This window comes from Pradoshia sp. TA40_28 (assembly GCF_059694525.1).
Genome location: NZ_JCATZO010000014.1, coordinates 1 through 57,671, shown reverse-complemented (window position 1 = coordinate 57,671; position 57,671 = coordinate 1). Strand labels below are relative to the sequence as shown.

Here is a 57,671-nt window from a genome sequence, read left to right as displayed (position 1 = left end):
CTGAGACATGTGCCTTTGATTTAATTGGAGCCGAATATATTCGGGATGTAAATCCGGGAGAGCTGGTTATTGTTAATGATGATGGAATTCAATCAGAATATTTCGCTTTATCAAGTGGCAGAGCCATGTGCAGTATGGAGTATATTTATTTTTCAAGACCGGATAGCAATATAGATGGTATCAACGTTCATACGGCGAGAAAGAATCTCGGTAAGCAGTTGGCTATGGAAGCGCGTATTGATGCAGATGTCGTGACAGGCGTCCCGGATTCAAGCATATCGGCAGCTATTGGTTATGCTGAAGCGAGCGGGATTCCGTATGAAATGGGCCTAATTAAAAACCGGTACGTTGGGCGTACATTTATACAACCATCGCAATCACTGCGTGAACAAGGAGTGAAAATGAAGCTGGCTCCGGTCCGTGGGGTTGTCGAAGGCAAAAAAGTCATCATGGTGGATGATTCAATTGTAAGAGGTACAACAAGTAAAAGGATTGTGTCGATGCTTAAAGAAGCTGGTGCAAAGGAGGTTCATGTTTGTATTAGTTCTCCTCCAATCAAAAATCCTTGTTTTTATGGAATTGATACGTCGTCTAAGAAAGAGCTAATAGCCGGATCAAACTCTGTAGAAAAAATCAGAGAAATGATTGGTTCAGATTCCTTAACCTTTCTGAGCGTTGAAGGGACAGTTGAGGCAATTGGGAGACCTTTTGAGGGCGAGTATCGGGGCCAGTGCATGGCATGTTTTACAGGAAAATATCCAACTGAAATTTATGAAATGGATAATCAGGCTTTTGAAAAAATAAAGTAACGGAAACAGATTGAATTTCAGTGAGTAGGGAAGGGTGATCACTTTGTCGAACGCTTATAAACATGCAGGAGTGGATATTGAAGCGGGATATGAATCTGTTTCGCGCATGAAAAAACATGTTAACCGTACACAAAGGCCAGAGGTACTCGGCGCCTTGGGTGGGTTCGGAGGTATGTTTGATTTATCGGCATTGTCCCTTAAGGAGCCTGTACTCGTTTCGGGAACGGATGGAGTCGGGACTAAATTGTTGCTCGCGATGATGATGGATAAGCACGATACAATTGGTATTGACTGCGTTGCCATGTGTGTAAATGATATTATCGCCCAAGGTGCAGAACCTTTATATTTTCTTGATTACATTGCCTGTGGAAAAGCAGATCCCATAAAAATTGAGTCAATCGTAAAAGGCATAGCAGATGGATGCGAGCAGGCAGGCTGTGCCCTGATTGGCGGTGAAACAGCTGAAATGCCAGGAATGTACGCGATGGATGAATATGATCTAGCCGGTTTTACGGTTGGTGCAGTAGAAAAAGTAAGCTGATTGATGGAAGTCTTGTCAAGGAGGGCGATGTTTTAATCGGTCTGGCTTCAAGCGGGATTCATAGTAATGGATATTCACTAGTAAGAAAGGTCTTACTTGATGAGTCGAAGTTAGTGCTCAATCAATTTGTTGAAGAGCTGGGTTGTACATTGGGGGAGGAATTACTTCGCCCAACTAAAGTCTATGTGAAATCCGTGCTTAAGATTGTTAGTTCAGGCTTTGTGCATGGGATTGCTCACATTACCGGTGGCGGATTTATTGAAAATATTCCGCGTATGCTTCCAGATGGATTTGGAGTAGAAATTAAAAAAGGCTCGTGGGAGATCCCCCCGATTTTCAACCTTTTAAAGAATAAAGGATCACTGGAAGAAGAAGGAATGTTTTCGGTTTTTAATATGGGGATTGGAATGGTTCTTGCTGTCGAAGCTGAAAAAGCAGATGATTTGATTAGTATCCTGAACCAATTGGGAGAAGAGGCTAAAAGAATTGGGCAAGTCATTCGGGGTAAAGGCGTTCAATTTACTTGATTTGTGAGTTGGAAATAAGCAGTTTAGTAGAAAAATAATGTCAGAATGTTAGGATTTTACTATATAAGTCTAAGGGAGAGGCCATGAAAAGAATAGCGATATTTGCATCAGGCAATGGCAGTAACTTTCAAGCAATCGTGGAAGCAGTGGAGAGCGGGGAATTGCATGCTTCAATAGAATGGCTGATTTGTGATCATCCAAGCGCTTATTGTATAGACAGAGCCATACAATTCAATATACCGGTATTCTCCTTTCAATCAAAGGACTATACTTCGAAAAATGATTTCGAACAGGAGATTCTACAGCAGCTGCAGGCAAAAGAAGTAGACCTGATTGTTCTGGCGGGCTATATGCGTTTGATTGGTTCGGTGCTATTGACAGCCTATCCCGATAAAATTATTAATATTCATCCTTCTTTATTGCCATCTTTTCCAGGTAAGAATGCAATTCTTCAGGCGGTAGAGACGGGTGTAAGGGTAACGGGTGTCACCATTCATTATGTAGATGCAGGCATGGATACGGGTCCGATTATTGCACAGAGAGCGATCTCCATTCTTGAAGGGGAAAGCATGGAAGATCTACATAAAAGAATTCAACATGTTGAACATGACTTATATCCAAAGATTATTGAGCAGATATGTATCGAACAGGGGGAAACAGTATGAAGAAGCGTGCTTTAATCAGTGTATCAAACAAAGAGGGAATTGTTGAGTTCGCCAAAGGGGTTGTGGAACTAGGGTTTGAGATTATTTCCACTGGCGGAACGAAAAAAACATTAGCTGATCACGGCATTCCTGTCATAAGTGTCAGTGACATAACAGGATTTCCGGAAGTTATGGATGGACGTGTGAAAACATTGCATCCATTTATCCATGGCGGATTGCTTGGGAAACAAAATGATGAAGGGCATATGGCTCAGCTTGAAGAGCAAGGGATTGTCCCCATTCAACTGGTTTGCGTCAACCTTTATCCATTCCAGGAAACGATCACTAAACCGGATGTGACAGTTGAAGATGCTATTGAAAATATGGATATCGGCGGACCTGCCATGCTACGGGCTTCTGCAAAAAATCATGAATCGGTAGCGGTTGTGGTAGATCCGGCAGATTATGAAAAAGTGCTTGAAGGACTCCGTAAAGAGGAACTTTCTATATTGGATAGAAGAAAATTGGCAGCAAAGGTTTTTCGCCATACTGCTGCTTATGATGCACTGATTGCCGAGTATATGACGAATTTGACAGAAGAGGATCAGCCTGAGAATCTGACTGTTACATACACACTTAAGCAGTCACTCCGTTATGGGGAAAATCCCCATCAACAAGCTGCCTTTTATGTGAAGCCGCTTGGCTCAACGTTTTCAATCGCGGCAGCCCATCAGCTGCATGGAAAAGAGTTATCCTATAACAATATCAATGATGTAGATGCAGCGCTGGAAATCGTTAAGGAATTTGAACAGCCGGCAGCTGTAGCTGTTAAACATATGAATCCATGTGGTGCAGGGACAGGAGAAACAATTTATGAAGCTTTTCAAAAAGCATATGAAGCAGATCCTACCTCCATCTTTGGCGGCATTGTTGCTTTGAACCGTGAAGTAGATGTGGACACGGCAAAATTACTCCATGAAATCTTTCTTGAAATTGTGATTGCCCCATCATTTACCGACGAGGCACTTGAAATCTTAACATCCAAGAAGAATATACGCTTGCTCACGATTCCGTTTCAAGGAAAAGAGAATAGGGAGCAGAAACTAACGTCCATCACTGGTGGGTTACTGATTCAGGACTCAGATCATGCGAATCTTCAAGATGCAGAGCTTCAGGTTGTTACAAAAAGGGAGCCTACAGAAGCTGAGTGGAAAGCTCTTCAATTTGGATGGAACATTGTAAAGCATGTTAAGTCAAATGCGATTGTTGTTTCCGATGAGCAGATGACTCTTGGGGTTGGCGCAGGCCAAATGAATCGAATCGGTGCGGCGAAAATTGCATTAGAGCAGGCTGGTGAAAAAGCAACGGGAGCTATTATGGCATCAGATGCCTTCTTCCCGATGGATGATACAGTCGAAGCGGCAGCTAAAGCAGGTATCACCGCAATTATTCAGCCAGGCGGGTCAAAACGGGACGAGGATTCTGTGAAAAAAGCAGATGAGTACGGAATAGCAATGGTCACTACTGGAGTAAGGCATTTCAAACATTAAGAGGGAGAGGCATGAATGATGAAAGTACTTATTATAGGGCGCGGAGGACGTGAACATGCTTTAGCCAGGAAATTTGCCGAGAGCAAGCGCGTTACAAACGTATTTGTAGCACCTGGGAATCCCGGAATGACAGACGTGGCCGAAATTGTGAATATCCAAGAGACAGAGCATGCTCGTTTAATAGATTACGCAAAAAGAAATCAAATAGGATTAACGTTTATTGGCCCGGAGGTTCCCTTAGTGAATGGAATGGCAGATGATTTTATGGCTCATGGCCTTACCGTTTTTGGACCAACCCAAGCTGCTTCGATAATTGAAGGAAGTAAGTCTTTTACAAAGGAACTGCTAAGAAAATATGATATACCTACCGGGGATTATGAAATATTCACAGATTATAAGGAAGCAGTCCAATATGTAAAGAAAAAGGACATGCCGATTGTCATCAAGGCGGACGGGCTTGCTTCAGGTAAGGGTGTAGTCGTTGCGATGACAGAAGGAGATGCACTGGAAGCTTTAAATCAGATGCTTCTTCATCAAAGATTTGGAGAGTCTTCGGCGAAAATCGTAATTGAGGAATTTTTGAGCGGTGAGGAGTTTTCCTTTATGGCCTTTGTGAATGGAGAAAAGGTCTATCCAATGGAAATTGCTCAGGATCATAAACGAGCTTTTGACGGTGATAAAGGTCCCAATACTGGTGGGATGGGTGCTTATTCACCTGTTCCGCATATCGGTCATGACATGATTAAACAAGCTTTAGACGAAATTTTGATACCAACAGCAAAGGCAATGGTGAAAGAGGGGCGTTCCTTTACTGGAATCCTTTATGCTGGTTTGATTGCTACTGCAGAGGGTCCTAAAGTGATAGAATTTAATGCTAGGTTTGGAGACCCGGAAACACAAGTCATTCTGCCAAGGTTAAAATCAGATTTACTTGATGTAGTTGAAAATGTCCTTAATTCTGTTGATATGGAATTGGAATGGTCAGAGGAAAGTGCGGTCGGAGTCGTCATGGCAGCTAATGGCTATCCAGGTGAGTACGAAAAGGGCAGTGTTATAAAAGGGTTGAATTATGTTGATTTACCTACACATCTGTATCACGCCGGAACAAATAAAAATGAATGGGGTGAATTTGTGACAGATGGCGGTAGAGTCCTCTTGCTGGCTACATTGGATCAAACATTGGAACTAGCCCAAAAGAGGGCCTATCGTGAACTGGAAGGAATTCAATGTAAAGGTCTCTACTATCGCCATGATATTGGAGAGCGAGCGATTCAAAAACAATAAAACTGGAAGCTTACAATGGGGTACATCCTTATTGTAAGCTTTTTTGCTATCTATAGAATATAAACTGCAGTTAGAATACGATAAAAATAATATCGTAGATGAACAGGTTTTGTTTGAATGAGCAGGGGAATTATGTACTTGGGGAGTTTTGTTTATTTAGCGGATATAAGGGAACTTTTTTATGTGTCATACGTAATAGTTGTATACACATAACGGATATAAATAAATGATTTATTGATGGTGAATGCCAGGATTTGTGAATTAATTCCATTCTTTAATGCTCTAAACAATAGAAATATGTTAGTATATTGAAAGGGCTTACATTTAAAGTTTAGTAAATGGAAAAGGTGTTTCCATTTTTAAAATATAGAAGATTACGTTTCGTGAGGGGGGTTCTATTCGTGTTAGGACAAAGATACAGATGGAAGAATAAACAGCTTCGAGAGCATGTTCATGTGATTGATGGAAAATTAGCGCCAACACTTGTATTAACAAATGCTGTGTATTTGAACCAGGTATTTAGAAAGTGGATGAAGGCGAATATTTGGATATATGAAGATCGGATAGTTTATGTTGGTGAAAAAATGCCTGTTATTCAGGATGGGTATGAGATTGTAGATTGCACAGGTCAATATTTGGTACCCGGCTATATTGAGCCGCATGCCCACCCATTTCAATTATATAATCCAGCAAGCTTATGTCTACATGCCGCCCAGTATGGGACAACGACCTTAATCAATGATAATATGCTATTGTTTACGCTTTTGGAAAATAGACAAGCGTTTGCACTGCTCAAGGAATTGCGCAATCTACCAAGCTCTATGTATTGGTGGGCAAGGCTCGATTCCCAGACAGAACTGAGGAATGAAGAAATGGTTTTTTCGCATTCCAATGTGAAGAGTTGGCTTGAGCATGATGGTGTCCTGCAGGCTGGAGAGCTGACAGGTTGGCCGCGTCTTCTCGATGGAGATGATATGATGCTTCATTGGATTCAGGAAGCGAAAAGAATGAGGAAGAAAATTGAAGGTCATTTTCCTGGTGCTTCTGAAAAAACATTGACGAAATTAATGTTGCTGGGTGCTGATTGTGATCATGAGGCTATGACAGGTGAAGAAGTCATTCGCAGATTGATGCAGGGATATGATGTTTCCTTAAGGCATTCCTCGATTCGCCCGGATCTGCCTCGTATTCTGGATGATTTAAAAGAATATGAATTGAATTCCTATGACCGGTTATTTTTTAACACAGATGGTTCTACACCCGGATTTTATAAAGATGGGTTTACAGATCAGTTAATTGCAATTGCGATAGAAAAAGGTGTGCCTATTATTGATGCTTATAATATGGCATCCTTAAATATTGCCCGATATTATAATATCGATTATTTACACGGAAATATTGCGACAGGCCGGATAGCGAACATTAACTTCCTGTCTGCCGAGGATAAACCAACTCCTCACTCTGTTTTATCAAAAGGACAATGGGTGAAAAAGAATGGGAAACGAGTTGAAATGAATCAGGCATCGATTTCCTGGGGCGACTATGGTCTTAGTCCTCTGAAGCTTGATTGGGATCTTACTGAATATGACTTCCAATACTCCATGCCATTTGGCATTAATATGGAGAATAGCGTGATCACGAAACCATATTCTATTCATATTGATGTTTCGAGAGAGATATTGGATGAAGACCATGATGAGTGCTTTTTTACGTACCTGACCAGAGATGGTAAATCCAGAATCAATACCTTGCTCAAAGGTTTTGCAAACCGTTTATATGGATTTGCCTCTTCATTCTCAAACTCCGGGGATATTCTGCTGATTGGGAAGAGTAAAAAAGATATGAGATTAGCCTTTGATCGGATGAAAGAGATTGGCGGTGGTATTGTGATTGTGGAGAAGGGGGAAATATTGTTTGAAATGCCTCTACAGCTGCAAGGGATGATGTCCAACCAGGAACTTCCGATATTAATAGAACAAGAGACTAAATTGCGAGAATTGTTGGTGGAAAAAGGGTATCTATTTAACGATCCAATTTATTCATTATTATTCTTTTCATCTACTCATTTACCTTATATTAGGGTGACACAGGCAGGTTTATATGATGTCATGAATAAATCTGTACTCTTTCCGACTATAATGCGTTAAAATAGTAAAGAAAAGAGTAAGATAGAGAAAGATAAAAGATAGACTTTTTTGGAATGAGTTAATTCGAAGAGGTGCAAAACATGATTAAGAAAGCTTCGTTCATGGTAATTTTAGTTATTGTCCTTCTGGCAGGTTGTTCAGGTAATAAAGAAAGCGAAAAGCCTAAGGAATCAGATAAAGAAGTAACAGACCAACAAAATTCGTATCCGCTAACTGGATTTAATACGAACGAAAAGGTTAATCATAGGGCGATATCGGTGATGGTTAATAACCATCCCAAAGCGAGGCCGCAGTCAGGTATTTCTAAAGCAGATGTTGTGTATGAGGTTTTGGCCGAAAGCAATATAACAAGATTACTGGCTATTTATCAAAGTGAATTTCCTGAAACTTTTGGGCCAATAAGAAGTGCGAGAGATTATTATATAGAGCTTGCCAAAGGATTTGAAAGCTTGTATATTTTTCATGGCTGGAGTCCTGATGCGCAGAAATTAATTCAATCTGACTATATAGACTACTTGAACGGACTTAATCATGATGGGACCCTTTTCAAACGATCTTCAGATCGAAAAGCACCTCACAATTCCTATATCACTTATGAAAACATTTTGAAAGGTGCAAAAAATGAAGGGTACACAATGCAAGAGACGCCTCCTGCTTACTCCTTTTTTTCGGAAGATGAGACAGGGTTAATTTCGGGTGAGGAATATACAGTCGCAAACATTTCCTACGGATCTGCGGATTATGATGTGACCTATAAGTATGATGCTTCCAGTGAAAAGTATACACGCTATACGGCTGGAGTACGCACGGAAGATGAAGAGACCAAAAAACCTGTTTTACTGGATAATATCCTGATTGTTGAAGCCGTTCACAAGGTTAAAGATGATAAAGGCCGACGTGAAATTGACCTCACTGCGGGTGGAGATGCGTATTTACTGCAAAAAGGGAAACGCTCAGAGATTCAATGGTCGAATAAAGAGGGTCGAATCGTGCCAGTATCCGGTGGAACGGAAGTCAAACTAGTACAGGGTAAAACATGGATAAATATTGTACCGGATCAACCCGGCTTAAATAAGAGTGTCACACTCTCAAATGATTAGGAGGAACCTGAACATATGCAAATTAACAAACTAAAAGGCAAAGAATTGGATCAACTATTCAACGCTGTATTATCTTTGAAAGATCTCGATGAGTGTTATCGTTTTTTTGATGATTTATGTACAGTGAATGAGATACAATCTCTTGCCCAGCGCCTTGAGGTTGCTCGTATGCTTGAAGAAGGAAAAACGTATCATATGATTGAGACGGAAACAGGAGCAAGTACAGCGACTATTTCAAGAGTGAAGCGTTGCCTGAATTATGGAAATGATGCCTATTCTATGGCATTAAGCAGATTAAAAGAAAATAATGCGTGAACTAAATAAAAGCAAGCAGACCGCGTGGAAATAGCACTACGGCTGCTTGCTTTTTTATTTGCCTTCATGTACATCTCAATATCTAAATTTGTCCTCTGTTAAATTCTAATGATATTAGGTAGAATCAGGTAGTTTATTTGTCCAATTTTTAGTATGTAAACGTTAATTTTAAAACCACCAACTACAAGAGATAACCGTTTTTTAAATCGGATAAATAATGGAAGACCATGTGAATTTTCTAACTCTTTGGTATCACCAAAAGGAATGCTATAATGATTAAATGGAAATTAGAATGGGGGTTGTCTTACGTGTATGATTTTCGCGAGTGGAGGCATGTGTTTAAACTCGATCCAAATAAAGACATTTCAGATGAAGCACTGGAAAAGGTTTGTGAATCGGGTACCGATGCGATTATAGTCGGAGGTTCAGATGGTGTTACATTAGAAAATGTCCTGGACTTAATGGCCCGAGTTAGGCGTTATACACTGCCTTGTGTGCTTGAGGTTTCAAATTTAGAATCCATAACCCCGGGATTTGATTTGTATTTTATACCATCTGTTTTGAATAGCAGGAATCCAGATTGGATTCTTGGTTTGCATAAAGAAGCAATTAAAGAATTTGGCCACATGATCAATTGGGAAGAAATGCATGTGGAAGGGTATTGCATCCTTAATGCTGATTGTAAAGCGGCTGAATTGACGGATGCTGATACAGCTTTAACAGAAGAAGATGCAGCAGCTTATGCCCTTATGGCAGAAAAAATGTTGCATTTACCTATTTTTTATTTAGAATACAGCGGACAGTATGGAGATCCAGCACTTGTTAGAACCGTTAAAGATACATTAATGGATACAACCCTGTTTTACGGTGGGGGTATTACAAGTACAGAACAAGCTAAGGAAATGTCCGAATTGGCGGATGTCATTGTTGTCGGAAATCTTGTCTATGATGATTTGAAGACGGCACTCATGACAGTAGAATCTGCTAAAAAGAATAAATAAATTGTCGTCAAAGCCATTGGATGAAGTATAATAAGAACAAACGTTCGTTAGGGTGGTGTCATAATGCAGTTCTTATCAGATCGACTGTTAACGGGATTAAACAATAAACAAAAAGAGGCTGTTCAAGCTACGGATGGCCCTTTGCTAATTATGGCCGGAGCGGGCAGTGGTAAAACCAAGGTTCTTACCCATCGCATCGCTTATTTAATTGTGGAAAAAGAAGTAGCACCATGGAATATACTTGCCATCACATTTACTAATAAGGCAGCAAGAGAGATGAAGGAAAGAATTCAGGGTATCCTTGGCGGTGCTGCTGATGAAATCTGGATTTCCACCTTCCACTCCATGTGTGTGCGGATTTTACGCCGTGATATTGACAGGATCGGCATGAATCGTAATTTCTCTATATTGGATCCTGGTGACCAACAAACCGTAATTAAACAAATCATGAAAGAAAAAAATATTGATACGAAGAAATTTGAACCTAAGACCATTCTTGGAACCATTTCTTCTGCAAAGAATGAATTGATCAATCATGAGGAATTTGCCAATAGTGCAGGCAATTACTATGAGCAAACAGTAGCCGACCTTTATACAGAGTATCAAAAAAGGCTCCGTAAAAATCAGGCTTTGGATTTTGATGACTTGATTATGAAAACATTTGAACTTTTTGATAAGGTTCCGGAAGTCCTGGAATTCTATCAAAGAAAGTTTCAATATATCCATGTGGATGAGTATCAGGATACAAACCGTGCACAATACATGCTTGTTAAGAAACTGGCAAAACGTTTTAAAAACCTTTGTGTTGTTGGGGACTCCGATCAGTCTATTTATCGCTGGCGCGGGGCTGATATTGCCAACATTCTATCCTTTGAAAAGGATTACCCTGATGCCAATGTGATTATGCTTGAGCAAAATTATCGCTCCTCTAAGCGAATTTTGGCAGCAGCCAATGGTGTAATCAACAATAACCTGAACCGTAAGGAAAAGAATTTATGGACAGAGAATATAGAAGGAAATAAATTGGCTTATTTCCGTGCAGACAGTGAGCAGGGTGAAGGGCAATTTGTAGCTGGGAAAATCAAAGAATTGACAGAACAGCAAGGGAAAAAGCTTTCTGATATCGCTATTTTGTACCGTACGAACGCACAATCACGTGTAATGGAGGAAGTTCTGCTTAAATCGAATATTCCTTACACAATTGTCGGCGGTATTAAGTTCTATGATCGTAAAGAGATTAAAGATATTCTTGCTTATCTGCGTCTGATAGCGAATCCGGATGATGATATTAGCTTGCGCAGGGTTATCAATGTACCAAAACGAGGGGTTGGTGCAAGCTCGGTCGACAAAATTGCTAATTATGCTGCCGATCATGATATTTCCATGTACCAGGCGATGATGGAGCTGGAATTTATTGGACTCAGCGGGAAGGCCTATAATGGCGCTGCAGAATTCAGAGATTTAATTAAAAACTATACGCAAATGCAGGAATTCCTGTCTGTCACTGAATTAATAGAAGAAGTTATCGAAAAATCAGGATATAGAAAGTCGTTGGAAATCGAGAAGACGATTGAAGCAGAAACTCGTTTAGAAAATATTGATGAATTCTTATCTGTTACGAAAAACTTCGAAAAAGGCAGTGATGATAAAAGCTTGGTTGCCTTTTTAACAGATCTTGCTCTCGTAGCCGATATTGACCGGGTGGATGAGGACGAAGTTGTCACAGATGGTGTTGTATTAATGACGCTTCACTCTGCAAAAGGTCTCGAATTCCCTGTTGTCTTCTTGATTGGACTTGAGGAAGGTGTCTTTCCGCATAGCCGTGCTCTGATGGAAGAAGAGGAAATGGAAGAAGAACGCCGTCTTGCTTATGTAGGAATCACACGTGCGGAACGCGAATTATTTATTACCAATGCACAGATGCGTACATTATATGGACGTACTAATTTGAATCCTGTTTCCCGCTTTATTAAGGAAATTCCACAGGATTTAATCGAACATTTGAATCCGCCTGAAGAAAAAAGGCAATCAAGACCTTCCTTTATGCAATCAGATTCAAGTGCCAGAGCAAGATCGGGAATCAATGGTTCTGGTAGGAGCAGTACCGGAATCAATGGACCGGCGAGGCCTAAGGCTGTCGGAAGAACGATGATGAACGAATCCGGTGGAGAAAAACTCGACTGGCAGGTTGGTGATAAAGCTGCACACGGTAAATGGGGTGTTGGCACAGTTGTCAGTGTAAAAGGAAGCGGGGATGGCTTGGAGCTAGATATTGCATTCCCATCTATGGGCATTAAACGACTGCTTGCTAAATTTGCACCAATTACAAAACAATAGTCCAAAAAGGAAACTTTGAGTAGAGAGGGCGAAAGATATGGATATAAAAGAAGCACAAAAACGAGTGGCTGAGCTTCAATCACTATTAAATCAATATGGATATGAATATTATGTTCTTGACCAACCGTCTGTTCCCGACTCTGTGTATGATCAGACCTATAAAGAATTGGTGGAATTAGAGAGTCTATATCCTGAATTGCAAACCCCTGATTCACCTACTCAAAGAGTTGGTGGACAAGTACTTGATACGTTTACAAAAGTGGAACATATCACGCCGATGTTAAGCCTTGGAAATGCCTTTAATGAAAGCGATCTGCGTGACTTTGACAGAAGAGTCAAGCAGGGACTAGGCACAGATCAATATTCTTATATATGTGAATTGAAAATTGATGGACTGGCTGTTTCTTTGCGTTACGAGGAAGGGCTGTTTGTTAAAGGAGCTACAAGAGGAAATGGAACCATTGGTGAGGATATTACAGCCAATCTTAAAACCATTCGTTCCATTCCACTCCGATTAAATGATCCTATTACATTTGAGGTTCGCGGTGAGGCATACATGCCAAAGAAATCTTTTGCATCCTTAAATGAAAAAAAGCAAGAAAATGGTGAAGAACCATTTGCCAATCCACGAAATGCAGCAGCAGGATCCTTACGTCAGCTTGATCCGCGTATAGCTGCATCCCGTAATTTGGATATCTTCCTATATGGAATTGGTGAAACAGGTGAAACGGGTGTTGAATCTCACAGTGAAGGACTTGACCTGCTGCAAAAATTAGGCTTGAAAACTAATCCTCATAGAAGGAAATGTGCTACGATTGAGGATGTATTAGAGTATATTCAGGAATGGTCAGCTAAAAGGCCTGATTTGGATTATGATATTGATGGGATTGTCATCAAAGTTGATTCACTTTCTCACCAAGAAGAATTAGGATATACTGCAAAAAGTCCAAGATGGGCAATTGCCTATAAATTCCCTGCAGAGGAAGTCGTCACGATCCTTCGCGATATCGAATTAACTGTGGGTCGTACAGGTGTTATTACACCGACTGCCTTATTGGATCCGGTAAGGGTAGCCGGAACGACTGTCAAAAGGGCATCTCTCCATAATGAAGACCTGATCCGTGAAAAAGATATTCGTCTCGGTGACCATGTTGTTGTCAAAAAAGCGGGGGATATTATTCCGGAAGTTGTGAATGTTATCTTTGATCAGCGGACAGGAGAAGAAAAGGAATTTCATATGCCTACACATTGTCCAGATTGCGGCAGTGAGCTTGTCCGTTTAGAAGGGGAAGTAGCCCTGCGTTGCATCAATCCTAAGTGTCCGGCACAGATCAAAGAGGGAATGATTCATTTCGTTTCCCGCAATGCCATGAATATTGATGGTCTTGGTGAAAAAGTAATCATCCAACTATTTAATGAGTCCTTAATCAAGGATGTAGCTGACATTTATAAATTAACGTATGAACAGTTGATAAACCTGGAACGAATGGGAGATAAATCAGCTACGAATCTTCTGAATGCGATTGAAGCTTCTAAGAACAATTCATTAGAGCGTTTGTTATTTGGGCTTGGAATCCGTCATGTAGGAGCGAAAGCAGCCAAGATTTTGGCGGAGGAATTTGAAGATATGGATCGCTTAATGTCTGCAAATGCAGCTGAACTAACAGCCATTAATGAAATAGGTGACAAAATGGCTGATGCAATTGTGACGTATTTCAACCAGGAAGAGTGCCAGCAGCTCATTGATGAGTTGAAAAATGTCGGTGTAAATATGAACTATAAAGGTAAAAAGAAAAATATAGAAGAGATTACGGATAGTTATTTTTCTGGGAAAACTATCGTACTTACAGGCAAGATGGAACAGTACGGACGGAATGAAGCGAAAGAGTTAATTGAGGCTTTAGGCGGCAATGTGACGGGGAGCGTAAGTAAGAAGACAGATTTACTGATAGCCGGAGAGGATGCCGGATCAAAATTAAAAAAAGCCCAGGATTTAGGTATTGAGATATGGAATGAAGACAATCTAATCGAAGAACTGGGTAAGCAGGGATAGAGGTGTAGGAATGAAGCGTTTGATAGCAATTACGATGGCCCTGGCACTTATGCTTGTGGGATGTGCACCAAAATTTGATAAGGATGAAGTGGTAGAAGATAATACGGAAAAAGACTCCAAAAAGGAATCTTCCATTATTCCTGAATATCAAATATCCGACAATTATTATCAAACAATGCTGCCGTATCAGGTAAGCAGTTCCAGGGGTCTAGTGGTTTCAAACATTAATACTCGACTTGATTTGGAAGAGTTTGAAACAGGTATGATGAGGCTGGCACAAGATCCATTTCCAACGGATGAATATATTTTCAGAGAAGGTCAGTTATTAGACACGAAGACGATAAAAAGCTGGCTGAATCGTAAATATACAAAAGAGCAGCTAAAAGAGAACGAGCTTACTGCAGAGGATAATGTCGGATTAAATCCTCTAGATGATGGAAAGGGAGATATTGAGGAGAGATATGAAAAAAATCCTGAATATCTTGCCCATATTTTAGAGCATGATTATTTGATCAAAACAAAAGATAATAAAGTTGAACTGGGCGGCATTACGATCGGGCTGGCTTTAAACTCCGTATTTTATTATCAGAAGGAAAAGTATGGGGAAACATACGAAATAAAAATTGACGAAGCTAAGCTGCTTGAAGAAGGTCAGAAGATTGCAGCTGAAGTTGTAAAACGCATCAGAAATATGGAAGGCGGAGAAACCGTACCGATCATGGTTGCTTTATTTGAACAAGGTAGCAAGGATTCGGTTGTACCTGGGAATTTTATATCCTATACAAAAGTAGGAGAGAAAAGCAGTCAGATTTCCAAATGGACAAACGTACAAGAAGAATATTATTTATTCCCTTCCAATAAAGCTACGAAGGATTTCCGGGATGATGCGACAACCTTTGCTAATTTTAAGCAGGATGTTGAAGAATACTTCCCTAATTTTAATGGCGTGATTGGGAAGGCCTTTTATGTAAATAAAGAGCTACAAAAGTTAACCATTTCAATAGATATGCAGTTCTACGGAAAAACTGAGGTTATTGGATTTACACAATATGTGGCTGGTTTGGTTAAATCCAGTTTCCCTGAGTATTTAGCAGTGGAAACAAAAATAGCATCTTCGAACGGACAGGAAGCCCTTATTGTGAAAAAAGGAAATACCAAAGAACCAGATGTATATATTTATAATGAGTAAAAAAAGCTACCCTTTGCGGTAGCTTTTTTTATAAAATCGAATAAAAGGGTAAAAATGGTTATACAAAGATTTTGAATATAAACTATATTATGTGACTTTCAAGCTCCCAATAGAGTAGAATGAAAAGGGGTTACTACATAGATATAGGGAGGGAATTATATGGTACAGGCATATAAGCACGAACCACTCACTGATTTTTCTGCAAACGAAAACAAAAAAGCGTTTGAGGATGCATTGGCATTAGTAGATAGCTATCTTGGCCAGGAATATGAATTGATTATTGGCGGAGAGAGAGTATCTACAGACGATAAAATTACATCCATCAGTCCATCCGATAAAGAGGTAGTAATAGGCCGCGTTTCCAAGGCAAATAAAGATTTAGCAGAAAGAGCGATGCAGGAAGCACTGAAAGCTTACAAAACTTGGAGCAAAACAAAAGCAGAAGTTCGCGCGGATGTTTTATTTAAAGCTGCTGCCATTATTCGCCGCAGAAAGCATGAGTTCTCTGCAATCATGGTAAGAGAAGCAGGCAAACCATGGGTGGAAGCGGATGCAGATACGGCTGAAGCGATTGATTTCCTAGAGTACTATGCAAGACAAATGTTGAAATTAAAAGATGGACAGCCGGTCCAAAGCCGTCCTAATGAATATAATAGATATGATTACATACCACTTGGTGTAGGGATTATAATTTCCCCATGGAATTTCCCATTTGCCATTATGGCAGGTACATGTGTGGCAGCTGTTGTTACAGGCAATACCGTATTACTGAAACCAGCTTCAACTACACCAGTTGTGGCTGCAAAATTCGTAGAAGTTATGGAAGAAGCTGGTCTGCCTGCAGGCGTGATTAACTTTGTTCCTGGAAGCGGCAGTGAAGTGGGAGACTATCTTGTTGATCATCCACAAACTCGTTTTGTTAGCTTTACAGGATCACGTGAAGTGGGAACAAGGATCTATGAAAGAGCGTCAAAAGTACAGGAAGGTCAAATCTGGTTAAAACGTGTTATCGCTGAAATGGGCGGTAAAGATACGATTGTAGTAGATTCTGAGGCAGATCTTGAATTGGCTGCCAAGTCAATTGTTGCGTCAGCATTTGGTTTCGCCGGACAAAAATGTTCCGCTTGTTCAAGAGCCATTATTGTAGAAGATGTTTATGATGAAGTTCTGAACAGAGCGGTTGAATTGACGAAAGAATTGACGGTAGGAGATCCAACTGATTCTACTACATTTATGGGACCAGTCGTTGATGCAGCAGCATTTAAAAAAATCACCGAATACATTGAAATTGGTAAAAATGAAGGGCGCCTAATGACAGGTGGAGAATCTGATGATTCCAAAGGCTTCTTCATTCAACCGACTATTATCGCCGATTTGGCACCTGAAGCTCGTATCATGAAAGAGGAGATCTTCGGACCTGTTGTAGCATTTAGTAAAGCTCGTCATTTTGATGAAGCCATTGAAATCGCGAATAATACAGATTATGGCTTAACAGGAGCTGTAATTACTAAAAATCGTGCACATCAAGAGAAAGCCCGTGAAGACTTCCATGTTGGAAATCTATACTTCAACAGAGGCTGTACAGGTGCAATTGTTGGCTACCAACCATTCGGTGGATTCAACATGTCTGGTACAGACTCGAAAGCAGGCGGTCCTGACTACTTAACCTTGCATATGCAAGCGAAAACTACATCTGAAGCCTATTAATAGGTTCTAAAAACCCCCCTCCGAATCATTCGAAGGGGGGGTTTTTATGTACCCTAGTAATCTACTTTTACCTTTATAGATTGTTTTGCACGTTTTTATAAAAAACACAAAATTTACCATAAAATAGTTTGCAAAATCAAAAATCTGTTATATAATACAAAATATAATAAACTTTCTGTTTTATAACAAAACATATAGGTAAAGGAAGTGAATGTCTTACATGGCAGTACAAACAAATGGACTCAATATTCTTGGGAAAATGGAAAATGGTTTTGATGAAATCTTGACTCCGGAAGCGCTTGAATTCGTTGAAAACCTGGAAAGACATTTTGGTTCAAGACGAAAAGAACTATTGGATCAGCGCAGTAAACGTCAAGAAGAAATTGACAATGGTAAACTCCCGGACTTTTTGCCGGAGACAAAAAGTGTACGTGAGGGTGATTGGAAGATTGCGCCTTTACCGAAAGATTTACAAGATAGACGGGTTGAGATTACAGGGCCTGTTGATCGGAAAATGGTCATTAATGCTATGAATTCAGGTGCCAAATGCTTTATGGCTGATTTTGAAGATGCAAATTCTCCAACCTGGAAAAACAATATTGAAGGCCAGATGAATCTCCGCGATGCAGTGAATCGGACGATTACCTTTGAAAATCCAAACGGAAAAAAATATAAATTGAACAAAGAGACAGCAGTACTTATCATTCGTCCGCGAGGATTCCATCTGGAAGAAAAGAATATCACGTTGGACGGAAAGCCCATCTCAGGTGGACTAATCGATTTTGGATTGTATTTTTTCCACAACGCAAAGACTTTGTTGGAAAATGGTAGCGGTCCATATTTTTACTTGCCTAAAATAGAGAGCCATCTAGAAGCTCGCCTTTGGAATGATGTCTTCGTCTATGCGCAAAATCATCTGAGTATCCTACAAGGTTCCATCAAAGCAACTGTCCTCATAGAAACCATCCTAGCCGCATTTGAAATGGACGAAATTTTATACGAGCTGAAAGATCATTCAGCCGGTTTAAACTGTGGAAGATGGGATTATATTTTCAGCTATCTTAAGAAATTCAGAAACCATGACTCTATTATTCTACCGGATCGATCTGTTGTCACAATGGCTGTACCGTTCATGACTGCCTACTCCCAGTTGGCTATTAAAACCTGCCATAAGCGGAATGCACCTGCTATTGGGGGAATGGCCGCGCAGATTCCCGTTAAAAATGACGAAAAAGCAAATGAAGAAGCTTTTGCAAAGGTAAAAGCTGATAAGGAACGCGAAGCTAAGAATGGTCATGATGGTACATGGGTGGCGCATCCTGCTCTAGTACCAGTGGCAAAGGAAGTGTTTGATCACTATATGCCACAGCTGAACCAAATCGATAAAAAGCGTGAAGATGTACAAGTTAAAGCAGCTGATCTTCTCGAAGTGCCAGAAGGTTCCATCACGGAACACGGTGTGCGGACTAACATTAATGTCGGCATTCAGTACATTGAATCCTGGCTGAGTGGGAGAGGCGCAGCACCAATTAACAACCTGATGGAAGATGCAGCAACAGCAGAAATCTCCCGAGCACAAGTATGGCAATGGGTACGTCATTCAAAAGGAATACTGGATGATGGACGCAAGGTAGATATAGAGATGTACAAAACCTTTAAAGAAGAAGAGTTAGAAAAGATAAAACAAGAACTTGGTGAAGGGCGCTTTATGATTGGCCGTTTTACCGAAGCAGCAGAGCTTTTTGACAAATTGATTATTAGTGATGAGTATTATGACTTCTTGACTTTACCTGCATACGAAATTCTATAAAAAATCATTTAGGTTTTCATATAAAAGGAGGAAGTACGAATGATGAGAGAAGAACTGATTAAACAAATTGAAGCAGAGTGGAAAGATGAAAGATGGGAAGGAATTGAACGAACATATTCAGCTGAAGATGTATTAAAACTGCGTGGATCTGTACAAATTGAGCATACTTTGGCAAGAAGAGGTTCCGAAAAACTTTGGAATTACCTAAAAACAGAAGATTATATTAATGCACTTGGTGCTCTGACTGGAAATCAAGCTGTTCAGCAGGTAAAAGCAGGGTTAAAAGCCATTTATTTGAGCGGATGGCAGGTTGCTGCAGACGCTAATCTTTCCGGTAATATGTACCCTGACCAATCCTTATATCCGGCCAATAGTGTACCGGCTGTTGTAAAACGTATCAACCAAGCTCTACAACGTGCGGATCAAATTCATTATTCTGAAGGTAAAGAAGATATCGATTGGTTCCAGCCAATTGTTGCGGATGCTGAAGCAGGATTTGGCGGGCAGCTGAACTGTTTTGAGCTTATGAAAGGTATGATCGAAGCTGGCGCAGCAGGTGTTCACTTTGAAGATCAGCTTTCTTCCGAAAAGAAATGCGGTCACTTGGGCGGTAAAGTACTTCTTCCTACGCAAACAGCAGTAAGGAATTTGATTGCAGCTCGTCTTGCGGCGGATGTAATGGGTGTTCCTACTCTTCTGATTGCTCGTACGGATGCAGATGCAGCTGATTTGATCACAAGTGATATTGATCCGACAGATAAAGAATTTATTACTGGTGAAAGAACTCCAGAAGGATTTTACCGCACAAAAGCGGGTATTGATCAAGCAATCGCACGTGGACTTTCTTACGCACCATATGCAGATCTAATCTGGTGTGAAACATCTGAACCAAATCTGGAGGATGCGAAGAAATTTGCCGATGCGATCCATGAGAAATATCCAAACAAAATGTTAGCCTATAACTGCTCTCCTTCTTTCAACTGGAAGAAAAAATTAGATGATGAAACAATAGCGAACTTCCAAAAAGAAATCGCTAAAATGGGATACAAATTCCAATTCGTTACACTTGCTGGATTCCATGCGCTTAATCATGGTATGTTTGAATTGGCTAGAGGATATAAAGAACGTGGAATGGCTGCCTATTCTGAACTTCAGCAAAATGAATTTGCCAGTGAGCAATACGGCTATACAGCAACAAGACATCAACGTGAAGTGGGTACTGGTTATTTTGATGAAGTGGCGCAAGTGATTACTGGTGGAACTTCTTCTACAACCGCACTTAAGGGTTCTACTGAAGAAGAACAATTCCAGAAAGCCTAAATTTAAAGATTAGAAGAATAGAAAAAGCTTATGTACTAAGAAAAAGGTGAAGAGTTGTATCTCTTCACCTTTTTCTCATTTTAGTTGATTCGAAAGAAGGACTGCCGAATTTTTGAGGGAAACCTGTTAACTTTAAAGATCCAAAATACGCTAATGAAGAGAGCTGAGGTTGTTGATTCGGTGGAATTCATCATTTCATGACAAACTTTTCCCGGGCAATAATGAAAAAAATGAAGGAATATTTCACCCTTTTTTTGATTATTACTGATAAGCTTGAATCTGTCGGTAATACCGATTGCTTTAGCGCGTGAAAGTTTGGTATTATCATAATAATTGTTATTTGCGGCACGCAGTAAAATGGAGGTGGACTTGAATGACTCGCATTTCAAAAGAACAGGTTAAACATGTTGCTAATTTGTCTAGATTGGCTATCACGGAAGAGGAAACTGAAAAGTTAACAAAACAACTGGATTCAATTATCACTTTTGCAGAACAATTGAATGAGTTGGATACAGAAAATATTGAACCTACTACACATGTTTTACATATGAAGAATGTCTTAAGAGAAGACAAGGCGTCTAAAGGATTGCCAAGGGAAGAAGTACTGAAAAATGCTCCTGACCACCAAGATGGACAAATACGTGTACCAGGAATAATGGAGTAGCCAGGGAGGGAAAATTATGTCTTTATTTGATCGTAAAATAGCTGACTTGCATGAGTCGCTTCGCAAAAAGGAATTATCGGTAACGGATTTAGTTACTGAATCCTTTTCCAGAATTAAAAAAGTAGAAGGCAATGTAAATGCATTTTTAACCTTAAATGAAGAAAATGCCTATAAGGAAGCGGAAAAACTGGATCAACAAGTTGTTTCAGGTGAAATAGGCGGTCCTTTATTTGGTATGCCAATCGGAATTAAAGATAATATTGTGACAAAAGATTTACGCACAACCTGTGCCAGTAAGATATTGGACAACTTTAACCCGATCTATGATGCAACTGTTGTAGAAAAGTTAAAACAAGAGAATACCATCACAATTGGCAAGTTAAATATGGATGAATTCGCAATGGGCTCTTCTACTGAAAACTCCGGATACAAAAAAACAACAAATCCATGGAATCTCAATCACGTGCCAGGCGGTTCTTCAGGTGGTTCCGCTGCAGCGGTAGCAGCGGGTGAAGTTCCATTTAGCTTAGGCTCAGATACAGGCGGCTCCATTCGTCAGCCAGCATCCTTCTGTGGGGTTGTAGGAATGAAGCCTACCTATGGACGTGTATCTCGTTATGGCTTAGTTGCATTTGCTTCATCTTTGGATCAGATTGGACCTATTACACGTACAGTTGAGGATAATGCCTATTTACTAAACGCCATTTCTGGAATAGATCCAATGGACGGTACTTCTGCCCATATCGAGGTTCCTAATTTTACAAAGGCATTAACAGGTGATGTGAAGGGACTTAAGATTGCTGTTCCTAAAGAATATCTGGGAGAAGGAGTAAGTGAGGAAGTACGTCAGTCTGTTCTGGATTCATTAGCGACTTTAGAAAAACTGGGGGCTACCTACGAAGAAGTATCTTTGCCTCATTCCAAATATGCTCTTTCAACTTACTATTTATTATCTTCGTCTGAAGCATCTGCAAACCTTTCTCGTTTTGATGGTGTCCGTTATGGCCACAGAACAGAAAATCCAGAAAACTTAATCGAAATGTATAAACAATCAAGAGCAGAAGGCTTTGGGGATGAAGTAAAAAGACGGATCATGCTTGGAACATTTGCATTAAGTTCCGGTTACTACGATGCTTACTATAAAAAAGCGCAAAAGGTTCGTACATTAATTAAACGTGATTTTGAAACAGTGTTTGACCAATATGATGTTATTGTAGGACCAACTACGCCAACTCCTGCATTTAGATTGGGCGAAAATACAAATGATCCAATGACTATGTACATGAATGATATTTTAACCATTCCAGTCAATCTTGCCGGTGTACCGGGAATTTCAGTGCCTAATGGCTTTAGTAATGGCCTGCCACTCGGATTGCAAATTATCGGGAAGCATTTTGATGAAAGTACAGTTTATAAAGTTGCCCATGCTTTTGAACAGGCGACAGATTTCCATAAACAAAAACCGTCTCTACAGGAGGTGGAGTAAATGAAGTATGAAACAGTCATTGGACTTGAGGTCCATGTTGAATTAAAAACTGAATCTAAAATATTCTCTTCCTCTCCGAATCAGTTTGGAGCTGAGCCTAATACAAATACGTCAGTAATAGACCTAGGATACCCGGGTGTATTACCAGTATTGAATAAAAAAGCAGTTGAATATGCTATGAAAGCAGCTATGGCATTGAACTGTGAAGTGGCAACTGATACAAAATTTGATCGTAAAAACTATTTTTATCCGGATAATCCAAAGGCTTATCAAATTTCACAGTTTGATAAACCGATTGGAGAGAATGGATGGATTGAGATTGAAGTAAATGGTGAGAAGAAAAGAATCGGAATTACTCGCCTGCATTTAGAAGAAGATGCAGGGAAATTGACACATACTGCCGATGGTTATTCCTTGTGTGATTATAACAGGCAGGGTACACCGCTTATCGAGATTGTTTCTGAGCCGGATATCCGTACACCTGAGGAGGCATATGCTTATCTCGATAAGCTGAAAACAATCATTCAGTATACAGGCGTTTCCGATTGTAAGATGGAAGAAGGAAGCTTACGCTGTGATGCGAACATTTCCTTACGCCCATATGGTCAGGAAGAGTTTGGTACGAAGACGGAATTGAAAAACTTAAACTCCTTCAACTTTGTTCGTAAAGGACTTGAGTTTGAACAGCAAAGACAAGCGGAAGTACTGAATGAAGGTGGAGAAATCCAGCAGGAAACTCGCAGGTTTGATGAAGCAACAGGTGCTACCCTATTGATGCGTGTTAAAGAAGGCTCTGATGATTATCGTTATTTCCCTGAACCGGATTTAGTTGAACTATATATCGATGATGAGTGGAAAAACCGCGTTCGTGCAGAAATTCCTGAATTGCCGGATGCACGGATCAAGCGTTATACAGAAGAATTCGGACTACCGGCATATGATGCGGGAGTGTTAACTGTCACAAGAGAAACAGCCGATTTCTTTGAAGCAACCACAGCTGCCGGTGCTGAACCTAAGCAAGCTTCCAACTGGATTATGGGGGAGCTTTCAGCTTACTTAAAAACATCTCAAAAAGAACTGCATGACACGGCTCTTACTCCAGAAGGATTAGCTGGCTTAATCAAATTGATTGTAGATGGTACTATCTCTTCCAAAATCGCTAAAACTGTTTTTAAGGAATTAGTAGAACAGGGAGGAAATCCTGAAACAATCGTGAAGGAAAAAGGACTTGTGCAAATTTCTGACGAGGGTGCATTGCGTACAATTGTAACAGAAATTCTGGATAAGAATCCTCAATCTATTGAGGATTTTAAAAATGGTAAACAAAAAGCAGTTGGTTTCCTTGTTGGACAAATGATGAAAGCAACAAAAGGGCAAGCTAACCCGCAAATGGTCAATAAATTGATTATGGATGAACTTCAAAAAAGATAAATGATAACAAAAGTCTCCCGGTTAAACGGGAGGCTTTTTATTTTTTACTAGAATATTGTTAAGTGTATTCAATGTTTTATGTTCCCCTCTATAAGTAAGTTTGATATGGTAGAGGTGATATTATCAGATTAATCAGTTATTTGGTTTCTCGCCAACTTGTGATGAAAGGTTTTTTTGAGGAAACAAAAGAATATACATGTTGAAGAGAGGGGTGAAGCAATTGAAGCAAGAAAAGATGGCTAAAACAAGTTATCTGCTGGGTATTCTCTTTGGATTAAGCGCGATTATATATTTTTTTGCGGCTAATTGGGGAGGGATGGATCGTCATCTGAAAATAGGATTAATCATTATTTTAATGCTTCTGTTTTATGGAGTAAGCTATGGTTTTTCAAAATGGAAGAAACATCAACAGGATGTTGGAGCCTGGATTTTTTGGGGAGGGTCTGTTGCTTTTGGTGTGGCGGTGGCTCTGCTGGGTCAGTTATATAATTCTCATGCAGACAGCTATTCCTTATTTTTAGTGTGGCTGATTCCATCTTTCCTTTTAGCTATATTTACCCGTTATCCGATATTTTTTGTTCAATCCTACATACTTTTAAATATAACGGTGTATACATATTTTTATCCTTTGAATAGCTGGATTGATAGAAGTGATACAGAGCATACACTGATTCTTTTGGGAATCATTTTCCTAAACATTGCTGGTCTATATATCTTCTCAAAAAGAGGACCAAGGCTTATTTCGTATTTATCCAGCGCTTGGATACAGATATTATCTATTGAGCTGACCATTCGTTGGACCTCTATTTATTTGTTTAATGAGGAGAAGGGTTTCTCTTTTATCGGAATAATAGCTTATCTAGTCATTGCAATCGTTTCATGTTGGATCCTCTATGACTATATGAGGAATAGGCAGAATAAAGCGGTTAGTGTTATCTTTTCTTTAGGGATTTCCTTTAATCTCATTGTTCAATTTCTGATGATTTCAACATGGATTGATGGATTTTTAGCCTATTTCGTTGGTCTGCTTATGGCTATTGCTCTTATAGTGTTCGGCACAAAATGGTTGGCAAAACTCTCTGAATCTAGAACATCTGGTGAAACTCATTTCCTCTCTACTCTGATCAAGCTGGTCTTCGTTTTTCTGGCCGTTTTACTTTTATCATCATCAGTGATTGGAATACTGTTCCTGATTGGATTAGAAGAGTATATCACGCGGTTTATGATGGCCATGGTCATCTTGGTTCCAATTGGAAGTCATATCGCTAGGGAGAACTCTATTCTCCGCTACACAGTGATGCTGTCGGGATTGTTTATTTCCTCCACAATCCTATGGGATCATTCCGGCATTGTACTCTTCATCTATTTAACGTTAATTGGATATACAACCTGGCGTGAAAGAGAAAGGGTCATATACCCGATTGGTTTAGGCGGTATGATTTATGCAGGAGTGCTTTTGCTCTATAAACTGCTACCGGATGTCTCTGGTGATGCTGTCGTTATCATATGGATAGCTTTAATCTTTGCATTATACATCTCAGTCAAAAATCCATACACCAAAGGATGGAACTTGGTTGCGATTCTGACCCTTTGGTTGGTGCTTACATTCTTCTCAGAACATACTTTCCTTTACTATCTTTATAATTTTAGTTATCTTTTCTTCCTGATTTATTTTACGTACCGCATTATGCATAAGAAAAATCACATGCTCGAAAATGCCGTTATTCTTTATTTAATTGGATACCTTGGCTATAAATATTACGATTTATTTTGGACGCTACTTCATAAATCAATTACGTTTGCGATTGTGGGAGTCATCTTCTTATGGATTGCTATTTATATGGATAAAGAGTTAAAAGACGGGCGTGATCATAAACATTTCAAATTTGTGTTGCAGGGTGTTCGGAAATGGTTTCCAATTGTACTATTTCAGGTGCTGATCCTATTAGTTATCACTTTCCAGAAGGAAGCGATTTTACGTAATGGAACAGATATTATTTTGAAAGTAGAACCGGTAGATCCGCGGTCTCTTTTACAGGGAGATTATGTTCAATTGTCCTATAATATTAGCCAGGTAGAATCATATGATCTTCCTAATAAGGTATATGTGCTTGTGGAAGCAGACAAAAAGGGGATTTATCAAATTAAAGAGATATATGATACTATAGAAGAAGCAAAAGATGAGAAGACAGGAAATAATCAGGCTATCCTTACAGGAAAAGTCAACGGGGATACGATTCAGTATGGCATTGAAAACTTTTTTATTGAAGAAGGAACTGGAGCAGAAGTAGAAAAGAATGCCAAGTTTGCAACTATAAAAGTTGGCAGTAATGGGGATGCCATTTTGAAAAGTGTGTCAAGTAGTCTGCCGGAGATTGAGTAAACACATTAGCAAATGTCTTTTTACAGCGGTATAATAATATAGGAATTTTTGAAACGTATAAATGTACTCCGAATTTGTAATATAGGGTGATGATTGGTTATGAAAAAAGCAAGGATAATATATAATCCTACCTCAGGAAAAGAAGCATTTAAAAAACATTTACCTGAAGTTCTGGAGAAATTAGAGAAAGCTGGATATGAGGCTTCCTGTCATGCAACAACCGGAGCAGGCGATGCTACCAGAGCAGCACAAATTGCTGTGGAAAGGCGCTATGACGTGGTTATCGCTGCAGGAGGAGATGGAACGATCTATGAAGTAGTGAATGGATTAGCGGAACAGGAATACAGACCGAAATTAGGGATTATCCCAGTCGGGACAACGAATGATTTTGCCCGTGCCTTACATATATCAACGAAATCCATTCCTGAAGCGGCTGATACAATTGCTGAAGGACTAACGATTCCAATTGATATCGGAAAAATGGATGATCGTTATTTCATTAATATAGCAGCCGGAGGTCGGTTAACCGAACTGACATATGAGGTGCCAAGTAAGCTGAAAACCAGACTTGGACAGTTGGCGTATTATATGAAAGGACTCGAAATGATACTTCCTTCTTTGAAGGCGACATCGATGACGATTGAGTATGACGGCAAGCTGTTCGAGGGTGACGCAATGCTTTTCCTTGTGGCCAATACGAACTCAGTTGGTGGATTTGAGCGGTTGGCACCAGATGCTTCTCTGAATGATGGTATGTTTACGCTGTTAATCTTAAAGAAAATTAATTTGCCGGATTTTGTCCGTATAGCGGCGTTGGCTTTACGTGGAGAGCATATTCATGATCCTTCCGTGATTTACGTGAAAGCGAACCGTATAAAAGTACACTCTGCTGAAAAGCTTCAATTAAATTTAGATGGTGAGTTTGGCGGTTTGGCACCGGCTGAATTTGTTAATCTCTATCGTCATTTAGAAGTTTTTGTGCCTGATGGTGTACATGAAAAACAGAAAATAACGGATCGGCATATACTTGTTTCTGACGATGCCGTGTTTGAAAAGCCAGATTTGGACCAACTTCTTTAAGAAGTTGGGTTTTTTTATGGTAAAATCCAGGGATTATCGGTCTGTCCTATTTTATGATACAATCATGAGTACTCAATAAAAAATCGAGGTTAGCAAAGAATGACTGAAAAGAAAATAGCGCCAATTCAAAAAAATGATTATATAGATGTTGTATTTGAAGATTTGACTCATGAAGGCTCTGGAGTAGCAAAGGTAGAAGGATATCCGATTTTTGTCCCATTTGGCCTTCCAGGAGAGAAAGCCCGAATTAAAGTGACCAAGATTAATAAAGGCTATGCCTTTGGGCGCTTGATGGAGCTACTGGAAGAAAGTTCTGACAGAGTCGAGCCGCCATGTCCGATTTACCGTCAATGCGGTGGCTGCCAGCTGCAGCATTTATCCTATGAAGGCCAGCTTAAGGCTAAGGAAAAAATGGTCCGGGAAATAATGGCGAGAATCGGAAAACTGCCTGATGTACCAGTTCATCCAGTCCTTGGAATGATTGAGCCGTGGAATTACCGTAATAAAGCCCAGGTTCCAGTTGGAGAAATGGAAGGCGGACTTGTAGCTGGATTCTATGCAAAACGTTCGCATGAAATCATTAATATGGATGAATGTCTAATCCAGGTAACCGAAAATGATGATACGATTCGGACAGTGAAAGCAATATGTGAGAAATACCGCGTGCGTGCCTATGATGAACGCAATCATAAAGGGTTGCTTCGTCATATTATGGTTCGCCATGGACAAGTGACCGGTGAAATTATGGTCGTTCTTGTTACAAGGACACCTGAGCTTCCTCATGCAAGAGAAATTATTAAAGAAATCATTGGTTCTGTTCCTGGGGTTAAATCGATTATTCAGAATGTAAATTCCTTGAAGACAAACGTCATTCTTGGGTCGAAAACAAGTGTATTATGGGGAGCAGAAGTGATCTATGACTATATAGGCGATGTTAAATTTGCCATCTCTCCGCGCTCTTTCTATCAAGTGAATCCTACGCAGACGAAGGTTCTTTATGATAAGACGCTGGAGTATGCGAATCTAACAGGTGACGAAACGGTTATTGATGCTTATTGTGGAATTGGAACCATTTCCTTATTTTTAGCCCAAAAAGCTAAAAAGGTCTATGGTGTCGAAATAGTTCCTGAAGCCATTGAAGATGCTAAAAAGAATGCTGAACTAAATGGGATTACGAATGTGGAATTTGCGGTAGGCAGCGCCGAAACTGTCATCCCAGCATGGTATGAAGAAGGAATCACAGCAGACGTCTTAGTTGTGGATCCACCACGTAAAGGCTGCGACGAAAATCTTCTAAACACCATAGCAGAAATGAAGCCGAAAAAGGTCGTCTATGTATCATGTAACCCAGCTACATTGGCAAGAGACCTCATGTACTTGGAAGAGCACGGTTATAAAACAGTGGAAGTACAGCCTGTAGATATGTTCCCGCAGACAATGCACGTCGAGAGTGTAGCAAAATTAGTATTGAAATAAGGCAGCAGCCCTCAAAAGGGGCGCTGCCTTTTTATGTTTCTTGTATTGGATTTATGAACTAAATGGTGATCTAAACTAAATTGAAATTATTTGACTAAATATTCAGAAAAGTATTACTATAATAATATATTAGTATAAGTTCTGTGTTGCTATACGTCGTGTATAACACCAGACAGCATTAGGAGTATATTACTTACTTGGCGCAAATCCAGAAGAAGGAGGTGAAATTTAACGCAGGAGAGATTCCCGGGTATCGGGTTTTGCAATCGCTGTAATGCAAGTCTGAGCGAACAGCCGGGTTTGGATGACCATCACTATGTTTGGAAATGTACAGAGTGCGGTCATAAGATTAGCATTTCTTCGGATTCAATCTATGAAAATGAAGATGATTTCAGAGATTATGACGGTTAAGTAAGTACAATTGGCTAAGGGATTTCTTGAGTAGACGGCTTTATAAATATAAAGGAGGGTAACCAATGGCTAATTTTAAATTTTCAAGAAGTAGACCATTTGTTCCGTTGGGTGTACTCAATAATGAATCGGATAAATCTAAAGAAATAGATGATATCGGTGATATGGATGATATCGAAGAATTTGATGAGTCTTTAAGTGTTTACGAAGCTGCAGAGATATGGGCTTCAAACGGGAAAGATGAAGATTATATGTTTGGGTACACGGAAGAAGAATTGGAAGATGCTCTTTAAAAATCAACACCCTGTTAGAATTATTGGGTTAGCAGGATGTTGGCATCTTAGGGTTATACAGCTTTTATTTTCTTTACGTGCTTGAAGCTTCTAGTGCCGTTTTATATTGTTGCAGGAAAGAGTTGATAAAGCCAACAACTTCTCTTGTTGTGCTGTCACATATACTCCACACAAGTGGAGAGTGTAGCAAAATTAGTATTGGAATAAGGCAGTAGCCCTCTATAAGGAGGATACTGTCTTTTTTTAATTAAGGAAGTTTTCGTGCGATGTGTCTCTTTATTAAGATAATATTTTATGAGTATTCGCCTTTTTGTTTGATTTTATATAAATAAAATTATGTTTTCATTTATCTACTAGTATATATACGAACGTTAATTTACTTTTGTTATAAAATATACGTATTTTTTATTGACGGTTAGGGTTTGTGTTGTTATTATAAGTGAGTAAAGAGTGATGTTATTTCAATATAATAAAATACAAAGATTAAGCCTGAAAGTTTCTGTGAAAATACCATAAATAGCTTGACTATGAGTTTTTGTATATACGTCAAGAGCTGGTGTAATAAGATTCTTTCTTGGCTGCAATTCAACATGAATAATAGAGGAGGATCTTTTCTTGAAACAAAGTACTAAAAAAATAGCAATGGTCTTAATAATGGCTTTAATGACTGTTGTTATGGCAGCGTGCGGAAATAGTGAAGATAAAAAAGAGTCCGGATCAGGTGAAGAAGGATTAAAAATTGCTATTGTAACAAGCCTTACTGGTGTTGATGATGGCAACTTTAATGAAAATAACTATGAAGGTATTTTGAAGTTTATTGAGAACAATCCAACAGCAACTGTAAAGGCTATTAAAGAAGAAACGGGCGACCCTGCTGCAGGTGTACAAGCAGTTGCGGATATCGTAGCAGATTATGATGTTATTGTAACGCCAGGTTTCCAATTTGCTGGAGTTTCAAGTGTTGCTTTAGAAAATCCTGATAAATCATTCATTTTAATTGATTCTGAGCCTACACCTGTAGGTGATCAAAAAACGTTCGATAATATATATTCTATGACTTTTGCCGAACAAGAAGGTGGATTTTTTGCCGGAATGGCTGCGGCACTTGAAACAAAAACAAATAAAGTTGCGGTTGTAAACGGGATTGCGTACCCATCAAACGTAAACTATCAATTTGGTTTTGAATCAGGCGTAGAGTTTGTTAATAAAAACTATGGAAGAAATGTTGAAGTTGTTGAATTATCAGGTTATGCAGGCACTGATGTCAATGGTGCTGATGTTGGTGGTAACTACGCGGGATCCTTTGGAGATGAAGCAACTGGAAAAATAATCGGAAATGCATTGATTAAAAAAGGTGTAGATCAAATCTTTGTTGCAGCAGGTGGTACAGGCAATGGTGTATTCACAGCCGTTAAGGAAGCGAAAAGCGATGTAAAAGTAATTGGCTGTGATGTTGACCAGTTTGATGATGGTGTAAATGGTTCTAAAAATATCGTATTAACATCTGCGGCTAAATTTATGGGCATGAACGTTGAAAAGACATTGAATACCATTGTTGACGGAAGCTTTAAAGGTGGAAATGTAGTTCTACATGCAGATACAGATTCTACTGGATTTATCAAAGAAGAAGGCCGTCATCAATTATCGGAGGATACACTAACTAAAATGAATGAAGCATACGAGTTAGTGAAAGAAGGCACGATCGTCCCAGCCTCTAACTTTAATGGTCATACACCAGAAAAGTTTCCGGGGTTGTAATATTCAATAGAAATAAGAAATGAATCATTAGAAGTTTGTCACTCCCTGATTTCTTGAGAATCAGGGAGTTGATGGACTTCTAATTTTTTCCCTTGTAATTATTGTGGATAATGGAGGAGAAAGATGTCTGATTATATTGTAGAAATGAAACATATAACCAAACGGTTTCCTGGAATAATAGCGAATGATGATGTCTCCATCGGCATAAAAAAGGGAGAAATTTTCGCTTTGCTTGGAGAGAATGGTGCAGGTAAATCAACATTGATGAGTATGTTAGGCGGCATGTATGAACCCGATGAAGGAGAAATTTATATCCGGGGTGAAAAAGTGAATATCAGTTCACCCAACCATGCGGCGAAGCTTAACATAGGAATGGTCCATCAGCATTTTAAGTTAGTCTCTGATTATACGATTACAGAGAATATTGTTTTAGGAATTGAACCAATCAGAAAATTTGCCGGGCTCTTTCCATACGTGGATATTCGAAACGCTAATCGGAAAATTGAGGAACTGTCTAAAAGTTTTGGCTTGGAAGTCGATCCTACGAAAAAAATAGCCGATTTGAACGTTTCCATGCAGCAGAGGGTTGAAATTCTAAAGGTACTTTATCGTGAAGCAGATATCCTTATCTTTGATGAACCGACTGCAGTCTTAACGCCACAGGAAATTGAGTTTTTGCTGGAGATTATCAAAGTCTTGAGAGACGGTGGAAAAACCATCATATTGATTACGCATAAGCTGGAAGAAATCAAGAAGGTGGCCGATCGATGTGCCGTATTGAATAAAGGCAGATTAGTCGATGTCCTGGATGTAAAGACAACATCGGTTAATCATATGGCTCAATTAATGGTAGGCAGAGAGGTAAACTTTGAAACTGAGAAACTACCTGCTCAGTTTAAAGAGGAAGTATTAAAGGTAGAGCATCTAACCGTTAAAAATGAAGATGGGTTTGAAGTAGTGAAAGATGTATCCTTTACCATTCGCAGCGGTGAGATCTTTGCCATTGCAGGGGTTGCAGATAATGGACAGGTTGAAATAGCGGATGCAATAGCTGGTCTAACAAAGGTCAGCAACGGAAGTATATACCTTAATGGAAAGGATATTACGAATGAACCAATAAGAAGCAGAACAGAGGCTGGTATTTCGTATATACCTGAAGATAGACAAAGCTTTGGACTGTTTTTGGACTTCGATTTAGCTACTAACCTAGCATTAAAGCAGTACTACAAGGAGCCTTTTTCTAGTAAGTGGATGCTAAATAAAGAGGAATTCGAGCGATCTGGCAGTGAGTTGATTGCTAAATATGATATTAGAAGCGGACAAGGTATCAAAACTCAAGTTCGTTCAATGAGCGGTGGTAATCAGCAAAAAGCCATCATCGCTCGAGAGATTGAATTGCAATCCCCTCTTATGATTTTCGTTCAACCAACACGTGGAGTAGATATTGGTGCAATCGAAAATATCCATAAGATGATCATTCAAGAACGTGATCGTGGAAAAGCGATTCTCCTTATATCATTGGAGCTTGATGAAATTATGAATGTAGCGGATACCATAGGAGTTATCTATAATGGCCAACTTCAAAAGATTGCTAGTAGAGAATCATTAACGACCAATGAAGTCGGTGAATATATGATGGGGGCAAAGCATGAGTAAAGATAGAAAGAATAAAAACTTACGTAATAGTCTTATTCGGCGAATAAATAATGAGAAGTGGCAATCGATCTCCATTCCACTAGTCGCCATAATCATGAGTTTTATTGCGGCGGCTATTGTCATACTTTTAATGGGTAAAAACCCTTTGCAGGCATTCTACAACTTATTCCAAGGGGCAGGAATTTTGCCGAAACCATCCTATGCAGGCTATAAAAACATGTTGACTGATTTCATGAGTTTGCTGAACGCGATGACGCCGCTTTTATTTGCGAGCTTGGCAGTTGCTGTTGCGTTTAGAGCGGGTCTATTTAATATAGGTGTTGCCGGTCAAATGCTCGTCTCTGGTTTTTTTGCGACGATTATTGTCGGTTACAGTGGTTTGGATGCAATCATCGCAAAGCCGCTTGTTTTACTGATTGGTATTGTCGCTGGAGGACTGATGGGAGGATTAGTTGGGTGGCTCAAATATAAATTTAATATCAATGAAGTCGTATCGACGATCATGTTGAATTATATTGCACAATATGTCATCAGCTTTTTTATTCAAATGTATTATATTGATCCAGTCTCAAGGCAATCTAAATATATTTCCGAAGCAGCAAGATTAACGTTGGCGAATGTTGAAATAGGGGCCTTGAAAATGGATATTCCGTTAGGCTTTGTTTTGGCCATCATAACCGCTATTTTAATAAAGATTCTCATGGACAAAACAGTGGTTGGATTTGATATTAAAGCAGTAGGTTCTAATCGCAATGCAGCAAAATATGCAGGAATCAATGTGGGAAGAAATACAGTCCTGGCAATGGTTATATCGGGAAGCTTGGCTGGTCTGGCAGGTGTCACGTATTATTTAGGTTATTATGCTTCCATACAACCAAAAGTATTATCAGACATCGGCTTTGATTCTATTGCTGTAGCCCTATTAGGAAACTCTCATCCGATTGGTGTTATTTTCTCTTCATCCCTAATATCAATCATTGATCAGGGAAGCACATACATGAGTTCACAGGCAGGCATCAGACAAGAAATTTCTTCTGTGATTGTTGGGTTAATCCTGTTATTTAGTGCATGTGGTGTATATCTGAAATATAAAATTAGCCGCATGAATGAAAAAGAAGCGGAACGAAAGGAGAGTAAATCATAATGGATACAGTAATTATGGATGGCCTATCCTTTGCGTTGCCTCTTTTTATTATAGCAATTGGCGGTATATACAGTGAAAAGAGCGGTATTACCAACTTAGCCCTTGAAGGGTTCCAAGGTTTTGGGGCATTCATCGGGGCGCTGTCAGCTGTATTAATCGCAAATGCCTTTGGTACAGATATCCAAGATTTATTTTACGTGGCGTTACTATTTGCCATGATCGGCGGGATGGTTTTCGCCATTATTCACGCTGTACTATGCATTAAGTTTAAGGCAAACCAAGTGATCAGTGGTGTCGTCATTAATATTTTGGCTTTGGCTTTAACAACGTTCTTAACGACACAAATTAATGCGCTTGTCTTTGGAACTGCTTCGGACAAGTTCCAGTTAGGTGTCATGGAGCGGTTTACTATTGCTGGTTTAGCCGATATACCAGTAATAGGTGCAATCTTTACGAATGTGTATCCGTTTGAAGTGATTATCATCGTGATTGCCATTTTTGCTTGGTATCTTTTATATAAAACAAAGTTCGGCATGCGCTTAAGAGCGTGCGGGGAAAATCCTCATTCGGTTGATGCAGCAGGTGTAGACGTAGCGAAAATCAGGTTTACAGCAGTCATTATATCGGGTCTATTATCAGGTCTTGGCGGCATGTGTTTTGCCTATTCTATTTCAGCTAACTTTTCTTCCAGCATTTATATGGGATATGGATTTTTAGCGATTGCTGCATTAATTTTCGGTAATTGGAAGATTGTTCCTACACTAGCTGCTTGTCTTTTATTCGGTTTTGCAAAGTCTGGCGGAGCCTTTATTGCTCAGTCAATGGCATTGCCAAGCAGTTACACTGATTTATTTATGATTTTACCGTATGTCTTAACATTATTGTTATTAATCTTTTTTTCTAAATCGAATCGTGCTCCGAAAGCATTAGGTGAAATTTATGACAAAGGAAAGAGGTAACTATATTCACTAAGTAGTTTCCAGTGGGTGAGTAACTATTATGATTTTAGATATTACAAACTCTCATTTTGCGGCGAGATAAGGTAAAAAAACCACCAATATTTCGTGTGTTGCCACATACATTCAAAATATGGAATGTGTCGCATAGCATATATGGAAATAAGGCAGTCAACCCTCCTAGGGGTGCTGCCTTTTTGTATTTCCTGTATCGGATTTATGAGAATTGTATGGAATCTGGATATGCCCCTCAGCTGTACAAATAATCTATTCTATCTACCAGTTAGTGAAGGAGTGTGCAGTTAATCCCTTCTGTCTTGGGGCCTTTTGTTGTTTTATAAAATGGTTTCAGTGCAATTCTGCGCTAAATCACCACAATAAGACCGGTCGCTTAGGGTATTCTTCAAGGAGGAGTTATGCCATATTGTTAAGCTAAAAAACTTTGATTTAATTAAGTGGGTTTTGATCCCACATTGTTTTTTCAGAAAATAGTTTAGCTAAAATTATAATAACTAAGCACAGATAGGATTCAGCATTTTGTGATTTACGAAACAATAAGGCAAATGTGTTTTTTGAAAAATAAATTTAATTTCATTGACTATCAATACATGCGTTGTTAGAATGCATAAAAAGGTTTATGAAATAAAAACAACTATAACTCGTATAATCTTGGAAATATGGTCCAGGAGTCTCTACAAACTAACCACTTTAATTAGTTCGTCTACGGGAATAGATACGCACAGAATGTATAGTAAACTGCTAGTTATTATTTATACATCCTCTACCCAGCTTATTTTTCCCACTGAACAAAAAATGAGGAGGAATAAGATGAAAATCCCAGAACAAATCAAATCCCAAATATTAGCGGCACGAAACATCAGTTTACCTGAGCTAGTTATTAAAAATGTTCAACTAGTAAATGTGTTTACGGATGAAATAGAGCGAGCGGATGTCGCCATTCATAATGGTAAGTTCGTAGGTATTGGCCAGTATCATGGTGAAAAAGAAATCGATGGTACGCCATATATAATGGTGCCAGGCTTAATTGATTCACATGTCCATATTGAATCTAGTATGCTTTCTCCTTCCCAATTTCAAAAAGCTGTTTTACCGCGAGGAATTACGACTATTATCACAGATCCCCATGAAATCGCAAATGTTCAAGGGGTAAAAGGAATAGAATGGATGTTGAAAGACAGTGAAAACTGTTTATTGAATTATCGCTATCAACTGCCTTCCTGTGTCCCGGCAACTTCCTTTGAGGACAATGGATCCACTTTGACGGCTGAGGATCTTGCGCCTCTTTACAATCATAAGCTTGTGCTTGGCTTGGCAGAAGTGATGGATTTCCCTGCCGTATTATCCGGTCAGGAAGATATAATGGCAAAGCTCTCAGGTGCAATTATGAACAATGTTCCAATTGACGGACATGGTGCAGGTTTAAGCGGAAAAGAGATTAATGCTTATTTGACAGCAGGAATAACAACGGATCATGAATGCGTAATACCAGAGGAAATGATTGAACGGGTCAGAAGAGGTATGTATGTGATGCTTCGTGAAGGCTCGGCTGCCCGCAATCTTCATGATTTGTTAGCCGGCTATAGTAAAGAGCTTTCGCATCGTTTAATGTTTTGTACAGACGATAAGCATATAGATGATTTATTAGAAGAGGGAAGTATTGATTATCATGTGCGTGAATGTATAAAGGCTGGAATCGATATCTATTCTATTATGAGAATGGCATCTCTTAATGCTGCTCAATGCTATAACCTAAAAGGAAAAGGGGCAATTGCTCCTGGCTATGATGCTGATTTTATATTATTAAATGCAATTGAAGATTTTGATATACATTCTGTTTGGGTAAACGGCATCCGATACGAAGAGGAAAGAGAGCAAGCGAAAGAAGCGTCTTTTGAAAATACCGTTATATTGGGAAGCTACTCTAAAGAGCTGTTACGTCTGCCATTAACTTCTGAGACTGCTAGGGTTATTGAAATTATTCCTAATTCAATAGTGACGAAAAAAGCGCAATACAAGGTACCGGTTGAAAATGACCTGTTTGTGCCAAGTGAAGGAGAGGATTTCGTAAAAATAGCTGTAGTCGAAAGGCATAAAGGTACAGGAAGAGTAGGGGTAGGTATTGTAAAGGGCTTCCGTCTGCAAAAGGGAGCGGTTGCTACAACGATTGCTCATGACTCGCATAATATTATTTGTATCGGAACGAATGATGAAGATATGGACATCGCAATCAGGGAGCTTGAGAAAATCGGTGGAGGTATTTCAATTGCCTGCGATGGAAAGACAATCGCTTCATTATCCTTGCCAGTTGCAGGATTAATGACAACCATCTCAGCTGAAGAATTGAATGATCAATACAGCCAATTACTAATTGCACTGTCATCCCTTGGCATTACGGATGAATTCTCACCTTTACTGACATTATCTTTTTTGGCCTTGCCAGTTATTCCTTCTTTAAAGCTTACGAATCAAGGATTGTTTGATGTTGATACATTTATGTTTGTGGATGTAAGTGTATAAATTACTCGGTGAGGCCTCTCAAAAGTCTTCAATGTCTTTGAGAGGCTCTTTTCGCTTGTTTGTGCTGAATCATATAGATCCTATAAATAATTACAGTTTACAGGACACCATACGTTTTTAATTACAGTCCACAGAAGTGAAAGTGTGTGCATTGCTAAGCTATTAATAGAATATCAGCGTTTTAACTTCATACAGATGTGTCTTTATCATCCCGTCGACTAATGTTGACGGGAATTATTTATATGGATATGAATCGAGAAAGGAGTACCCATATATTATTGATGTAAATAGATAAGGAATTATTGAAGATACTATGTCATATGAATGGTCTAATTGAGAAACTGATACTCCAGAGAGTTTAATTTAAACCACTGTAAACCAAACTGACTCAATAAAGAATTTCCTTGAGTAAATAGCTTGTATAAAAAATTTAATAATGCAGAAAAATATAGTTGGATTTTGATCTTTCGAATAATAAAAGCAAACGAATTGAAGAAAATAATGAGGTGATCTATATTTGTACGGGATTAAGTATTCAATCTCCAGAGGGTAAATGGTTTTTTGGAAGGAATATGGACCTAGCATATTATTTTAATCAAGCAGTTATGATTATACCAAGAAACTATCAATATCAAGATAGAGTAACAGGTAATATGGTAACTAATAAGCGTGCTATCATTGGAATGGGGACAGTAATTGATAATCATCCTCTTCTAGCCGATGCTATGAACGAAGATGGTCTAGCCTGCGCAGGATTAAATTTTGAAGGCTACGCCTACTTTGAGGAAGAACCGATTGAAGGAAAAAATAATATCGCACCATACGACTTTATACAATGGGTATTATCAAATCACGAAACAGTAGAAGAAGTTAAACAAGGAATTGAGTGTTTAGAACTTGTGGATTGCCCAATTAATGAAGACACACCTGTTTCAATGCTTCATTGGATGATTACCGATAAAACTGGAAAGGCTATTGTGGTAGAAAAGACAAAAGACCGCTTGGCTGTACATGACAATCTCATAGGAGTTTTGACCAATAACCCTACCTTTGATTGGCATGTAACGAACTTGAATGAGTATTTACATCTAACACCGTTTTCACCAAAAGAAACAAATTGGGGTAAGCAAACATTAAAATCATTGGGGATTGGAGCAGGAACATTAGGCATACCCGGTGACTTTGCATCCGTCTCCAGATTTGTAAGGATTGCTTATATTCGCTCACATATGCCTAAAATCGAGGGAGATATACCTTCTATCACACAATTTTTTCATATGCTGGATTATGTGAAAATGGTTAAAGGAGGGGTCCTTACAGATGAGGGTTTAGAGGATGGTACAACCTATTCCTCTTGTATGGATCAAGAAAAAGGTGTTTATTATTATAAAACGTATGAAAATAATCGGATCAATGCGATAGATATGCATAAGGAACAACTAGAGGGGACCAAACTGAGAATCTTTAACTACCTTGTAAACCAGGATGTTAACTATCAGAATTAGATCCATAAATATTGGATTAGGCTTTTAAGCGGATAGCATGAACAGGAGAGAGCTTATCATATGGGTAAAAGTACTCCTACTTCTTTAGAGTGTAAAAAAGCTAAGCATTAATTATCACATAAAGGATCCACACGTCTCAATTGTGTGTCAGATGGATTAACCTAATCTTGGAATAAAGATTAGGTCTTTTTTCCTTATAACTTAAAAGGTATGTGGATAACCAGTATATTATATTAATATAATATTAAAACTGTTACTCAAGATAGAGGAGTGTAAATAAATGCTGACACGCTATTCAATGTCGTTACTATTTTTTAACCTATTAGTTTAATTTAAAAAAAGATTCTTAAAAGGTGAAAAAATACGTATAATAATAACTATTAAAAGAGAGAAATGGAGTATATCAAATGGTTCAATCAATCAATACAAAAGTCGATTTAGTTATTGATGCAACATCACATATGGGACTTGCGGAATATGGAAAAATTATGATTGGAGATAAAGGGTTTGAATTCTTTAATGAACGTGATGCTCGTAAATTTATTCAAATTCCTTGGGAAGAAGTTGATTATGTCATTGCTTCTATCATGTTTAAAGGGAAATGGATTCCGCGATATGCCATTCAAACTAAGCGAAATGGAACATTTACATTTTCTTCGAAGGATTCAAAAAGAGTTTTACGGGCCATCCGTGAATATGTTGATCCAAATCATATGATTCAATCATTAAGTTTCATAGATGTAGTCAAACGAGGTATGAAGAATATATTTAAAAAACAATAGTCTTATATAAAAGACAGGGAGTGAACTTGTCTTTTTTTGTCGTAGGAAAACGAAAATTGCGACTAATTAACCAGACCATTGCACAAGGGAAGGAGACACGGAAAATCAAAATCTTGCTTGAAAGCGGATTATTCGACATGCTATAATCACTATGTGAGTTGATTGAAATTTTCGAAAAGCGAGTCTTAATAACCATCTCCTTTATTTTTTACGCGTTACTAATTCGATCAGGCATGAGTAAAAAGTATTGATTGATGAAGAAAAAGGGGAAGCGTTTATACCTATAACTTCATTTAATCGACTTTCTATTTATGTCTTTTTTTGTCGATAGTGTAATCGCTTATGGATGGTTGTAAAAAACGTCTATGAAATAAGTAGGCGTGTTTTACCGTGTTTGTTAGATTGTGATAATAATAGGAGGTAAAAAGATGGTAGGGATTATCATTGCTAGTCACGGCGAATTTGCTAGTGGTATCTTGCAATCCGGGGAGATGATCTTTGGAGTACAAGAAAATGTAAAAGCTGTTACATTGATGCCAAGTGAAGGACCTGATGATGTAAAAGCAAAAATGAAAGAAGCAATCGCCTCTTTCGATAACCAAGATGAAGTATTATTCTTAGTCGATCTTTGGGGTGGTACACCTTTCAATCAAGCCAACAGCTTGCTTGAAGAACACAAAGATACATGGGCAATCGTTGCTGGTCTGAACTTGCCAATGGTGATTGAAGCTTTTGCATCCCGTTTTTCAATGAACACAGCACATGAAATTGCTGCTCATGTTTTAGGTACTGCTAAAGAAGGAGTTAAAGTAAAACCTGAAGAATTAGAACCGGCTGCAGAGGCAACACCTGCTGAAAAACCGTCAACAGCAGGTACCCCTGGTAAATTTGAATATGTGTTAGCTCGTATTGACTCTCGCTTGCTTCACGGACAAGTAGCGACTGGTTGGACTAAAGCAACAAATCCTACTCGTATCATTGTTGTATCTGATACAGTAGCTAAGGATGATCTTCGTAAGAAATTAATCCAACAAGCAGCTCCACCAGGTGTAAGGGCACACGTTGTTCCTGTACATAAAATGATTGAACTTGCAAAAGATGATCAGCATTTTGGCGGTCAGCGCGCACTGCTTCTTTTTGAAAATCCGCAAGATGCACTTAGGGCGGTTGAAGGCGGCGTTCCATTGGAGACGATCAATGTTGGTTCTATGGCACACTCAACTGGTAAAGTTCAACCGAATAAGGTGCTGGCATTTAACCAAGAGGACATTGAGACTTTTGCTAGATTAAAAGAGCTTGGTTTGAAATTTGATGTACGTAAAGTTCCGAATGACTCAAAAGGCAACATGGACGACATTATCAAGAAGGCCCAAGAAGAGTTAAACAAACAAAAGTAATCATGATGATCACGAAAAAAAGGGAGGATAAATCATTATGGATTTGACTATTATTCAAATAATATTAGTCCTTTTCGTAGCATTCTTAGCCGGTGTAGAAGGAATTTTAGATGAATTCCACTTCCACCAGCCAATTATTGCATGTACGTTAATCGGCTTAGTTACAGGTGAACTTGTACCTTGTCTTATTTTAGGCGGTACGCTTCAAATGATCGCTTTAGGTTGGGCGAACATTGGAGCGGCCGTAGCACCGGATGCTGCGTTAGCATCAGTTGCATCTGCCATTATTTTAGTTTTAAGCGGACAAGGTCAAGAGGGAGTATCTTCTGCAATTGCAATTGCGGTTCCGCTTGCAGTTGCTGGTCTTTTATTAACAATTATCTGCCGTACGATTGCGACAGCATTTGTCCACTTTATGGATGCTGCAGCTGCAGAAGGAAATATAAGAGTAGTAGAATTTTGGCACCTCGCTGCAATCTGTATGCAAGGATTACGTATTGCAATCCCAGCTGGATTGATTTTAGCAGTTGGTGCAGGTCCGGTTCAAGGCTTACTTGAATCGATGCCAGATTGGTTAACGAACGGTTTAGCAATCGGCGGAGGAATGGTTGTTGCCGTTGGTTATGCAATGGTTATTAATATGATGGCTACAAAAGAAGTATGGCCATTCTTTGCAATTGGATTCGTATTAGCGACTGTTACAGAAATCACACTTATTGGTTTAGGTGCTATCGGTGTGGCACTAGCACTCATCTATTTAGCTCTTTCTAAACAAGGCGGTTCAGGTGGTAATGGCGGAAATGGTAATACAGGTGATCCAATAGGCGCTATTATTGATAATTACTAAGAAGGAGGAGGACAGAAAGTGGAAAAAGAATTGAGATTATCGAAAAAAGATCGTATTTCTGTTTGGTGGCGTTCAACTTTCATTCAAGGTTCTTGGAACTATGAACGAATGCAAAACGGTGGTTGGGCGTATGCAATGATTCCAGCTATTAAAAGATTATATAAAACAAAAGAAGACCGCTCTGCTGCACTAAAACGTCACTTAGAGTTCTTTAATACTCATCCATATGTAGCTTCACCTATACTTGGTGTAACTTTAGCGCTTGAAGAAGAACGTGCAAATGGAGCACCGGTTGACGATGTAGCTATTCAAGGTGTTAAAGTTGGTATGATGGGACCTTTAGCAGGTATTGGGGATCCAGTTTTCTGGTTCACGGTTAAGCCAATCCTTGGTGCATTAGCAGCTTCGCTAGCTATGACTGGTAATATTCTTGGACCGATTCTTTACTTCGTTTTATGGAATCTTATTCGTATGGGATTCACTTGGTATACACAGGAATTTGGTTATAAAGCAGGTTCTAAAATTACAGACGACTTATCTGGCGGATTGCTTCGAGACATTACTAAAGGTGCCTCGATACTCGGGATGTTTATCCTTGGTGCGTTAGTTAACCGTTGGGTATCTGTTAAGTTTACGCCAACTGTATCTTCCGTTCAGCTTGATGAAGGTGCTTATATCGATTGGGATAAGTTACCTGCAGGAGCAGAAGGAATTAAAACGGCACTTGAACAACAAGCTGCCGGTCTTTCATTAAGTGATGTTAAAGTAACAACTCTACAACAAAATTTAGATAGTTTAATCCCAGGCTTATCTGGATTACTATTAACACTGCTTTGCATGTGGCTGCTTAGAAAGAAAGTATCACCAATCGTCATGATTCTTGGATTGTTTGTCGTTGGTGTTGTCTTCCATGTATTAGGCATAATGTAATGAATTCATAACGATTGCTCAGGCTTTCAAATATCTGGTCAATAAAAAGAGAAGCACCTCCTGATGTGAGTCCATCATTTTCAGGAGGTGCTCTTCATATACACGCATAAAACTTACTGTTGACCTGTTACATCCATATCAAGGTAGAAATTGTTGTTCAGAATTCCATTACAGCAAGAAACAACAGCTTGATAGAAGATAGTAAATAATATAGTTTAGGAGGCTGCTATGCTTACTATTGGTTATATTGGAAATGGGAAAAGCACGAACAGATACCATTTACCGTTTGTACTGCAAAGAGAGAATATTAAGGTGAAAACAATCTATCAAAGGAATCCTAAACATGAAAGCTGGAATCGGATTCCAGGAGTCCATTATACATCTGAGTTAGATCAACTATTAAATGATAAAGATATACAACTCATTGTTGTTTGTACAAAACATGACAGTCATTATGAATACGCAAAATTGGTATTAGAACATAATAAACACTGTTTAGTTGAAAAGCCTTTTATGGAAACTTCCGAGCAGGCCAAAGAAATTTTTGCAATCGCGCGTGAGAAAGGATTAATTGTTCAGGCTTATCAAAACAGACGTTTTGATAGTGATTTTCTAACTGTTCAAAGGGTTATTGAAGAAGGGAAATTAGGAGACCTGCTGGAATTAGAAATGCATTTTGACTATTTCCGCCCCGAAGTACCAGAGTCTACTCATACTTTCAATCCTGCAATGTCATTTTTATATGGACATGCCTGTCATACACTGGATCAGGTCATCAGCTATTTCGGCAAACCGGATCATATTCACTATGATGTTAGGCAATTATTAGGGCAAGGAAGAATGAATGATTACTTTGATTTGGATTTATACTATGGTCAAGTGAAGGTTTCTGTAAAATCCAGTTATTTTAGAATTAAAGAAAGACCTAGCTTTATAGTCTATGGAAAAAACGGATGCTTTGTGAAAGCGACGAAAGATCGTCAGGAAGAACACTTAAAATTATTTTACATGCCTGATAACAAAGATTTTGGAGTAGATACACTGGAACATTATGGTGTACTGACATACGTTGACGAAGATGGTACATTCCACGAGGAAAAAGTGAAATCCATTAATGGCGATTATGGTCGAGTATATGATGAATTATATGAAGCTATCATAAATGGGAAAGATAAAACCATTACAGATGAACAAACACTGCTCCAAATGGAAATATTAGAAACTGGGATTAAAAATTTAAAGTAAAATAAAGAAATAATTATGTTTTGTGGACAATAAACATAATTAAACTTCTAAGCGGCTTTAGCTCTGTATGATAAAGAGCTAAGGCCGCTTTTCTATTACTTGGCATTAGAGGGGATGATAAATAGGTTTATTTTTATCTTTTTCTTATATAAATTCTTAAATAGGAGTTAAAAAGGAGGAGATACTATTTATAAGCGTTCCGTTGATTAATAACTAAGAAATAATCTACTTAGATAAATTTCTATAGTTTGATAAAAAGTGCTAAAGCATGCTATAAGTGTAAAAGAAGATTATTTCTGTTTAGTTTTGGGATAGATTTTTATCTGATATCCCCTTAATGAGAGGATTGAAATTAGAATTATGAAAGAAAATTTTTGGCGTGATCTACCACGACCTTTTTTTGTACTGGCACCAATGGAAGATGTGACGGATGTTGTTTTTCGCCATGTCGTGAGTGAAGCGGGGAGACCTGATGTGTTTTTTACAGAGTTTACAAATTCGGAAAGTTATTGTCATCCACAGGGAATAGAGAGTGTGCGGGGACGTTTAGCCTATACAGAGGATGAACAGCCTTTGGTAGCCCATATTTGGGGGGACAAGCCTGAAAACTTCCGAAAAATGAGTATTGGTATGGCAGAACTAGGTTTTAAAGGTATAGATATCAATATGGGATGTCCCGTACCCAATGTTGCTGGCCATGGGAAGGGAAGTGGACTGATCTGCCGTCCAGAAGTTGCAGCCGAATTAATACAAGCAGCCAAAGCAGGGGGATTGCCCGTAAGTGTGAAGACAAGGCTTGGTTTCACAGATATAGACGAATGGCGTGGTTGGCTGACACACATATTGAAACAAGATATCGCTAATCTTTCTATACATCTGCGTACCAGAGAGGAAATGAGTAAGGTTGATGCTCATTGGGAACTGATTCCAGAGATAAAGAAACTTCGAGACGAGGTTGCACCAGATACACTTCTAACGATCAATGGGGATATCCTTGATCGTGAAATGGGATTGAAACTGGCTCAACAATATGGTGTTGATGGGATTATGATTGGCCGCGGTATTTTTAAAAATCCATTTGCCTTTGAGCAGGAACCGAAAGACCATAGCAGTAAGGAATTGCTTGATCTCTTAAGATTGCATTTAGATCTCCATGATCACTATTCAGACGTAGTACCTCGCAAGTACACGCATCTTCATCGCTTTTTCAAGATCTATGTCCGTGGATTCCATGGGGCTGGAGATTTAAGAAATGAGTTAATGAATACGAAATCTGCTGATGAAGCACGTGCCATACTCGATAACTTTGAGAAGCTTAATGCTTTGGACGAAACAGTAGAAGTGTCCGAGTGAGAAAAGTAGTCATAAAATATTGAGAACCCATAGTTGGAGTTCATAATAAGTTTATTATGGTTAAAAATAATTTTAAATTTGTTTTATAGTAAAACAAATTGCAAGCCTATATGATAGTATGTTTGCCAAATATATGAGAATTCAAATCCTAAATAAACCCTTAGAACTGCATGGTTTTTGCAGTGTCTAAGGGTTTTTGTTTTAATGAGTCAATAGTTTTTCTATCCATACAATATAGGAGTAACTAACTATTTTCTAAAATATTTTAATAATTCAAATTATTCATGCTATTATTCCTCCCTCATCTTATAATGAATAAAATAGAGGTTAGTGGGAGGGAAAGGCATTGAAGAAAAAATTAATAGTACCTGTCATTCTATCGTCAGCTATATTAGTAGGTTCTATACCAATTGGTAGTGTTTTGGCACAACCTGTTAATTCAAAAGCAGTTAGCAAGGAATGGAATGAGAGGGCTAGCGTTCCACTGTTTGTGAAGGAAAAGGCCGCTGAAAAATACTCTTCTAGTACACCCTCCAATGCTTTGAATTATTTGAAGAATAGGCAAGCGAAGACTGGCATAAGCAATCCTGAGAAAAACTTGAAGGTGAAAGAAGTACAAAAAGATGAACTTGGCATGACTCACATCCGTTTTAATCAATCGGTAAATGGAGTAAATGTTGAAGGTTCCGACATTATTGTGCATTTTAATAAGGAACATGAAGTTGAATCTGTTAATGGAAGAATGAATCAGACACTCAGTGAGTCAAATGTGAGTACAGCTGTCTCCTTAAGTGTTGAAGGAGCAGTAAAAGCAGCCTTATCCTCTGTCAAAGCTCCTAAAGAGCTGACATATGATCCAATTACTGAACTGGTTGTCTATCCTTACAAAGGAGAAAATCATACAGCCTATAAAGTGAATGTTAACTTCATGGGTATGGAACCTGGAAACTGGTTTGTCTTTGTTGACGCAAAAACGGGTGAGATAATTGATCAGTATAATGCTCTCATGCATGCCGCTGAACCAAAAACACAAAAAGGGACAGGAATTGGTGTACATGGAGAACGCAGAGAATTACATATAACCCGCGTGAAAGAAAAGAATTCTGGTACTAAGTTCTCGTTAGCAGATTATGCTCATGCCAATTTGGATGGGATTGAAACATATGATGCTAAAAATGATAATACTTCCAGTAATGACACTCTTTACGTTGGAAATTCGGCTGCTTTTATCAAAGATTATGATCGAGCGGCTGTTGATGCGCATTATAATTCTGAAAAGGTGTATGAATATTTCCTAAATGAACATGATCGAAATTCCCTTGATGGAGAAGGAATGGCCATCATTTCTAAAGTTCACTATGGTACCAATTATAATAATGCTTCCTGGAATGGGCGTTGGATGACCTATGGTGATGGGGATGGGGAGTTTATGATTTCTCTGGCGGCCGGTCTGGATGTAGCAGCACATGAGATGACGCATGGGGTTATTACAAATTCAGCAAATTTGGTCTATCGAAACCAATCTGGAGCATTAAACGAATCGTTTGCGGACGTGTTTGGTGTACTTGTTGACGATGATGACTGGGAAATGGGGGAGGATATTATGGCCCCTGCTGCTAAAGCTGATGGAGTTACGGTATTACGCAGTCTAAGTAATCCAAACAGTGTGGTTGTCAGCAACGAACAAAGAAGGGAATACAGCACAAATGGGGGAGTTTATCCAGACCATATGGACGAGTTTTATCATATGCCGACTTCCGTTGATGGCGGTGGTGTTCATGTGAATTCTTCCATTACAAACCATGCTGCCTACCTGATTGGTCAAGAACTTGGAAGAGAAAAGCTTGGGAAAATCTACTATCGAGCTTTAACGGTATATTTAACCACTAATTCTGATTTTAGCGATGCGCGGAACGCGATTGTCCAATCTGCCGTTGATTTGTATGGGGAAGGCAGCGAGGAAGAGACAGCCGTTCATTCTGGTTTTGATGCGGTGGGAATTTATTAATGAAAAACGGGTAGATAAAGTAGTTCAAATGCTCGCTTCTGCAGACTATCTGTGGGAGCTTTTTTATTGCTTTCTTATTAATAATTTTTTGGCTGAAGTAAGGGTGTGGATGTTAAATGTTACTTATGAGTTGAGTGAAGAAAAGCGGGTGGAAAATGGATGATTATTTGAAGGAAAGGATCGAAAATATAATCGGTAATACACACAATTAAGATTCTCCATGAACAGGGTTGCACTTCTGAGTAAACAAGGTGGTTACCAGTATTTGAAGGTCTAACTAAAAAAGGATATTGATTTTCTTATTTAATATATATTCGAAAAGTGTAAAAAGTTAAAAAAAGAGGTTGGCATTTAATTATAAATATGCTAGCATACTAGTATGAATGATAATGGAAATGGTTTAGCGAAAGTTAATTTGTGAAGAGTTGAGCATAATCATGTGAAATGTTGAGCAATATTTAGTTATTATTGGTTTGCATGAAATTAGAACTTATATGTAGGGACTAAAAAGTACATGACTGGCTCAACTGATTTTAGAGACTTGATGAAATCGCTTACAAATTAGTATCCAAGTGGATAAATCAAGGTCCATTACATTTAAAACTATTAGATTGCTGGAGGAGAAGTAAATGAGTGAACCACAAGTAAAAACGATTTCAGATTTACAAGAATCAACTGTAACACATCGTCCTTTTGGTATGAGAGACAAAATCGGTTATTTAATGGGCGACTTTGGAAACGATTTCTTCTTTCTTTTAGTAAGTGCTTATTTAATGGTTTTCTACACAGATATATTTCATATTAGTGCAGCTACTGTAGGGGTATTGTTCATGGTGGCACGTCTGTGGGATGCTGTTGCTGATGTAACTTGGGGGCGTTTTATTGATACAAGGCCTGCAACTAAAAATGGTAAATTTAAACCTTGGATTTTTAGAATGTCTTTCCCTCTTGTTTTCTCAGGCGTTTTAATGTTTGTAACCATTCCAGGTATGAGTGATGGCTTTTATATGGCATGGGCATTTGTTACCTATATTGTTTGGGGAACATTATACAGTACAGTCAATATTCCGTATGGATCAATGGCATCTGTAATTACAGATAATCCAGAGGAACGTACAACTTTATCCACTTGGAGAACAGCTGGTGCAATGTCAGCAAGTTTAATCATTAACGCAATTGCTCCATTAATCGTGTTTGTAGATAACCAAATCGACGCGAATCGTATGTTTATGGCAGCATGTATTTTCGGTGTTCTATCAATTTGTTGTTATATGGCATGCTATAAGCTTTCAACTGAACGTATTACAGCACCGGAAGGAACAAAAGAAACAGGTAATATGAAAGCTACGATTAAAGGGTTAATGAAAAATAAACCATTACTTTGGATTTTAACCGCTTCACTATTACTCATGATGAACACAATGCTAATGGGTGCTGTTAACGTTTATTTGTTCAAGGACTATTTCACAAATGCAGCTGCACTAAGTCTCATGGGTGTTGTTCAAACAGCCGGAACATTTGTAGTAATGCCATTTGTAAAACCGTTGGTTGCAAAGTTCGGTAAGAAAGAAATCTCATCTGTAGGTATGTTAGTGGCAACTCTAGTATATTTAGTTTTATTCTTTATAAAAGATTTAAGTGCCATGCAGTTCATTGCCGTTGCTACATTAGGTATGATAGGGCTTGCCTTCTTTAATGTTGTCATTTGGGCATTCGTAACAGATGTTATCGATTACCATGAATTATTAACTGGTCTACGTGAAGATGGAACAGTCTATTCAATTTATTCGTTCGCTCGTAAAGTTGGCCAGGCCATTGCCGGTGGGATTGGAGGTTTTGCTATTGGTCTTGTTGGATACAATGCTGCCAATAGTGTACAAACTCAAGGCGCTCTTGATGGTATCCACATGTTAGCTACTTTAGTGCCAGCCATTGTCTTCGGGGTGATCTTCCTTATCTTGGTTTTCTTGTATCCGCTTAATAAGAAACGTACAGATGAAATGGCTATTGAATTGAATGCTAGAAGAAAGTAATAACCCTTTGGATAAATAATAATTAAAGAAGATAGCTAAGATTCATTTAGTTATCTTCTTTTCATATATTTGATAGCTAAGAAGTTTGTTATGCTCTGATTTCTTAAGGAGGGGCCACTCATGCTAGTTATGACACCAAGAGCAGCTGGAGAAAACACGAAAGAGTATTCATATCGCCTGGTCAAAAACGCCATTATGTCATTGCAACTACAACCTGGTCAATCAATTAGAGAAGCGGATTTAGCAGCATCTCTATCAATTTCAAGAACACCGATCAGAGAAGTAATGGCAAAATTGAAAGAAGAGAACTTAGTAGAAGTCTTACCACAAATAGGTACATATGTATCAAAGATTAATTTTCAATTAATTGAGGAAGCAGCATTTATGCGCTTTACGCTGGAAAAAGAAGTTTTGAAATTATCTTGTCGTACATTCTCACAGAAGAGTTTAAAAAAGTTGAAAAGAATCGTAGCTCAACAAGAAGAACTTATTTTTGAAAAAGAAGAAGTACAAGAATTTCATCAATTGGATAAACAATTTCACTTTTTGATTTTTAGAGAGAATAAGAAAGAGCACATATGGGAGGCGATTATGCGTCTAAGTACACATTATAATCGTATGAGATTACTTTCTGAAATGAACAATAGCTTTGAAGAGGCGATTAAACAACATCAAGACATTATCCAATTAATTGAAAATAAAGACATGGAATATGCTTCGCAGATTGCCTATCAACATATTATAGAACCAAAAAGAAAGTGGGAGCAATTTTTAGAGGAAGGTAGTCCATACTTACATTATTTTGATGTGCCATAAGAAAAGTGTCCAACGTATAAGGATACTTTTTTAGTTTATAGCCAACTATACTAAATGAATTAATGATGTCCGAGCCTTTGAATTAAGGATATTCTTTTATTTTGTTTTTTTACTGCTGGGAGCAGATCCAGAGTAGAAAACTTCTACATTAAAAAGAGACTGCAACTATATGTTGAAGTCTCTTTTTCGTCTCTTATTGGGGTAATAGTCTCAATGTCTGATCTTCATTAACTGGTTCATTGAGCTATTTTGGGCCATCTACGTTTTTTTCGTTCTAGCTGATTTTCTACATTCATATACATCGTAAGTATGTTCTCCTTATCGATAATGATCAAATATTCATACAAACCATCTTAGATTGGGAAAGTACTATAAAAGAAAGAACAGAAGGGAGATATCCCTTCTATCCCTAGTTTATTGTTTTATATAAGCAAGTCCTAGACACCCTGGACCGGTATGGCTGCCAATGGATGGGCCAATTTCGGTGATGAATACTTGCGCGAAGGATTGTTCTAATTCAAGATCTGCTTTTAAGGATAATGCGTGATCAAGATTATTAGAATGTAAAATACAAATCATTTCTCTCTCAACATTTGAAGCTAGGAATCTCTCTTTGATTTGCTTGGTTGCACCGGATGTTTTACGAGCTTTGCAGACAGATTCAATAACTCCATTATCTGTAACAGAAAGGATTGGCTTGATTCCGATTAGTCCACCAATTTTCGCTATAGCTGGATTAAGTCTGCCACCTCTGGCTAGGTATTGTAAGTCATTGACGTAAAATTCCACGTGGAAGGATTGTTTGTTTTCTTCCAGGTATTCGACAATCTGATCGTAGGAATACTTCTCATCTCTCATCATGCAAGCTTTGACCACTAACATACCCATAGCCATAGAGCCAGTTAAGGAATCGATTACGGTGATACGACTCTCTGGATAGGAATCTAGCAATTCCAAACTTGCCAATCTTATATTATTAAACGTACAGCTGAGGGCACTGGAAATAGATACGCAAATGATATCATTTCCTTTTTCTAATTCTTCTTTTAATACTTGTATGGCAGCTGAAGGAGAGCTGGCGCTTGTTTTGGCAACCTCACCATTTCCTAATCGATTATAAAACTCCGTAATTTCCATTTTCCGTTCGGAACCGTATTCTATTTGATCCTCAAATTGAAAATGAAGAGGGATTAATTTTATTCCGTATTTTTCGATTACCTCTGTAGGGATATCGCAACTTCCATCGGTAATAATTGATATATTTTTCATGAAAACCTCCAAGTTATTAAACACTGTGTTGTATAAAAGTTGTTATCATTGTATAATGTTGCCTCGTAAGCATCAATCATCAATTTTAATCAGAATGAAAGTTATTAAACAGAATAAGGAGATTTGTTTAAGAATAGGAGTCGAAATGGAAGATCGCAGAATAAGATATACCAAAAAAGTGATTAAAGACACATTTATCGAATTGTTAGAACAAAAACCAATCAATAAAATTACGGTAACAGAGCTATGTACACAGTGTGAAATCAACCGAGCTACCTTTTATCGGTACTATGAGGATGTTTATGATTTGATGGAGAAGCTAAAGAGTCAGTATGATGATGAACTGAAGGCAGCAATCTCTATTTCAAAGGATGACTATACGATTTCCGGATTTACAAGTGAAATTCTCGAGGTCATTCTAAGGAATAAGGAACTGAGCAGAATTCTCTTCAGCTTGAAGAACGGGAAAGATTTTTTGAATGATGTTTTAGACATTGCCCATCAGAAATGTATAGAAAAGTGGGAACGTCATGGGAAAAATGTACCTCAAGCACAGGTTGGATATATATCCACATTTATTTCTGCAGGGACGATAGGCATATTGAATGAGTGGATCCAGAATGATTTTAAGGAATCGCCATCTGAAATTGCCAATCTGATTGAAAATATCACTTATTATGGGCTGGCGAAAATTATTTATGGGGAATAAGTAAAGTAATAGTAGGTATTAAAGATCAGTTGAATAGGCTTCAAGCCGTGGAGTAGGTATCACCATACATTTGAAATCATAGGTAACGATTTTCTCCTCATGGAAAACTCCATGAGGTTTTTAATTCATTCTATCTAGCTCATATACTAACGCTAGTTGGTTTATCATCATGATATAGCTTTTATGATCAGATACAGTTTTATCTTGCTTAACTATACGACCATGGGACACTACTTGGATTTTTTCTAATAGCTAAAGGTATAGTCTAGAATCAAAAAAGGTTGTTAACTCAAATGGAAGACCTTTTATATCTTCATATTCTTCTACTTCAAATCGTAGTTTTATCCTCGAGCTCTCCTCAGGTTTTTGTCTTTTTCGCAGATCATAACATAGTTGATGTTCTTCTATTATATTCTAATAAAAATGGTAAAGTAGAGTATATCGAATAATAGTTGGGTGGTTTTAAAAATGGATAAAGTTAGGGAAAAGGTTTTAGAATTTAGAGATGAGCGAAATTGGAAACAATATCATAATGAAAAAGATTTAGCGATCTCAATCTCTTTGGAAGCGAATGAACTGCTGGAGAATTTCCAGTGGAAAGATAGCGAGGAGGCAGTGAGCAATTCGCTTGAGAATATTAAAGAAGAGATGGCAGATGTATTTATCTATCTTTTGCAGTTAGCGGATAAATTGGATATTGATTTAGAAGAGGAAGCACTCAAGAAGCTTAAGAAGAATGCTTTGAAATACCCTGCCCCGAGAAATAAATAATCTCGTATTCAGCATACTATCATGAGATAGGGAGGTTTCAGTTTGAGTACAGTAGCGATAGAAACAATGCCTTTTAACAAGGCATCAATCGATCGTTTGAATGGTTATTATATTGATTATCCTGTCGTGTATTTTTTGAATAATGAAACGACTGTCTATATAGGTGAAACGGTAGCAGTCAAGAATCGGATGAAGGACCATTTAAACAATCAAGAACGAAAATCGTTAAATAAAATGTCCTTGATTATACATGAAAAATTTAACCGGTCGGCTACATATAATATTGAGACGAAACTAATTAACTATTTTTTGGCAGATGAACGTTATAAGCTCCAGAATAAGAGTCAAACAGCTAAGAGCGTCATGCATAATTATTATCAAAAACAGTATTATGATGAACAAGTTTTTGATGAAATTTGGAATGAACTTTTGAAAAAGAAAATAGTTGATCATTCAAGGCAAACAATTGAAAATAAAGATATTTTTAAGTTATCCCCCTTTAAAGAAATGACAATGGAACAATTGGAACTGCAACAGGCAATTATTAAGGCCTGCAAGGAACATATCCATGATGAGGGTACGTTTGTTTTGCTTATAAAAGGAGAAGCTGGCGTTGGGAAGAGCGTTGTCTTAAGCTCGGTTTTCAATAAAATTCAAGAGCTTTCTAAGGAAAAAACCTCCGATTTATATAAAACTCAAAATTATTTACTCGTTAATCATTCTGAAATGTTGAAAACCTATAAGAAGATAGCTGGTAATGTTAAGGTGCTTTCTAAAAATAATTTTGATAAGCCAACATCCTTTATTAATAAGCGAAAGAAATTAGGGGAGAAGGCTGACATTGTGTTAGTGGATGAAGCCCATTTACTGCTAACAAAAGCAGACCGTTACAATAACTTCAATGAGGAAAATCAATTAGAAGAGATTATTAAACATAGTAAGATAGCAATCGTCGTCTACGATGATAAACAAGTCTTGAAGATGAAAAGCTACTGGGATGAACAGAAGCTTAACTCAATCATTAAAGACTGCCAACCAGAAAGTTTTGTCCTAACGAACCAATTTCGAATGCGTGCCTCTGATAATATGGTCAGATGGATTGATGATTTTGTCGAAAAGAAACTGACCCCCATGCCAATTGAAGACAGATATGATTTTCGTATTTTTGAATCGGCAGCCGATATGTATGAGGTTATACAAGAGCAAGATCGGAAATTTGGTTTGGCACGAATAGTGTCTACATTTGATTACACACATAAGAAAGATGGACAAACCTACTATGTAGAGGAAGATAACTTTAAACTTCCCTGGAATAATGATTATGGGAGTCATACCTGGGCAGAGGAAGCAGAAACAATAAGAGAAGTTGGATCAATTTATACCATACAGGGCTTTGATTTGAATTATGTGGGTGTAATTCTTGGACCCTCGATTGGCTATGATAAACAAACGGATCGACTAAAAATTATACCGGAAAACTATAAAGATACAGAAGCCTTCAGGGGGCGGAATGAATATAAAAACAGTGAAGAAATTATGGAAAAGATTATTTTAAACTCTCTTAACGTCTTGATGAAGAGAGGTATTCATGGCCTTTATATATATGCCCATGATCCTGGATTAAGGGCTAGGTTATTAGAGTTGGAAAGGGAAAGATTCCCTAGGGAAGATTAATGAATGTTCTACTATTATCTTGCAAGGGATTATACATTCAAGCTCTTTTTCATGATTACTTATGTAAATCTTCTTTTATAAGAAACACAGACTTCCCGAACCCATATTGTACAGTATTTAAAAAGAGTAATGCTTCTAAAAATGCCCTGATAAAAGTTTTGGTTTGTTATTGTACAAAATCATCAATAATAAATTATTTGTAACAGAATATATAAAATCTATTATGATTATTTTTCTAAGGCAGTGGTCCTCCATAGGATACTGCTTTTTTGTTTTGTGTGAGGGATTAAATCCTTTTCTATTCTAATTTGAAACCAATTCTGATTATATATTTAAATAATTTTCTGATTTATTTATCTTTGATAGTTTGACTTTTAATGCGATTATTAATTAATATTTTAGTATATTGATATAATTAAGAAAATTAATTAACTAATTTTCTTAAAGCAATAAAAAATATAGCTGGTAAAGGAGAATGTAGAATGAGGAAGTTACTAATCTATTCAATTATTTTATCTTTTTTCATTTCCTGGCTACCTATTTCCACAAAGCAAACGGAAGCAGCGAATTGGGGGGATTTAGGAATTGCTAAAGACTTCAATATTTTTGTTTTCAATAACCATACACACCAAAGCTCTGACTCAGAAGGAAGAGTAGCGGTGGGGAATGAAGCACATTATACTAATTATACTATAGGAAGTAGTTTGCAATTATCAACGTCGACAGAACGGTATGATTTAATTGTAGGTAAAAAGTTAACGGCCATAGGCGGTACAAATCAAAAGGGAAATACAGCTATTGGTACAAAAGGTGTTGTTGGACAATATACAATGACGAATGTTAATGGAGTAGAAGGAAACCCATTTACAGCAGATGTTATTGATTTTAATGCAGTTTATAATGATTTGAAGTATAAATCTAAGAAATGGTCACAGTTAACAGCGAATGGATATGTTGAAAAGATAGGGTCAAAGCTTGTTTTAACAGGACAGGATCCTAAATTAAATATTTTCAATTTAACAACGGAACAATTATCTCATGGTAACTTATGGGGTTTGGATTTGGTAGTACCAAATTCTTCAATTATATTAATTAATGTAGATGGAAGTAGTTTGACAATGGGGGATTATGGCATTACTTTGAATGGTAGTGATCCTTCTTATAGTACTGGAAGTAGGATATTATGGAACTTCCCAAATTTAACAGAATTACATCTTCAAGGGTTCTCGATGATAGGAGCAATATTAGCACCAGATGCGGTATTTACACCAACGGGAAGCGGTAATATTAATGGGAACTTAATTGTAAAAGATTACAACAGTGCATCAGGTAGTGGCTTTGAATTACATAATTATCTATTCAACGCTACACTTCCATTGGAGGATGAGATCACAAATACTGGTTCCCTTGAGGTTATAAAAGAAGATGCAGATACGCAAGATAGATTAGCGGGAGCAGAGTTTACCCTCTATCAAGATGGAAAAGTAATCAAAACAGGCACAACAAATGAAGAAGGAATCGTGAAGTTTGAGAACCTGCCATTTGGTACGTATGAACTAAAAGAAACAAAAGCCCCAGAGGGCTATGAGATTAATCCCGAAGTGAAAAGCATTACAATCGGAGAGGGAGAACAACAGCACGTCCAAGTTACGTTTAAGGACAAAGCCATAATCCCAGAAGTGAAGACAGGCTCCCTTGAGGTTATAAAAGAAGATACAGATACGCAAGATAGATTAGCAGGAGCGGAGTTTACCCTCTACCAAGATGGAAAAGTAATCAACACAGGTACGACAAACGAAGAAGGAATCGTGAAGTTTGAGAACCTGCCATTTGGTACGTATGAATTAAAAGAAACAAAAGCCCCAGAGGGCTATGAGATTAATCCCGAAGTGAAAAGCATTACAATCGGAGAGGGAGACCAGCAGCACGTTCAAGTTACGTTTAAAGACAAAGCCATAATCCCAGAAGTGAAGACAGGCTCCCTTGAGGTTATAAAAGAAGATGCAGATACGCAAGATAGATTAGCGGGAGCAGAACTTACCCTCTATCAAGATGGAAAAGTAATTAAAACAGGCACAACAAACGAAGAAGGAATCGTGAAGTTTGAGAACCTGCCATTTGGTACGTATGAATTAAAAGAAACAAAAGCCCCAGAGGGCTATGAGATTAATCCCGAAGTGAAACGCATTACAATCGGAGAAGGAGACCAGCAGCACGTCCAAGTTACGTTTAAGGACAAAGCCATAATCCCAGAAGTGAAGACAGGCTCCCTTGAGGTTATAAAAGAAGATACAGATACGCAAGATAGATTAGCAGGAGCGGAGTTTACCCTCTACCAAGATGGAAAAGTAATCAACACAGGTACGACAAACGAAGAAGGAATCGTGAAGTTTGAGAACCTGCCATTTGGTACGTATGAACTAAAAGAAACAAAAGCCCCAGAGGGCTATGAGATTAATCCCGAAGTGAAGATCATTACAATCGGAGAGGGAGACCAGCAGCACGTTCAAGTTACGTTTAAAGACAAAGCCATAATCCCAGAAGTGAAGACAGGCTCCCTTGAGGTTATAAAAGAAGATGCAGATACGCAAGATAGATTAGCGGGAGCAGAATTTACCCTCTATCAAGATGGAAAAGTAATCAAAACAGGTACGACAAACGAAGAAGGAATCGTGAAGTTTGAGAACCTGCCATTTGGTACGTATGAACTAAAAGAAACAAA

General features: G+C 38.4%; 42 protein-coding genes, 1 pseudogene and 1 riboswitch (1 of these 44 running past the window's edge). Of the genes and pseudogenes, 42 read left to right on the top strand and 1 reads right to left on the bottom strand.

Translation table 11 applies throughout. The features are described 5' to 3' along the window. The 38 genes and pseudogenes from purF to AC58NB_RS15370 all read left to right on the top strand — a co-directional run. A protein-coding gene (purF, locus tag AC58NB_RS15555) for an amidophosphoribosyltransferase (RefSeq protein WP_497427727.1) crosses the window boundary here: on the top strand, positions 1-809 show its 3' portion. The gene continues 610 nt to the left of window position 1, outside the view; the window shows 809 of its 1,419 coding nt (coding positions 611-1,419); its start codon lies off the left edge, out of view; it ends in the stop codon at positions 807-809. A 43-nt stretch (positions 810-852) separates the two neighbouring features. Next, positions 853-1,877, top strand: a pseudogene (gene purM / locus AC58NB_RS15550) (phosphoribosylformylglycinamidine cyclo-ligase). An 83-nt stretch (positions 1,878-1,960) separates the two neighbouring features. After that, positions 1,961-2,542, top strand: coding sequence for a phosphoribosylglycinamide formyltransferase (gene purN, locus AC58NB_RS15545; RefSeq protein ID WP_497427726.1), 582 nt, complete (start codon positions 1,961-1,963; stop codon positions 2,540-2,542). After that, positions 2,539-4,071, top strand: coding sequence for a bifunctional phosphoribosylaminoimidazolecarboxamide formyltransferase/IMP cyclohydrolase (purH, locus tag AC58NB_RS15540; RefSeq protein WP_497427725.1), 1,533 nt, complete (start codon positions 2,539-2,541; stop codon positions 4,069-4,071). Before purN ends, purH begins: the two co-directional genes overlap by 4 nt. 18 nt (positions 4,072-4,089) lie before the next feature. Further along, a complete protein-coding gene (gene purD, locus AC58NB_RS15535) occupies positions 4,090-5,355 on the top strand; it encodes a phosphoribosylamine--glycine ligase (RefSeq protein WP_497427738.1) in 1,266 nt (421 codons plus the stop codon). A gap of 401 nt (positions 5,356-5,756) precedes the next feature. Then, on the top strand, positions 5,757-7,502 hold the full coding sequence (locus tag AC58NB_RS15530; protein ID WP_497427724.1) for an adenine deaminase C-terminal domain-containing protein: 1,746 nt from the start codon (positions 5,757-5,759) through the stop codon (positions 7,500-7,502). Between the two features lie 80 nt (positions 7,503-7,582). After that, positions 7,583-8,602 (top strand): DUF3048 domain-containing protein, encoded by a 1,020-nt coding sequence (locus AC58NB_RS15525; protein ID WP_497427723.1) that lies wholly within the window; start codon positions 7,583-7,585, stop codon positions 8,600-8,602. A gap of 15 nt (positions 8,603-8,617) precedes the next feature. Next, entirely contained in the window at positions 8,618-8,917 is a 300-nt protein-coding gene (locus AC58NB_RS15520; RefSeq protein ID WP_497427722.1) for a YerC/YecD family TrpR-related protein, read from the top strand. Positions 8,918-9,225: 308 nt separating this feature from the next. Next, entirely contained in the window at positions 9,226-9,918 is a 693-nt protein-coding gene (pcrB, locus tag AC58NB_RS15515; protein WP_497427721.1) for a heptaprenylglyceryl phosphate synthase, read from the top strand. Between the two features lie 63 nt (positions 9,919-9,981). Then, positions 9,982-12,255, top strand: coding sequence for a DNA helicase PcrA (gene pcrA / locus AC58NB_RS15510; protein WP_497427720.1), 2,274 nt, complete (start codon positions 9,982-9,984; stop codon positions 12,253-12,255). 37 nt (positions 12,256-12,292) lie between these two features. Then, on the top strand, positions 12,293-14,308 hold the full coding sequence (gene ligA / locus AC58NB_RS15505) for an NAD-dependent DNA ligase LigA (protein WP_497427719.1): 2,016 nt from the start codon (positions 12,293-12,295) through the stop codon (positions 14,306-14,308). 10 nt (positions 14,309-14,318) lie between these two features. Then, positions 14,319-15,497, top strand: a complete 1,179-nt coding sequence (locus tag AC58NB_RS15500; RefSeq protein ID WP_497427718.1) for a CamS family sex pheromone protein — start codon at positions 14,319-14,321, stop codon at positions 15,495-15,497. A gap of 159 nt (positions 15,498-15,656) precedes the next feature. Continuing rightward, complete coding sequence (pruA, locus tag AC58NB_RS15495) at positions 15,657-17,204, top strand: L-glutamate gamma-semialdehyde dehydrogenase (protein ID WP_497427717.1); 1,548 nt, start codon at positions 15,657-15,659, stop codon at positions 17,202-17,204. A 220-nt stretch (positions 17,205-17,424) separates the two neighbouring features. After that, positions 17,425-19,014 (top strand): malate synthase A, encoded by a 1,590-nt coding sequence (gene aceB, locus AC58NB_RS15490; protein WP_497427716.1) that lies wholly within the window; start codon positions 17,425-17,427, stop codon positions 19,012-19,014. Positions 19,015-19,056: 42 nt separating this feature from the next. Next, entirely contained in the window at positions 19,057-20,334 is a 1,278-nt protein-coding gene (gene aceA, locus AC58NB_RS15485) for an isocitrate lyase (RefSeq protein WP_497427737.1), read from the top strand. A 373-nt stretch (positions 20,335-20,707) separates the two neighbouring features. Then, positions 20,708-20,998, top strand: coding sequence for an Asp-tRNA(Asn)/Glu-tRNA(Gln) amidotransferase subunit GatC (gatC, locus tag AC58NB_RS15480; RefSeq protein ID WP_497427715.1), 291 nt, complete (start codon positions 20,708-20,710; stop codon positions 20,996-20,998). 16 nt (positions 20,999-21,014) lie between these two features. Next, positions 21,015-22,484 (top strand): Asp-tRNA(Asn)/Glu-tRNA(Gln) amidotransferase subunit GatA, encoded by a 1,470-nt coding sequence (gene gatA, locus AC58NB_RS15475; RefSeq protein ID WP_497427714.1) that lies wholly within the window; start codon positions 21,015-21,017, stop codon positions 22,482-22,484. Further along, positions 22,485-23,915: an Asp-tRNA(Asn)/Glu-tRNA(Gln) amidotransferase subunit GatB gene (gene gatB / locus AC58NB_RS15470; RefSeq protein ID WP_497427713.1), complete on the top strand. Its 1,431-nt coding sequence runs from the start codon at positions 22,485-22,487 to the stop codon at positions 23,913-23,915. A gap of 220 nt (positions 23,916-24,135) precedes the next feature. Beyond that, a complete protein-coding gene (locus AC58NB_RS15465) occupies positions 24,136-26,298 on the top strand; it encodes a GDYXXLXY domain-containing protein (protein WP_497427712.1) in 2,163 nt (720 codons plus the stop codon). A gap of 99 nt (positions 26,299-26,397) precedes the next feature. Further along, complete coding sequence (locus tag AC58NB_RS15460; protein ID WP_497427711.1) at positions 26,398-27,378, top strand: diacylglycerol kinase; 981 nt, start codon at positions 26,398-26,400, stop codon at positions 27,376-27,378. A gap of 99 nt (positions 27,379-27,477) precedes the next feature. Further along, the gene (gene rlmD, locus AC58NB_RS15455) at positions 27,478-28,854 is read left to right on the top strand and encodes a 23S rRNA (uracil(1939)-C(5))-methyltransferase RlmD (protein ID WP_497427710.1); all 1,377 of its coding nucleotides are present in this window, start codon (positions 27,478-27,480) and stop codon (positions 28,852-28,854) included. A 476-nt stretch (positions 28,855-29,330) separates the two neighbouring features. After that, positions 29,331-29,558 (top strand): hypothetical protein, encoded by a 228-nt coding sequence (locus AC58NB_RS15450; RefSeq protein WP_497427709.1) that lies wholly within the window; start codon positions 29,331-29,333, stop codon positions 29,556-29,558. Positions 29,559-30,173: 615 nt separating this feature from the next. Continuing rightward, on the top strand, positions 30,174-31,316 hold the full coding sequence (locus AC58NB_RS15445) for a BMP family lipoprotein (RefSeq protein WP_497427708.1): 1,143 nt from the start codon (positions 30,174-30,176) through the stop codon (positions 31,314-31,316). A 123-nt stretch (positions 31,317-31,439) separates the two neighbouring features. Next, entirely contained in the window at positions 31,440-32,972 is a 1,533-nt protein-coding gene (locus tag AC58NB_RS15440; RefSeq protein WP_497427707.1) for an ABC transporter ATP-binding protein, read from the top strand. Beyond that, complete coding sequence (locus tag AC58NB_RS15435) at positions 32,965-34,116, top strand: ABC transporter permease (RefSeq protein WP_497427706.1); 1,152 nt, start codon at positions 32,965-32,967, stop codon at positions 34,114-34,116. Before AC58NB_RS15440 ends, AC58NB_RS15435 begins: the two co-directional genes overlap by 8 nt. Next, complete coding sequence (locus AC58NB_RS15430) at positions 34,116-35,075, top strand: ABC transporter permease (protein WP_497427705.1); 960 nt, start codon at positions 34,116-34,118, stop codon at positions 35,073-35,075. Before AC58NB_RS15435 ends, AC58NB_RS15430 begins: the two co-directional genes overlap by 1 nt. 636 nt (positions 35,076-35,711) lie before the next feature. Next, positions 35,712-35,816: riboswitch (purine riboswitch) on the top strand. An 84-nt stretch (positions 35,817-35,900) separates the two neighbouring features. Next, a complete protein-coding gene (gene ade, locus AC58NB_RS15425) occupies positions 35,901-37,610 on the top strand; it encodes an adenine deaminase (protein ID WP_497427704.1) in 1,710 nt (569 codons plus the stop codon). Between the two features lie 452 nt (positions 37,611-38,062). Next, complete coding sequence (gene bsh, locus AC58NB_RS15420; protein WP_497427703.1) at positions 38,063-39,115, top strand: choloylglycine hydrolase; 1,053 nt, start codon at positions 38,063-38,065, stop codon at positions 39,113-39,115. Between the two features lie 407 nt (positions 39,116-39,522). Continuing rightward, entirely contained in the window at positions 39,523-39,897 is a 375-nt protein-coding gene (locus tag AC58NB_RS15415) for a DUF956 family protein (RefSeq protein WP_497427702.1), read from the top strand. Positions 39,898-40,325: 428 nt separating this feature from the next. Then, the gene (locus tag AC58NB_RS15410; protein WP_497427701.1) at positions 40,326-41,294 is read left to right on the top strand and encodes a mannose/fructose/sorbose PTS transporter subunit IIA; all 969 of its coding nucleotides are present in this window, start codon (positions 40,326-40,328) and stop codon (positions 41,292-41,294) included. A gap of 43 nt (positions 41,295-41,337) precedes the next feature. After that, positions 41,338-42,141, top strand: coding sequence for a PTS mannose/fructose/sorbose transporter subunit IIC (locus tag AC58NB_RS15405; protein WP_497427736.1), 804 nt, complete (start codon positions 41,338-41,340; stop codon positions 42,139-42,141). Between the two features lie 18 nt (positions 42,142-42,159). Next, positions 42,160-43,071 carry a PTS system mannose/fructose/sorbose family transporter subunit IID gene (locus AC58NB_RS15400; RefSeq protein ID WP_066108365.1) on the top strand — a complete coding sequence of 304 codons (912 nt, stop codon included), beginning with the start codon at positions 42,160-42,162 and terminating at the stop codon, positions 43,069-43,071. A 228-nt stretch (positions 43,072-43,299) separates the two neighbouring features. Beyond that, entirely contained in the window at positions 43,300-44,316 is a 1,017-nt protein-coding gene (locus AC58NB_RS15395) for an oxidoreductase (RefSeq protein WP_497427700.1), read from the top strand. A gap of 360 nt (positions 44,317-44,676) precedes the next feature. Then, on the top strand, positions 44,677-45,669 hold the full coding sequence (locus AC58NB_RS15390; protein ID WP_497427699.1) for a tRNA dihydrouridine synthase: 993 nt from the start codon (positions 44,677-44,679) through the stop codon (positions 45,667-45,669). 346 nt (positions 45,670-46,015) lie between these two features. Beyond that, the gene (locus tag AC58NB_RS15385) at positions 46,016-47,677 is read left to right on the top strand and encodes a M4 family metallopeptidase (protein ID WP_497427698.1); all 1,662 of its coding nucleotides are present in this window, start codon (positions 46,016-46,018) and stop codon (positions 47,675-47,677) included. Next, positions 47,658-47,840 carry a hypothetical protein gene (locus tag AC58NB_RS15380; protein WP_497427697.1) on the top strand — a complete coding sequence of 61 codons (183 nt, stop codon included), beginning with the start codon at positions 47,658-47,660 and terminating at the stop codon, positions 47,838-47,840. The genes AC58NB_RS15385 and AC58NB_RS15380 overlap by 20 nt, the downstream gene beginning before the upstream one ends. Positions 47,841-48,306: 466 nt before the next feature. Continuing rightward, positions 48,307-49,710, top strand: coding sequence for an MFS transporter (locus AC58NB_RS15375; protein WP_497427696.1), 1,404 nt, complete (start codon positions 48,307-48,309; stop codon positions 49,708-49,710). 120 nt (positions 49,711-49,830) lie between these two features. After that, on the top strand, positions 49,831-50,526 hold the full coding sequence (locus tag AC58NB_RS15370; RefSeq protein WP_497427695.1) for a GntR family transcriptional regulator: 696 nt from the start codon (positions 49,831-49,833) through the stop codon (positions 50,524-50,526). Between the two features lie 414 nt (positions 50,527-50,940). Here the strand turns inward: AC58NB_RS15370 and AC58NB_RS15365 are convergent, their stop codons facing one another. Further along, positions 50,941-51,795: a DegV family protein gene (locus AC58NB_RS15365; RefSeq protein WP_497427694.1), complete on the bottom strand. Its 855-nt coding sequence runs from the start codon at positions 51,793-51,795 to the stop codon at positions 50,941-50,943. Positions 51,796-51,889: 94 nt separating this feature from the next. Here AC58NB_RS15365 and AC58NB_RS15360 point away from each other — a divergent pair, with 94 nt between their 5' ends. From AC58NB_RS15360 to AC58NB_RS15345, 4 genes are all read left to right on the top strand, one after another. Continuing rightward, positions 51,890-52,504 (top strand): TetR/AcrR family transcriptional regulator, encoded by a 615-nt coding sequence (locus AC58NB_RS15360; protein WP_497427693.1) that lies wholly within the window; start codon positions 51,890-51,892, stop codon positions 52,502-52,504. A 468-nt stretch (positions 52,505-52,972) separates the two neighbouring features. Further along, on the top strand, positions 52,973-53,275 hold the full coding sequence (locus AC58NB_RS15355; protein ID WP_497427692.1) for a nucleotide pyrophosphohydrolase: 303 nt from the start codon (positions 52,973-52,975) through the stop codon (positions 53,273-53,275). 42 nt (positions 53,276-53,317) lie between these two features. Then, positions 53,318-54,949 (top strand): DUF2075 domain-containing protein, encoded by a 1,632-nt coding sequence (locus AC58NB_RS15350; RefSeq protein WP_497427691.1) that lies wholly within the window; start codon positions 53,318-53,320, stop codon positions 54,947-54,949. Between the two features lie 482 nt (positions 54,950-55,431). Next, the coding region (locus tag AC58NB_RS15345) for a SpaA isopeptide-forming pilin-related protein (RefSeq protein ID WP_497427690.1) at positions 55,432-57,671 on the top strand (2,240 nt) is incomplete at its 3' end.

Coding starts and splice junctions, on each gene's coding strand:
- purN (WP_497427726.1), top strand. CDS start 1,961: ATGAAAAGAATAGCGATATTTGCATCAGGCAATGGCAGTAACTTTCAA.
- purH (WP_497427725.1), top strand. CDS start 2,539: ATGAAGAAGCGTGCTTTAATCAGTGTATCAAACAAAGAGGGAATTGTT.
- purD (WP_497427738.1), top strand. CDS start 4,090: ATGAAAGTACTTATTATAGGGCGCGGAGGACGTGAACATGCTTTAGCC.
- AC58NB_RS15525 (WP_497427723.1), top strand. CDS start 7,583: ATGATTAAGAAAGCTTCGTTCATGGTAATTTTAGTTATTGTCCTTCTG.
- AC58NB_RS15520 (WP_497427722.1), top strand. CDS start 8,618: ATGCAAATTAACAAACTAAAAGGCAAAGAATTGGATCAACTATTCAAC.
- pcrA (WP_497427720.1), top strand. CDS start 9,982: ATGCAGTTCTTATCAGATCGACTGTTAACGGGATTAAACAATAAACAA.
- ligA (WP_497427719.1), top strand. CDS start 12,293: ATGGATATAAAAGAAGCACAAAAACGAGTGGCTGAGCTTCAATCACTA.
- AC58NB_RS15500 (WP_497427718.1), top strand. CDS start 14,319: ATGAAGCGTTTGATAGCAATTACGATGGCCCTGGCACTTATGCTTGTG.
- pruA (WP_497427717.1), top strand. CDS start 15,657: ATGGTACAGGCATATAAGCACGAACCACTCACTGATTTTTCTGCAAAC.
- aceB (WP_497427716.1), top strand. CDS start 17,425: ATGGCAGTACAAACAAATGGACTCAATATTCTTGGGAAAATGGAAAAT.
- aceA (WP_497427737.1), top strand. CDS start 19,057: ATGAGAGAAGAACTGATTAAACAAATTGAAGCAGAGTGGAAAGATGAA.
- gatC (WP_497427715.1), top strand. CDS start 20,708: ATGACTCGCATTTCAAAAGAACAGGTTAAACATGTTGCTAATTTGTCT.
- gatA (WP_497427714.1), top strand. CDS start 21,015: ATGTCTTTATTTGATCGTAAAATAGCTGACTTGCATGAGTCGCTTCGC.
- gatB (WP_497427713.1), top strand. CDS start 22,485: ATGAAGTATGAAACAGTCATTGGACTTGAGGTCCATGTTGAATTAAAA.
- AC58NB_RS15460 (WP_497427711.1), top strand. CDS start 26,398: ATGAAAAAAGCAAGGATAATATATAATCCTACCTCAGGAAAAGAAGCA.
- rlmD (WP_497427710.1), top strand. CDS start 27,478: ATGACTGAAAAGAAAATAGCGCCAATTCAAAAAAATGATTATATAGAT.
- AC58NB_RS15450 (WP_497427709.1), top strand. CDS start 29,331: ATGGCTAATTTTAAATTTTCAAGAAGTAGACCATTTGTTCCGTTGGGT.
- AC58NB_RS15440 (WP_497427707.1), top strand. CDS start 31,440: ATGTCTGATTATATTGTAGAAATGAAACATATAACCAAACGGTTTCCT.
- AC58NB_RS15435 (WP_497427706.1), top strand. CDS start 32,965: ATGAGTAAAGATAGAAAGAATAAAAACTTACGTAATAGTCTTATTCGG.
- AC58NB_RS15430 (WP_497427705.1), top strand. CDS start 34,116: ATGGATACAGTAATTATGGATGGCCTATCCTTTGCGTTGCCTCTTTTT.
- ade (WP_497427704.1), top strand. CDS start 35,901: ATGAAAATCCCAGAACAAATCAAATCCCAAATATTAGCGGCACGAAAC.
- AC58NB_RS15415 (WP_497427702.1), top strand. CDS start 39,523: ATGGTTCAATCAATCAATACAAAAGTCGATTTAGTTATTGATGCAACA.
- AC58NB_RS15410 (WP_497427701.1), top strand. CDS start 40,326: ATGGTAGGGATTATCATTGCTAGTCACGGCGAATTTGCTAGTGGTATC.
- AC58NB_RS15395 (WP_497427700.1), top strand. CDS start 43,300: ATGCTTACTATTGGTTATATTGGAAATGGGAAAAGCACGAACAGATAC.
- AC58NB_RS15390 (WP_497427699.1), top strand. CDS start 44,677: ATGAAAGAAAATTTTTGGCGTGATCTACCACGACCTTTTTTTGTACTG.
- AC58NB_RS15380 (WP_497427697.1), top strand. CDS start 47,658: ATGCGGTGGGAATTTATTAATGAAAAACGGGTAGATAAAGTAGTTCAA.
- AC58NB_RS15375 (WP_497427696.1), top strand. CDS start 48,307: ATGAGTGAACCACAAGTAAAAACGATTTCAGATTTACAAGAATCAACT.
- AC58NB_RS15370 (WP_497427695.1), top strand. CDS start 49,831: ATGCTAGTTATGACACCAAGAGCAGCTGGAGAAAACACGAAAGAGTAT.
- AC58NB_RS15365 (WP_497427694.1), bottom strand. CDS start 51,795: ATGAAAAATATATCAATTATTACCGATGGAAGTTGCGATATCCCTACA.
- AC58NB_RS15360 (WP_497427693.1), top strand. CDS start 51,890: ATGAAAGTTATTAAACAGAATAAGGAGATTTGTTTAAGAATAGGAGTC.
- AC58NB_RS15355 (WP_497427692.1), top strand. CDS start 52,973: ATGGATAAAGTTAGGGAAAAGGTTTTAGAATTTAGAGATGAGCGAAAT.